The organism is Streptomyces sp. NPDC049954 (assembly GCF_040656295.1).
In the GTDB taxonomy this organism is placed as follows: Bacteria; Actinomycetota; Actinomycetes; order Streptomycetales; family Streptomycetaceae; genus Streptomyces.
Genome location: NZ_JBFALS010000008.1, coordinates 148,044 through 204,963 on the forward strand (window position 1 = coordinate 148,044; position 56,920 = coordinate 204,963).

At 71.9% G+C, this 56,920-nt stretch carries 49 protein-coding genes, 2 pseudogenes and 1 riboswitch (2 of these 52 only partly in view); of the genes and pseudogenes, 35 read left to right on the forward strand and 16 right to left on the reverse strand.

The features are described 5' to 3' along the window. A protein-coding gene (locus tag AB0J21_RS20105; protein ID WP_363147370.1) for a LacI family DNA-binding transcriptional regulator crosses the window boundary here: on the forward strand, nt 1-136 show its final stretch. The gene continues 893 nt to the left of window position 1, outside the view; the window shows 136 of its 1,029 coding nt (coding positions 894-1,029); its start codon lies beyond the left edge, outside the window; the stop codon is at nt 134-136. A 134-nt stretch (nt 137-270) separates the two neighbouring features. Continuing rightward, complete coding sequence (locus AB0J21_RS20110) at nt 271-2,208, forward strand: cellulase family glycosylhydrolase (RefSeq protein WP_363147371.1); 1,938 nt, start codon at nt 271-273, stop codon at nt 2,206-2,208. Between the two features lie 7 nt (nt 2,209-2,215). On the opposite strand, the pseudogene AB0J21_RS20115 reads toward AB0J21_RS20110, so the two are convergent. From AB0J21_RS20115 to paaI, 6 genes and pseudogenes are all read right to left on the reverse strand, one after another. After that, a pseudogene (locus AB0J21_RS20115) lies at nt 2,216-3,547 on the reverse strand (MFS transporter); the annotation flags it as partial. After that, the gene (locus tag AB0J21_RS20120) at nt 3,544-4,257 is read right to left on the reverse strand and encodes a TetR/AcrR family transcriptional regulator (RefSeq protein WP_363147372.1); all 714 of its coding nucleotides are present in this window, start codon (nt 4,255-4,257) and stop codon (nt 3,544-3,546) included. The pseudogene AB0J21_RS20115 and the gene AB0J21_RS20120, both read right to left, overlap by 4 nt. A 65-nt stretch (nt 4,258-4,322) precedes the next feature. Continuing rightward, entirely contained in the window at nt 4,323-5,693 is a 1,371-nt protein-coding gene (locus tag AB0J21_RS20125; RefSeq protein ID WP_363147373.1) for an NAD-dependent succinate-semialdehyde dehydrogenase, read from the reverse strand. A 91-nt stretch (nt 5,694-5,784) separates the two neighbouring features. Continuing rightward, nucleotides 5,785-7,944, reverse strand: a complete 2,160-nt coding sequence (locus AB0J21_RS20130) for a glycosyltransferase (protein WP_363147374.1) — start codon at nt 7,942-7,944, stop codon at nt 5,785-5,787. A gap of 207 nt (nt 7,945-8,151) precedes the next feature. Further along, complete coding sequence (paaK, locus tag AB0J21_RS20135) at nt 8,152-9,528, reverse strand: phenylacetate--CoA ligase PaaK (protein ID WP_363147375.1); 1,377 nt, start codon at nt 9,526-9,528, stop codon at nt 8,152-8,154. Next, nucleotides 9,525-9,916 (reverse strand): annotated as a pseudogene (gene paaI / locus AB0J21_RS20140) (hydroxyphenylacetyl-CoA thioesterase PaaI). The gene paaK and the pseudogene paaI overlap by 4 nt, the downstream one beginning before the upstream one ends. A 195-nt stretch (nt 9,917-10,111) precedes the next feature. On the opposite strand from paaI, the gene paaN reads away from it, so the two are divergent. The 9 genes from paaN to AB0J21_RS20185 all read left to right on the forward strand — a co-directional run bounded on the left by paaN (nt 10,112) and on the right by AB0J21_RS20185 (nt 19,763). Further along, on the forward strand, nt 10,112-11,848 hold the full coding sequence (gene paaN / locus AB0J21_RS20145; RefSeq protein WP_363147376.1) for a phenylacetic acid degradation protein PaaN: 1,737 nt from the start codon (nt 10,112-10,114) through the stop codon (nt 11,846-11,848). Beyond that, nucleotides 11,841-13,052 (forward strand): thiolase family protein, encoded by a 1,212-nt coding sequence (locus tag AB0J21_RS20150; protein WP_363147377.1) that lies wholly within the window; start codon nt 11,841-11,843, stop codon nt 13,050-13,052. The genes paaN and AB0J21_RS20150 overlap by 8 nt, the downstream gene beginning before the upstream one ends. Continuing rightward, a complete protein-coding gene (locus AB0J21_RS20155; RefSeq protein ID WP_363147378.1) occupies nt 13,049-13,873 on the forward strand; it encodes an enoyl-CoA hydratase/isomerase family protein in 825 nt (274 codons plus the stop codon). Before AB0J21_RS20150 ends, AB0J21_RS20155 begins: the two co-directional genes overlap by 4 nt. Beyond that, the gene (locus AB0J21_RS20160) at nt 13,870-14,730 is read left to right on the forward strand and encodes a 3-hydroxyacyl-CoA dehydrogenase family protein (RefSeq protein ID WP_363147379.1); all 861 of its coding nucleotides are present in this window, start codon (nt 13,870-13,872) and stop codon (nt 14,728-14,730) included. The genes AB0J21_RS20155 and AB0J21_RS20160 overlap by 4 nt, the downstream gene beginning before the upstream one ends. 73 nt (nt 14,731-14,803) lie before the next feature. Then, nucleotides 14,804-15,787, forward strand: coding sequence for a 1,2-phenylacetyl-CoA epoxidase subunit PaaA (paaA, locus tag AB0J21_RS20165; RefSeq protein WP_363147380.1), 984 nt, complete (start codon nt 14,804-14,806; stop codon nt 15,785-15,787). Next, a complete protein-coding gene (gene paaB / locus AB0J21_RS20170; protein WP_363147382.1) occupies nt 15,784-16,092 on the forward strand; it encodes a 1,2-phenylacetyl-CoA epoxidase subunit PaaB in 309 nt (102 codons plus the stop codon). The genes paaA and paaB overlap by 4 nt, the downstream gene beginning before the upstream one ends. Before the next feature lie 61 nt (nt 16,093-16,153). Further along, nucleotides 16,154-17,014, forward strand: a complete 861-nt coding sequence (gene paaC, locus AB0J21_RS20175) for a 1,2-phenylacetyl-CoA epoxidase subunit PaaC (protein ID WP_363147383.1) — start codon at nt 16,154-16,156, stop codon at nt 17,012-17,014. After that, nucleotides 17,011-17,553, forward strand: a complete 543-nt coding sequence (gene paaD / locus AB0J21_RS20180) for a 1,2-phenylacetyl-CoA epoxidase subunit PaaD (protein WP_363147384.1) — start codon at nt 17,011-17,013, stop codon at nt 17,551-17,553. Before paaC ends, paaD begins: the two co-directional genes overlap by 4 nt. Nucleotides 17,554-17,759: 206 nt before the next feature. After that, nucleotides 17,760-19,763 (forward strand): beta-N-acetylglucosaminidase domain-containing protein, encoded by a 2,004-nt coding sequence (locus tag AB0J21_RS20185; RefSeq protein WP_363147385.1) that lies wholly within the window; start codon nt 17,760-17,762, stop codon nt 19,761-19,763. Between the two features lie 376 nt (nt 19,764-20,139). Here AB0J21_RS20185 and AB0J21_RS20190 read toward each other — a convergent pair whose 3' ends face one another. Then, nucleotides 20,140-20,949, reverse strand: a complete 810-nt coding sequence (locus AB0J21_RS20190) for an RNA polymerase sigma factor SigF (RefSeq protein WP_363147633.1) — start codon at nt 20,947-20,949, stop codon at nt 20,140-20,142. A 443-nt stretch (nt 20,950-21,392) separates the two neighbouring features. Between AB0J21_RS20190 and AB0J21_RS20195 the strand changes: the two genes are divergently transcribed. From AB0J21_RS20195 to AB0J21_RS20230, 8 genes are all read left to right on the forward strand, one after another. Further along, complete coding sequence (locus AB0J21_RS20195) at nt 21,393-22,811, forward strand: family 43 glycosylhydrolase (protein ID WP_363147386.1); 1,419 nt, start codon at nt 21,393-21,395, stop codon at nt 22,809-22,811. 86 nt (nt 22,812-22,897) lie between these two features. Continuing rightward, nucleotides 22,898-24,253 (forward strand): extracellular solute-binding protein, encoded by a 1,356-nt coding sequence (locus AB0J21_RS20200; protein WP_363147387.1) that lies wholly within the window; start codon nt 22,898-22,900, stop codon nt 24,251-24,253. 53 nt (nt 24,254-24,306) lie between these two features. After that, nucleotides 24,307-25,182 carry a sugar ABC transporter permease gene (locus AB0J21_RS20205; protein ID WP_363147388.1) on the forward strand — a complete coding sequence of 292 codons (876 nt, stop codon included), beginning with the start codon at nt 24,307-24,309 and terminating at the stop codon, nt 25,180-25,182. Beyond that, nucleotides 25,182-26,081: a carbohydrate ABC transporter permease gene (locus AB0J21_RS20210; protein WP_363147389.1), complete on the forward strand. Its 900-nt coding sequence runs from the start codon at nt 25,182-25,184 to the stop codon at nt 26,079-26,081. Before AB0J21_RS20205 ends, AB0J21_RS20210 begins: the two co-directional genes overlap by 1 nt. After that, on the forward strand, nt 26,078-27,106 hold the full coding sequence (locus AB0J21_RS20215; RefSeq protein ID WP_363147390.1) for a LacI family DNA-binding transcriptional regulator: 1,029 nt from the start codon (nt 26,078-26,080) through the stop codon (nt 27,104-27,106). The genes AB0J21_RS20210 and AB0J21_RS20215 overlap by 4 nt, the downstream gene beginning before the upstream one ends. 58 nt (nt 27,107-27,164) lie before the next feature. Then, nucleotides 27,165-28,679, forward strand: a complete 1,515-nt coding sequence (locus AB0J21_RS20220) for a glycoside hydrolase family 32 protein (protein WP_363147391.1) — start codon at nt 27,165-27,167, stop codon at nt 28,677-28,679. 5 nt (nt 28,680-28,684) lie between these two features. Then, complete coding sequence (locus AB0J21_RS20225) at nt 28,685-30,205, forward strand: glycoside hydrolase family 32 protein (RefSeq protein ID WP_363147392.1); 1,521 nt, start codon at nt 28,685-28,687, stop codon at nt 30,203-30,205. After that, the gene (locus AB0J21_RS20230) at nt 30,202-31,158 is read left to right on the forward strand and encodes a carbohydrate kinase (RefSeq protein WP_363147393.1); all 957 of its coding nucleotides are present in this window, start codon (nt 30,202-30,204) and stop codon (nt 31,156-31,158) included. The genes AB0J21_RS20225 and AB0J21_RS20230 overlap by 4 nt, the downstream gene beginning before the upstream one ends. 149 nt (nt 31,159-31,307) lie before the next feature. Here the strand turns inward: AB0J21_RS20230 and AB0J21_RS20235 are convergent, their stop codons facing one another. Next, the gene (locus AB0J21_RS20235; RefSeq protein WP_363147394.1) at nt 31,308-32,681 is read right to left on the reverse strand and encodes a nucleobase:cation symporter-2 family protein; all 1,374 of its coding nucleotides are present in this window, start codon (nt 32,679-32,681) and stop codon (nt 31,308-31,310) included. Nucleotides 32,682-32,691: 10 nt separating this feature from the next. After that, the gene (locus AB0J21_RS20240; protein WP_363147395.1) at nt 32,692-33,678 is read right to left on the reverse strand and encodes a 2-oxoglutarate and iron-dependent oxygenase domain-containing protein; all 987 of its coding nucleotides are present in this window, start codon (nt 33,676-33,678) and stop codon (nt 32,692-32,694) included. 276 nt (nt 33,679-33,954) lie between these two features. Here AB0J21_RS20240 and AB0J21_RS20245 point away from each other — a divergent pair, with 276 nt between their 5' ends. Next, nucleotides 33,955-34,191, forward strand: coding sequence for a DUF2945 domain-containing protein (locus AB0J21_RS20245; protein ID WP_363147396.1), 237 nt, complete (start codon nt 33,955-33,957; stop codon nt 34,189-34,191). A gap of 31 nt (nt 34,192-34,222) precedes the next feature. Continuing rightward, nucleotides 34,223-34,615, forward strand: coding sequence for an SRPBCC family protein (locus tag AB0J21_RS20250; RefSeq protein WP_363147397.1), 393 nt, complete (start codon nt 34,223-34,225; stop codon nt 34,613-34,615). Nucleotides 34,616-34,647: 32 nt separating this feature from the next. Here AB0J21_RS20250 and AB0J21_RS20255 read toward each other — a convergent pair whose 3' ends face one another. Next, nucleotides 34,648-36,264 carry an NAD(P)/FAD-dependent oxidoreductase gene (locus AB0J21_RS20255; protein WP_363147398.1) on the reverse strand — a complete coding sequence of 539 codons (1,617 nt, stop codon included), beginning with the start codon at nt 36,262-36,264 and terminating at the stop codon, nt 34,648-34,650. 107 nt (nt 36,265-36,371) lie between these two features. Beyond that, on the reverse strand, nt 36,372-36,857 hold the full coding sequence (locus AB0J21_RS20260; protein ID WP_363147399.1) for an SRPBCC family protein: 486 nt from the start codon (nt 36,855-36,857) through the stop codon (nt 36,372-36,374). A gap of 189 nt (nt 36,858-37,046) precedes the next feature. On the opposite strand from AB0J21_RS20260, the gene AB0J21_RS20265 reads away from it, so the two are divergent. Beyond that, nucleotides 37,047-37,979 (forward strand): SDR family oxidoreductase, encoded by a 933-nt coding sequence (locus tag AB0J21_RS20265; RefSeq protein WP_363147400.1) that lies wholly within the window; start codon nt 37,047-37,049, stop codon nt 37,977-37,979. A gap of 49 nt (nt 37,980-38,028) precedes the next feature. Here the strand turns inward: AB0J21_RS20265 and AB0J21_RS20270 are convergent, their stop codons facing one another. Continuing rightward, the gene (locus tag AB0J21_RS20270; RefSeq protein ID WP_363147401.1) at nt 38,029-38,847 is read right to left on the reverse strand and encodes an IclR family transcriptional regulator; all 819 of its coding nucleotides are present in this window, start codon (nt 38,845-38,847) and stop codon (nt 38,029-38,031) included. An 83-nt stretch (nt 38,848-38,930) separates the two neighbouring features. Next, on the reverse strand, nt 38,931-40,553 hold the full coding sequence (locus AB0J21_RS20275) for a bifunctional 3-(3-hydroxy-phenyl)propionate/3-hydroxycinnamic acid hydroxylase (protein WP_363147402.1): 1,623 nt from the start codon (nt 40,551-40,553) through the stop codon (nt 38,931-38,933). A 111-nt stretch (nt 40,554-40,664) separates the two neighbouring features. Between AB0J21_RS20275 and AB0J21_RS20280 the strand changes: the two genes are divergently transcribed. From AB0J21_RS20280 to AB0J21_RS20305, 6 genes are all read left to right on the forward strand, one after another. Further along, entirely contained in the window at nt 40,665-41,624 is a 960-nt protein-coding gene (locus AB0J21_RS20280; RefSeq protein ID WP_363147403.1) for an amidohydrolase family protein, read from the forward strand. Nucleotides 41,625-41,690: 66 nt separating this feature from the next. Then, entirely contained in the window at nt 41,691-43,151 is a 1,461-nt protein-coding gene (locus AB0J21_RS20285; protein WP_363147404.1) for an aldehyde dehydrogenase family protein, read from the forward strand. A 132-nt stretch (nt 43,152-43,283) separates the two neighbouring features. Next, nucleotides 43,284-44,039: an SDR family oxidoreductase gene (locus AB0J21_RS20290; RefSeq protein ID WP_363147405.1), complete on the forward strand. Its 756-nt coding sequence runs from the start codon at nt 43,284-43,286 to the stop codon at nt 44,037-44,039. Nucleotides 44,040-44,126: 87 nt separating this feature from the next. After that, nucleotides 44,127-45,815, forward strand: coding sequence for an FAD-dependent monooxygenase (locus tag AB0J21_RS20295; RefSeq protein WP_363147406.1), 1,689 nt, complete (start codon nt 44,127-44,129; stop codon nt 45,813-45,815). A 239-nt stretch (nt 45,816-46,054) separates the two neighbouring features. Beyond that, nucleotides 46,055-47,266: an amidohydrolase family protein gene (locus AB0J21_RS20300; protein WP_363147407.1), complete on the forward strand. Its 1,212-nt coding sequence runs from the start codon at nt 46,055-46,057 to the stop codon at nt 47,264-47,266. A gap of 1,084 nt (nt 47,267-48,350) precedes the next feature. Further along, nucleotides 48,351-49,064 carry a GntR family transcriptional regulator gene (locus AB0J21_RS20305; RefSeq protein ID WP_363147408.1) on the forward strand — a complete coding sequence of 238 codons (714 nt, stop codon included), beginning with the start codon at nt 48,351-48,353 and terminating at the stop codon, nt 49,062-49,064. 456 nt (nt 49,065-49,520) lie between these two features. On the opposite strand, the gene AB0J21_RS20310 is transcribed toward AB0J21_RS20305, so the two are convergent. The 3 genes from AB0J21_RS20310 to AB0J21_RS20320 all read right to left on the reverse strand — a co-directional run bounded on the left by AB0J21_RS20310 (nt 49,521) and on the right by AB0J21_RS20320 (nt 52,291). Further along, complete coding sequence (locus AB0J21_RS20310) at nt 49,521-50,165, reverse strand: NAD(P)H-binding protein (protein WP_363147409.1); 645 nt, start codon at nt 50,163-50,165, stop codon at nt 49,521-49,523. A 401-nt stretch (nt 50,166-50,566) separates the two neighbouring features. Then, a complete protein-coding gene (locus AB0J21_RS20315; RefSeq protein ID WP_363147410.1) occupies nt 50,567-51,148 on the reverse strand; it encodes a VOC family protein in 582 nt (193 codons plus the stop codon). Nucleotides 51,149-51,460: 312 nt separating this feature from the next. Next, nucleotides 51,461-52,291: a transglycosylase SLT domain-containing protein gene (locus AB0J21_RS20320; protein ID WP_363147411.1), complete on the reverse strand. Its 831-nt coding sequence runs from the start codon at nt 52,289-52,291 to the stop codon at nt 51,461-51,463. 4 nt (nt 52,292-52,295) lie between these two features. Beyond that, nucleotides 52,296-52,482: riboswitch (cyclic di-AMP (ydaO/yuaA leader) on the reverse strand. 988 nt (nt 52,483-53,470) lie between these two features. Here AB0J21_RS20320 and AB0J21_RS20325 point away from each other — a divergent pair. From AB0J21_RS20325 to AB0J21_RS20355, 7 genes are all read left to right on the forward strand, one after another. Beyond that, the gene (locus AB0J21_RS20325) at nt 53,471-54,103 is read left to right on the forward strand and encodes a DUF1345 domain-containing protein (protein WP_363147412.1); all 633 of its coding nucleotides are present in this window, start codon (nt 53,471-53,473) and stop codon (nt 54,101-54,103) included. Between the two features lie 210 nt (nt 54,104-54,313). Then, complete coding sequence (locus AB0J21_RS20330; protein WP_363147413.1) at nt 54,314-54,625, forward strand: gas vesicle protein; 312 nt, start codon at nt 54,314-54,316, stop codon at nt 54,623-54,625. Nucleotides 54,626-54,704: 79 nt separating this feature from the next. After that, nucleotides 54,705-55,160 (forward strand): gas vesicle structural protein GvpA, encoded by a 456-nt coding sequence (locus AB0J21_RS20335; RefSeq protein ID WP_363147414.1) that lies wholly within the window; start codon nt 54,705-54,707, stop codon nt 55,158-55,160. A 3-nt stretch (nt 55,161-55,163) separates the two neighbouring features. Continuing rightward, nucleotides 55,164-55,877: a GvpL/GvpF family gas vesicle protein gene (locus AB0J21_RS20340; RefSeq protein WP_363147415.1), complete on the forward strand. Its 714-nt coding sequence runs from the start codon at nt 55,164-55,166 to the stop codon at nt 55,875-55,877. Nucleotides 55,878-55,905: 28 nt separating this feature from the next. After that, nucleotides 55,906-56,163, forward strand: a complete 258-nt coding sequence (locus tag AB0J21_RS20345) for a gas vesicle protein GvpG (protein ID WP_363147416.1) — start codon at nt 55,906-55,908, stop codon at nt 56,161-56,163. A 26-nt stretch (nt 56,164-56,189) separates the two neighbouring features. Then, complete coding sequence (locus AB0J21_RS20350; protein WP_363147417.1) at nt 56,190-56,816, forward strand: hypothetical protein; 627 nt, start codon at nt 56,190-56,192, stop codon at nt 56,814-56,816. Further along, nucleotides 56,809-56,920, forward strand: the start of a protein-coding gene (locus tag AB0J21_RS20355) for an SRPBCC family protein (RefSeq protein ID WP_363147418.1). The gene runs 1,115 nt beyond the window's last position; the window shows 112 of its 1,227 coding nt (coding positions 1-112); its start codon is at nt 56,809-56,811; the stop codon falls past the right edge of the window. The genes AB0J21_RS20350 and AB0J21_RS20355 overlap by 8 nt, the downstream gene beginning before the upstream one ends.

Sequence of the window (56,920 nt, forward strand, 5' to 3'; positions counted from 1 at the left end):
GGTGCGGCAGGTCGGCGCCGCCGCGGCCCGTGAACTGCTGCGTCAGATCGGCGAGCCGGAGCTTCCCGACGCCCCGCTCACCGGCCGCCCCCGGCTGGTGGTGCGTGAGTCGACGGGCCCGCACACGCCTCGCTGACCGCCGTTCCCCCGCGGCCCGCACGGGCCTGCCGACGGCTCGCCACTCCCGCCATTCCCGCCACGACTCGCCACTCCCGCCACTCCCGCCACTCCCGCCACTCCCGCCACGACACGAAGGACCCGCACAGCCTCATGCGACGTCACAGCGTTCAGCTCACCCACGACTCCGCGGTCCTGCCGTGGCTCGGCGCCAACTTCTGGTCGCGTACCGGAGGTCCGCTGATGTGGCGCTCCTACGATCCGGGGACGGTCCGCGAGGAGCTGTCCGTCCTGCGCGAGCACGGCCTGAACATGACCCGTTCCTTCTTCTACTGGCCCGACTTCCACCCCGAGCCGCACCGGGTGGACGAGGAACTGTGCGCGCGTTTCCGGGACTTCCTCGACGCGCACACGGAACAGGGCATGGGCACGGTGCCCACCTTCATCGTGGGTCACATGTCCGGCGAGAACTGGGACCCGGCCTGGCGCGGGGACCGCGACCTGTACGAGGACGTGTGGCTGCTGGGACGGCAGGCCTGGTTCGTGTCGCAGATGACGCGCCGCTTCAAGGACCACCCGGCGGTGACCGGCTGGCTCATCACCAACGAGATGCCCGGGTACGGCCGCGTCTACCAGGTGGACCCGCCCTCCAGCGACGTCGTCACGGCCTGGGCGCAGTTCATGTGCGACGCGGTGCGCGCGGCGGGCGGGACGCAGCCGGTGTCGCTGGGCGACGGGGCCTGGGGGATCGAGGTCACCGGCCGGGACAACGGTTTCTCGCTGCGCCAGACCGCCGAGTACGTCGACTTCGTGGGCCCGCACGTCTACCGCTCGGACACCGACCGGACGCGTCAGCACTACCGGGCGGCCTTCGAGTGCGAACTGGCCGCCGTGACCGGACAGCCGGTGGTGCTGGAGGAGTTCGGCCTGTCCACGGACACCGTGTCGGCGGCGGCGGCCGGTGTCTACTACCGGCAGACGCTGCACAACTCGCTGCTGGGCGGGGCGAGCGGCTGGATGGCGTGGAACAACACGGACTACGACGAGTTGTGGGACCAGTCGCCGTACGACCACCACCCCTTCGAGATGCACTTCGGCATCACCGACGGCTCCGGCCGGCCCAAGCCGCCCCTGCGCGAACTGGCCTCCTTCGCGGCGACCCTGAAGGCGGTGGACTTCCCGCACTGCCGCCGCTGCGACACGGACGCCGCGCTCGTGGTGCCGGCCTTCCTGGAGCGCGGCTACCCCTACAGCCGGCCCGCCGACCGGCCGCTCATCTTCTCCTCGCTGCACCAGGCGTACGTGTCGGCCCACGCCGCCGACCTGCCGGTGGGACTGACCAGGGAGGCGGACGGGATCGACCCGGACGCCCGGCTGTATCTGCTGCCCGCCACCCGGCAGTTGACGACGCGGGGCCGGCGAGCCCTGGAGGAGCGGGCGCGGGCGGGCGCCACGGTGTACCTGTCCTTCTGCTCGGGCGAGCACCCGACGACCCGGGGCCCCTGGTTCCACGGCCTGGACGGGCTGTTCGGCGTCGAGCAGCAACTGACGTACGGGGTGGCGGAACCCATCGAGGACGAGGTCCTGGAGATGACCTTCACCGAGGACTTCGGCTCGATCCCGGCCGGTGAGGTGCTGCGGTTCGCGGTGGCGGGCAACGAGGACAGCAGGGCGTATCTGCCCGTGGTGCCCGCCGGGGCCCGGGTGGTCGCCGTCGACGCACACGGCCGCCCGGCCCTGCTGGTGCACGAACTCGGCTCGGGTCACACGGTGTTGGCGACCTACCCGCTGGAGCACATGGCGGCGAGGACCGCGCGGGTCAACCCCGAGGAGACGCACCGCCTGTACGCGGCGCTCGCCGAACTCTCGGGCGCCCGGCGACCGGTGCGCACGGGAACGCCCGAGGTGGCCGCCGACGTCCTGGTGCACGAGGACGGCCGCGCCTTCGTGTGGCTGGTCAGTCAGAGCGCCGAGGAGACGCAGGTACGTCCGGACTGCGGGGGGCGCGCGTTGCGGGATCTGGACTCGGGGGAACCGGTACGGGAGGTGCCGCTCGCCCCGTACGGGGTACGGGTGTTGGGGCTGGTCTGAGCCGGCCCGGCAGCAGGGCGGCCGGGAGCATTCCCAGGGCCGCGAGGGCGGCGAGCAGGGGTCCGGCGGTGGCGTGCGCGGCGGGCGGGCCCGAGGCCAGGGCGATTCCGAGAACGGGGCCGAGGGTGGCGGCGCTCTGCTTGAGCCCGCCGACGGTCCCGGCGTAGCCGGCGGGCACCTCGGCCACGACGGCCCCGGTGGCGGTGACCATGACGGCGGTGAAGCCGGCGCCGAGCAGCGCCGCCCCGGCTCCGAGGACGAGCCCGGTCCCGCCGTGTCGCGCGCCGCCGGTCACGGCCGCCACGCCGAGGACCAGCAGGACGCTGCCGCCGAGCGCCGTTCGGCGTGGGCCCGCGCGGCGCAGCAGCACAGCGACGGCCGGGGCGCCGAGCACCATCAGCACGGTGAGCGGTGCCATGCGCAGGGCGGCGTCGAACGGTCCGAGACCGCGAGACTCCTGGAGGACGAACGTGGCCTGGAACAGGGTTCCCTGGAGTGCGGCCGAGGAGGCCAGGAGCAGGGCGAGGGAGGCCGCGACCGGACGTGAGCGGGCCACGGCGGACGGCAACAGGGGTGCCGCGGCCCGTCGTTGCTGCGCGAGGAGCAGTGCGCCCAGGACCGCCGTCCCGCCCAGGCCGAGCAGGACGGCGCCGCCGCCCCAGCCGGCCCGCGGCACGGTGGACAGCGTGTGCACGAGGGCGGCGAGCAGTGCTACCAGGAGGGCCGAGCCGAGCAGACCGGCGCGGGGACGGGCGGGGCGGGGCCCGGTGGCCGCCGGTACCCGTACGGCGGTCGTCACGAGGAGGACGGCAAGGGCCACGGGCACGTTGAGGACGAACACCGCGCGCCAGCCGTGGGAGGCGACGAGCGCCCCGCCGACCAGCGGGCCCGCCGCCGAGGCGATCCCGATGCCCGCCGTGCGCAGCGCGACCGCGCCGGGGACCCGGTCCTGCGGGCAGGCGGTGCGCAGCAGGGCGAGCGTCGCGGGCTGCAACAGCGCGCCGCACACTCCCTGGGCGGCGCGCAGCGCCACGATCCAGCCCAGCCCGGGGGCGAGGGCGATACCGGCGGAGGCGGCGGCGAAGCCGAGGCAGCCCAGGCGCAGCAGCCGGACGTGTCCCCAGCGGTCGCCGAGCCGCCCCGCGACGACGAGCAGCGCGGCGACGGCCAGCAGGTAGGCGGTGCTCGTCCACTGCACCTGGGCCGCCGTCGCGCCGAACTCGGCGCCGAGCCGGGGCTGGGCGATCAGCAGAACCGTGCCGTCGAGCGCGACGAGGGCGGCCCCGGTGACGCTCGCGGCGAGCACCGGCCAGGCGGGAGGCCCGGCGTCCCCTTTCACGCGGGCCCGGCCAGGTGGGCGTCGAGTACGGCGGTCAGCAACCGCGCTTCCTCGCCGTTCCCCCCGGGGCCCGCCCCGAGGGCGGGATCGAGGCTGCCCCAGCCCTGCAATTGAGCGAGTCCGTGCAGGTTGGACCAGAGCGCGACCGCCGCCACCTCGGGCACGGGCGCCCCCGGCAGTCCGCGCTCGGCGCGGTGCCGGGCGACGAGGGAGGCGAGCCGCCACAGGAGGGGCAGGCTGGTCTCCCGCAGCGGCGGGAGCGCCGCCGGACGCGCCACCCCCTCGGTCTGCCCGCTCGGTGACGCGGTCCCGTGGTCTGCGGGGGCCTGGGCGCCGCCTTCGAGCAGTTCGTGGCGGAACATCAGCTCGAACATGCCGCGCCGCTCCCGGGCGTACGCGAGGTAGGCGCGGGCCAGGGCGTCGATCTGTTCGCGGGCGCTCGCGGGCGAGTCCTGCGGGGCGGCCCGCTCCAGGCGCTCGGCCAGGTCGGTGAAGCCACTGCGGGCGATCGCCGAGAGCAGCGAGCGGTGGGTGGGGAACCAGCGGCGCGGTGCGCCGTGCGAGACGCCCGCCCTGCGGGCGATCTCCCGCAGGCCGAGCGCCTCGACGCCCCCTTCGAGTACGAGGTCGACACCGACACCGACCAGCCGCTCCCGCAGGGGGGCTTCTGCCGGGACTCGCCCCTTCGGCTGTTCTCTGTCACCACGCATAGACACTGTCTACCAAAAGTGGGTAGACAGTGTCTATGCGTGGTCGGGACGGCGCTTCTGGTGGTTCAGCGCTTGACGCGGACCAGCTTCTTGTTGGCGAACTCCTCCATGCCGTACTTGCCGAGTTCGCGGCCGATGCCGGAGCGCTTGACCCCGCCGAAGGGGAGTTCGGCGGCGGTGCCGCCGGCCTCGTTGATGTAGACCATGCCGGTGTCGAGCTGTTCCGCGACGCGCAACGCCCGCTCCTCGTCGGCGGCGATGGAGGCGCCGAGACCGTACGGCGTGTTGTTGGCCAGCTCGACCGCCTCGGCCTCGGTGTCCACCTTGTAGATCACTGCCGCCGGGCCGAACAGCTCCTCCTGGAAGGCCCGCATCCCGGGGCGCACCCCGGTCAGCACGGTCGGCTCGTACCAGGCGCCCTCGCGCTCGACGCGCTTGCCGCCGGTGAGGACCGTCGCACCGTTCTCGACCGCGTCCTCGATCTGTGCGGCGAGGTTGCGTACCGCCTGCTCGGAGGAGAGCGGGCCCATGAAGGTCTTGGGGTCGCCGGGGTCGCCGGGGGTCACGCCCTTGACCGTCTCGGCGAACTTGGCGGTGAACTCCTCGTACTGGTCGGCCAGGACGATGATGCGCTTGGCGGCGTTGCACGCCTGGCCCGCGTTGCCGAAGCGGCCGAAGAAGGCGGTCTTGACAGCGCGGTTTAGGTCGGCGGGTTCCAGGACCAGGAAGGGGTCGGACCCGCCGAGTTCGAGGACGACCTTCTTGAGGTGGCGCCCCGCCTGCTCGGCCACGGCGGCGCCGGCCCGCTCGGAACCGGTGAGGGACACGCCCTGCACGCGCGGGTCGGCGATGATGTCGGAGACCTGCTCGTTGCTCGCGAACAGGTTGATGTACGCGCCCTCGGCCAGGCCCGCGTCCTGGAAGATCTTCTCCATGGCGAGCGCCGACTCGGGGCACTGCGGGGCGTGCTTGAGCAGGATGGTGTTGCCCAGCATCAGGTTGGGGGCCGCGAACCGGGCCACCTGGTAGTACGGGAAGTTCCACGGCATGATCCCGAGCAGCGGGCCGATGCCCTCCTTGCGGACCACGGCGCTGCCACCGGCGACGACGTCGAGCTCCTCGTCCTGGAGGAAGCCGGGGCCGTTCTTCGCGTAGTAGCGGTAGATGGAGGCGACGATGTCGATCTCGCCCCGGGCCTGGGCGACCGGCTTGCCCATCTCCCGCGTGATGATCGCGGCCAGTTCGTCCTTGCGCTCGGCGTAGAGGGCGGCGACCCGTTCCAGGACGGCCACCCTGTCCTTCACCTCGCTGTCGCGCCGGGCGAGGAAGGCCTGGTGGGAGCGGTCCAGGGCGTCCTGGATCTCGGCGTCGGTGGCCTCGGGGTACTCGCGCTCGGTCACTCCCGTGGCGGGGTTGACGACCTTGTATGCGGTCATGGTGTCCCTTCTGGTGCGGTGCTCGTACGGCTCTTCAGCCACCGTCTCACCGTTCCCCGGGGCCGTGTCCAGCAGGGGCCCTCCCGTTGCGTCAGTCGAGGGGCACGGTGTCGGCCCTCGCGGGTACCCGGTCGCGCACGAGCAGCGAGAGGTCGCCCTTGACGTTGAAGAAGGGGCGCACACGGGTCGTGGTGTCGCGCTCCGGGTGGCTCAGCAGCGTCTCGGGCAGGATGTCGGTCCGCTTGCGGTCCACGACGTCGCCGAGGACCCGGCCGACGGGTATCGGCTCGGAGTCCGGTTCGGGCAGCAGGGCGAAGTCCCACACGTCCTCGGCGGCGCGGCGGCCGGTGAGCGGCATGACGTAGGGCAGTGAGAAGGAGAACGAGCCGCCGCCGTGGTCGCGGGCGGTCAGGGTGAAGCTCTCCGTCCTCGGGTCGCGGGCCTGTGCCCGGACGGTCGCGCCCTCGGCGGGCAGCCGCGCCGCGCCGTGGAGCCGTGCGCTGACCAGCAGTCCGGACTCGCCACTCTCCACGGCCCGGATCTCGGCGTGCGCGGGGCGCTGCCAGGCGCGTACGGCGAGGTAGCCGTCGGCCGTGCGGTAGGGGACCCAGGAGGAGAGTCCCTCGGCGTCGACGACGGGTTCGAGTTCGAGGAGGGCCGCCTGCTCGACGAGCAGGGCCCGCAGCCGGCGCCGCTTTCCGGTGTCCCGGTGTACGAGGTAGGTGTCCCAGCGCCCCTCCGCGAGGCGGTGCGCGCGCCGCTCCAGCAGCACTCTGGGCTCGCCCTCGCCGGGCAGCGGGAGGCGCAGTTCCCTGCCCTCGGGGTCGTGGCGCAGGCGGGCCAGGAAGTCGAGCGGACCGGCGGGGAGGGTATCGGGGCTGAGGGCGATCTCCAGGGCGCCGTCGAAGACGATCCTGGCCCGGGCGGCGGGCGGCCCCGCGGGGCGTGGGAGGGAGGACGCGCCCCGCTCGGGGCCGGCGCCGCGGCGGGGGCGTCGGCGCGGACGGCGGGCGGCCGGTTCCCTGGGGGCGACGACCGCCTTGGCGGCGCGGCCCCGGCTCGGGGTGAGCGCGTCGAGTTCGGCGCGCTCGCGGGCCCGGCGCTGCTCGACGGACCGGAGGATCTCCTCGTAGCGTTCGGCGGTGGCGGCCGGGTCGAACAGGGCGGCGCGGGGGACGGCGGCCCGGCCCAGGCGGTGGCGCAGCGCGCGGTCGTCCATGAGGGAGGCGAGCGCCTGGGCGTAGGCGTCGGTACCTCCCGCCAGGGGGACGAGCAGCCCGTTGCGGTCGTGCTCGATGATCGTCGCGGGGCCGTGCGGGCAGTCGGTCGCGAGGACGGGCACCGCGCAGCGCATCGCCTCCACGATGCCCAGGCCGAAGGGCTCCTCGTCGGAGCTCACGGCGGCGACGGCGGCCTTGGCCCACTCGGTCTCCATCGAGGTGACGGCGCCCATGAGGAACACGCGGTCGTACAGGCCGAGGCTGTCGATGCGGTGGCGCAGCGCGCCGTGCTCGGGGCCGCGGCCGTAGATGCGCAGGCTCCAGCCGGGGCGCTCCGCGCTGACCTTGGCGAAGGCGTCGATGAGCCGGTCGTAGCGTTTTCCCGGCACCAGCCGGCCGGCCGCCACGACGGTCCTGGACTCCCGGGTGGACTCGTGCGCCGCGGTGGCGGGGACGCCGTGCGGGACGGCGTGGACCCGGTCGGCGGCGGTGGGCAGGGCGGCGCGGTAGGCGCGGGCGTCGGCCTCGGTCAGGGTGACGAAGGCGTCCAGGGAGCCGATCGCGCTGTTCTGGTCGGCGCGCAGCCGCTCCCCGTAGGCGTCGAGGAAGCGGTGTTCCTGGCCGATGCGGAGGTAGCGGTCGCTGCCGTGCCGGGCGAGGTAGCCGTTGAGCAGGGGCCGGGTGGCGATCACGGCCTCGGCGTCGGTCCAGGCCAGCCACTCGGTCAGGCGCAGGTCGTGCAGGGTGCGGTAGCGCAGCCGGCCGCGTTCCACGGCGGGGTCGGGGAACATGCGGTGGGTGCCGGTGTTCAGGACGTGGTCGCCCTCGTAGCCGGGGGTGCCCTCGCGCATGTCGATGAGGGCGCCGACGCGGACCCGGGGGTCGAAGGGCAGGGCGGGAACGTCGGCGACGCGGTGGACGCTGACCACCTCGACCTCGTGGCGTTCGGCGAGCGCGGCCGACAGATGGGCGGTGCCCCGGATGGTCGCGCCGATCCCATAGGCGTTGTGGATCAGAAAAGCGATCTTCACTCGGCGGCCTCCCCCAAGCTGTACATCCGGCACACGTATATCCGGTTGTCAGACAAACAAGGATCCGAAAGGTTGCCCTGCGGGGGTCAGGAGTAAGGCGCGTCACACTGAAAGGGCGTGCGCGCGGCAGTCGGCGCGGTCACGCCGGGTTCGTCGGCCGAGCGCGTAGCGCCCCCGCGGGGGCGCTACGGGGGCGGTTCCCTGCGGTCAGCCCTTGTCGCGTCCGTCGATGACGCGGCGGATCTTGCCGACCGAACGCTCCAGGGTGTCGGGGTCGACGACGTCGACGGCGACGCTCACGCCGATGACCTCCTTGATCCGCTGCCCCACGGCGGCGGCCGCGCTCTCGCGCGCCGGGGAGGCGGTGTCGTGGCGGGCCTCGACGCGGACCGTGAGGTGGTCCATGCGGCCCCGGCGGCTCAGCCTGACCTGGAAGTGCGGGGCGAGCGCGGGGGTCTGGAGGACGATCTCCTCGATCTGGCTCGGGAAGAGGTTCACCCCGCGCAGGATGATCATGTCGTCGCACCGTCCGGTGATCTTCTCCATCCGGCGCATCCCGGGCCGCGCGGTGCCCGGCAGCAACCGGGTCAGGTCGCGGGTGCGGTAGCGGATGACCGGCAGCGCCTCCTTGGTCAGCGAGGTGAAGACCAGTTCGCCCGAGGTGCCGTCGGCGAGGACCTCGTCCGTGACCGGGTCGACGACCTCCGGCAGGAAGTGGTCCTCCCAGACGTGCAGGCCGTCCTTGGTCTCCACGCACTCCTGGGCGACGCCGGGCCCCATGACCTCGGAGAGGCCGTAGATGTCGACCGCGTGGATGTCCATGCGCTCCTCGATCTCGCGGCGCATCTCCTCCGTCCACGGCTCGGCCCCGAGGACGCCCACGCGCAGCGAGGTGGACCGGGGGTCCACGCCCTGGCGCTCGAACTCGTCGAGCAGCGTGAGCAGGTACGAGGGGGTGACCATGATGATGCCGGGTTCGAAGTCCTGGATGAGCCGCACCTGGCGGGCGGTCATGCCGCCGGAGGCGGGGATCACGGTGCAGCCGGCCCGTTCGGCTCCGTAGTGCGCGCCGAGCCCGCCGGTGAACAGCCCGTAGCCGTAGGCGTTGTGGAGTCTGTCGCCGGGACGGGCCCCGGCCGCGCGCAGCGAGCGAGCGACGAGGTCCGCCCAGTTCGAGAGGTCCTTCTCGGTGTAGCCGACGACGGTGGGCCGGCCGGTGGTGCCGCTGGAGGCGTGGACGCGGCGGACCTCGCTCTGCGGCACCGCGAACATCCCGAAGGGGTAGGTGTCGCGCAGATCCGCCTTGGTGGTGAAGGGGAACCTGGCGATGTCCTCCAGGGACCGGCAGTCCCCGGGGCGCACGCCCGCCTCCTCGAACTTGCGGCGGTACAGCGGCACGTTGGCCCAGGCGTGGCGCAGGGTGTGCTGGAGCCGCTCCAGCTGGAGCGCCCGGATCTCCTCGCGGCTCATCCGCTCGGCCGCGTCGCGCAGTTCCTCGGGAAGCGGCTCTCCCCGGCGCGGGGCCTTCCCGGTGGGCGGCTCGTCCGGCCAGGACTCCGTCGTACCGGCCTCGGTGAACGTCATGCTGTTTCCTCCACCCCCCGGATCACGCGGCTGCGGCCGCGGAACTCGACGACGACGCCGTGCCGGGGGTCGTCGCGCTCGACGCGTACGCCGTACAGACCGCTGCGGCCGAACCGGGTGCGCTCCCTCGCCCCGGCGACCAGGACGTCCCCCTCGAAGGCGGGGGCGAAGAAATCGATGTCGGCGCCCGCCCCGCGGTCACCGGACCGCGGCTGTTGCAGGCGAGGGCGGAGGCCGTGTCGGCGAGCGTGAACAGAAAGCCGCCGTGGGCGACGCCGTGGCCGCTGACCATGGCTGCGGTCACCGTCATGCGGACCCGGGCGGCGCCGTCCCCCGCCGACAGCAGTTCCCTTCCCAGCCCCTGCGAGGCGGCGTCCCTCGCCCACATGGCCCGCTCGGGACCCGGATCCGGCGGCGCCGCCGCGGCGCCGGGATCTCCCGCCTTCACATGGTGCGTTTCGACCGGCTTCGTGTCACTGCCACGTCCCACGGGCGCTCACCACCCTTGCTGCCCGACCGAACATTCGGTTAGCTTTCGACGGGGTCAGTAATTCAGCATCCGAACAGCCTGTCAAGGGGTCTCATGTCTGCTTCCCGTACGGCCAGGACCGACTTCTTCGCACGTCACGAGGGGCTGCTGCGCAAGGCGGCCGAGGCCGTGACGGAGCGCGGGTACTTCTCGGCCTACCCGGAGTCGCCCAGCAAGTCGGTCTACGGCGAGGAGGCGCCCGCAGCCGGTGAGGCGGCCTTCCGCGCCCGGCTGGAGAGGCCCTTCGACCTGCCCGGCCACCCGGGCGAGGCAGGGGCGGTGGGCGCGGAGGTCTCCCCGTACGGGCTGAAGCTCGGCATCACCTACCCGAAGGTGGACCCGGCCGAGGCCGTGGCCGTCGCCAAGGCGGCGGGCCGCGCGTGGCGGCGCGCCACGCCCGACGAGCGGGCCGGGGTCGCCGCCGAGATCCTCGCGCGGCTCAACGCGGCGAGCTTCGAGATGGCGCACGCCGTGCACCACACGACCGGCCAGCCCTTCGTCATGGCCTTCCAGGCCGGTGGCGCCAACGCGCAGGACCGGGGCCTGGAGGCGGTGGCCTACGCGTGGGCCGCGCAGAAGCAGCACCCGGCGGCCGCCTCCTGGGTCAAGCCGCAGCGCAAGGGCCAGCCGATCGCCCTCGACAAGACCTTCACCCCGGTCGGCCGGGGCGTCTCGTTGCTGATCGCCTGCAACACCTTCCCGACCTGGAACGGCTATCCGGGGCTGTTCGCGAGCCTGGTCACCGGCAACCCGGTGATCGTCAAGCCGCACCCGAACGCCGTGCTTCCGCTCGCGCTCAGCGTCCGCCTCGCCCGGGACGTGCTGACCGAGGCGGGCTTCGACCCGAACCTGGTGCTGCTGGCCGCCGAGGAGGCCGAGGGCCGCTCCGCCCAGCCGCTCGCGACCCACCCGGACGTGCGGATCGTGGACTTCACCGGTTCGACGCGGTTCGGCGACTGGCTGGAGCACAACGCCCGGCAGGCCGCGGTGCACACCGAGAAGGCCGGCCTCAACACCGTCGTCCTCGACTCCACCGACGACTACCAGGGCCTGCTGCGCAACCTGTCGTTCTCCCTGTCGCTCTACAGCGGCCAGATGTGCACGACCCCGCAGAACCTGTACGTGCCCCGCGCCGGCCTGCGCGGCGACCAGGGCGTCAAGACCCCCGCCGAGTTCGCCGCCGACCTCTCCGGCGCCCTCGACAAGCTCCTCGGTGACCCGCAGCGGGCCGCCGGCACGCTCGGCGCCCTCGCGGGCGGCGCGGTCCTGGACCGCGTCGAGCGGGCCCGCTCGGTCGGCAGCGCCCAGTACGGCGGCAGGCCGGTCGAGCACCCCGAGTACCCGCTGGCCGTCCTGCGCACCCCGCTGGTCGCCGTCCTGGACGCCGCCGAGGACGCCGAGGTGTTCCGCAGTGAGTGGTTCGGGCCGGTCTCCTTCGTGATCGCGACCGACTCCACCGAGCACGCCCTCGCCCTGCTGCGCGAGACGATCGGGCGGTACGGCGCGCTGACCGCGACCGTCCACTCCACCGACGCGTCGGTCCTGGACGCCGCCCGCGAGGCGGCCCTCGACGCGGGCGTGCACCTCGCGGAGAACTTCACCGGACAGGTCTTCGTGAACCAGTCCGCGGCCTTCAGCGACTTCCACGGCTCGCAGGCCAACCCGGCCGCCTCGGCGACCCTGACCGACCCGGCTTTTGTCACGGGCCGGTTCGCGGTTCTCCAGTCCCGGCGTCCCGCCACCACCCCCAAGCCCGTCACCACCCCGGAAAAGGAGAGCGACCGTGCCTGACGAGGTCTACCTGATCGACGGCGCCCGCACCCCGCAGGGCCGCTACGGCGGCGCGCTGGCCTCGGTGCGCCCCGACGACCTGGCCGCCCTCGTGGTCGGCGAGGCGGTGCGGCGCGCCGGGATCCCCGGCGAGGCGATCGACGAGGTGATCCTCGGCGCCGCCAACCAGGCCGGCGAGGACAACCGCGATGTCGCCCGCATGGCCGTCCTGCTCGCCGGGCTCCCGCACACCGTCCCCGGATACACCGTGAACCGGCTGTGCGCCTCCGGGCTCACCGCCGTGGCCTCCGCCACGCAGGCGATCCGGGCCGGGGAGGCGCAGCTCGCGGTGGCGGGCGGCGTCGAGTCGATGACCCGCGCCCCCTGGGTCATGGCGAAGCCGGGCACGCCGTGGGCGAAGCCGGGCGAGGTCTTCGACACCTCGCTGGGCTGGCGCTTCGTCAATCCGCGCTTCGCCGCCGCCGACCGTGCCGCGGGCCCCGGCGCGCCGCGCAGCACGCTGAGCATGGGCGAGACCGCCGAGGAGGTCGCCGCGCTCGACGGGACGACCCGGCAGCAGTCAGACGCCTTCGCGCTGCGCAGCCACGAGCGGGCGCTGGCCGCGCAGGAGGCGGGGCGCTTCGACCGCGAGATCGTGCCCGTTCCCGTCCGGGACGGCGAGGTCGCCCGGGACGAGGGCCCGCGCCCCGGCTCCTCGATGGAGAAGCTCGGCAAACTGCGTACGGTCTTCCGGGACGGCGGCATCGTGACCGCGGGGTCCTCCTCGCCGCTCTCGGACGGCGCCTCGGCGCTGGTCGTGGCGAGCGCGGCGGCCGTCGAGCGGTTCGGGCTGACGCCCCGGGCCCGGATCGTGGCCTCCGCCTCGGCCGGTGTGGAGCCGCACCTCATGGGTCTCGGCCCGGTACCGGCCACGCTCAAGGCACTGGACCGGGCCGGCTGGTCCGCCGACAGCCTCGACGCCGTCGAACTGAACGAGGCCTTCGCCGCCCAAGCCATCGGCGTGATCAACCGCCTCAAGCTCGACGAGGCCAAGGTCAACGCGGACGGCGGGGCCATCGCCCTGGGCCATCCGCTGGGCTCCTCCGGCTCCCGCATCCTGCTGACCCTGCTGGGCCGTCTGGAGCGCGAGGACGCCCGGCGGGGCCTCGCGACCCTGTGCGTCGGCGTCGGCCAGGGCGTGGCGCTCCTCGTGGAGCGGGTGTGAGCACGGTGCGCACGGGCCTCGCGGGACTGCCCGCGTTCGAGACCCTGGATGTCGAGGCCGGAGAGGACCGGGTGGTCGTCACCCTGAACCGCCCCGAGGCGCGCAACGCGATCAGCGGCCTGATGGTCCGCGAGCTGCACACGGTGTGCGAGCTGCTGGAGCGCGAGCCCCGGATGCTGCTGCTGACCGGCGCGGGCGGCACCTTCGCGGGCGGCGCCGACATCGCGGAGCTGCTGGAGCGCGGCCGGGACCAGGCGCTCCAGGGCGTCAACAGCCGGCTGTTCGAGCGGGTGCGGCGGCTGCCGATGCCGACGCTCGCCGCCGTGGACGGCTGGGCCCTGGGCGGCGGTGCGGAGCTGAGCTACGCGTGCGACCTGCGGATCGCGGGGCCGAAGGCCGTCTTCGGCAACCCGGAGCCGGGCCTGGGCATCCTCGCGGCGGCCGGCGCCTGCTGGCGGCTGCCCGAGCTGGTCGGCGAGTCCGTCGCCAAGCAGGTCCTGCTCGCGGGCCGCACGCTGGACGCGGGGGCGGCGCTGGGCTGCGGACTGGTGATGGACGTGGTGGCGGCCGAGGAGCTGCTGCCGGCCGCGCACGCCGTACTGGACCGGATGGCGCAGTCCTCCGCGACGGCGTTGCGGCTGACCAAGCTGGTCGTGGACTCCCCCGGGGCGCACCCGGTCGCGGACGACCTCGCGCAGGCCGTCCTGTTCGAGGGGCAGGACAAGAAGGACCGTATGACGGGATTCCTGGACAAGAAGCGCGACCGGGACACCGGCAGCGGGCACACGTCGGGTAGCGGACGGAAGGAGGTCCAGGCATGAGCGCGGAAGTACCGCGGTACGCCGCGGTGATCGGTGGCGGCCGGATGGGCGCGGGCATCGCCCAGTCCTTCGCGACCGCCGGGACGCGGGTCACCGTGGTGGAGCAGGACAGGGAGGCCGCCGCGAGGGTGCGGGAGCGGATCGCCGGTTCGCTGGAGCGTGCCGGGGGACGGGGCCTGCTGCCCGCCGCGCCCGCCGAGATCCTGGAGCGCCTGTCCTTCGTGGGCGGCCTCGCCCGGCTGCCCGAGGGGGTCGAGCTGGTCGTCGAGGCCGTACCGGAGATCGCGGGGCTCAAGGCGGAGCTGCTCGCTGCGGCCGAGAAGGCCGTCGGGACGGACACCGTGCTCGCGACCAACACGAGCTCCCTCTCGGTGACCGAGCTGTCGGCGGCGCTGACGCGTCCCGGCCGTTTTCTCGGGATGCACTTCTTCAACCCGGTGCCCGCCTCCTCGCTGGTCGAGCTGGTCGTGGCGGCCGGAACGGAGCGGTCGGCCGTGGACCGGGCGCTCGCCTGGACCGCGGGCCTCGGCAAGAAGGACGTCGTGGTCAAGGACTCCCCCGGCTTCGCGAGCAGCCGCCTCGGGGTGGCTCTCTGCCTGGAGGCGATCCGGATGGTCGAGGAGGGCGTCGCCGAGCCCGAGGCCATCGACGACGCGATGGCGCTGGGCTACAAGCACCCGATGGGTCCGCTGCGCCTGACCGACCTCGTCGGCCTCGACGTACGGCTCGCGATCGCCGAGTACCTGCACAGCACCCTCGGCGAACGTTTCGCGCCCCCGCGGTTGCTGCGCGACAAGGTGGCCCGGGGCGAACTGGGCCGCTCCAGCGGACAGGGCTTCTACCGATGGGAGAGCTGATCCCCGTGACCGTCGAGCGGCAGCTGACCGTCACCCGGCACCGGCACGAGTTCCCGCGAAAGGACGTGAGGGCATGAGCGACACCGCTGCGGTCACCCCGCCCGAAGGGGCCGAGGACCGGCTCCAGGAGTACTTCGACACGACCATCGCCCGCGACCAGCGGGTGGAGCCGCGCGACTGGATGCCCGAGGGGTACCGCAGGACGCTGGTGCGGCAGATCGCCCAGCACGCGCACTCCGAGATCATCGGGATGCAGCCGGAGGGCGACTGGATCACCCGCGCCCCTTCACTGCGCCGCAAGTCGATCCTGTTCGCGAAGGTCCAGGACGAGGCCGGGCACGGCCTCTACCTGTACAGCGCGGCGGAGACGCTGGGCGCGGACCGCGCCGAGCTGACCGGGATGCTGATCAGCGGCCGGCAGAAGTACTCCTCGATCTTCAACTACCCGACGCCGAGCTTCGCCGACGTCGGTGTCATCGGCTGGTTCGTGGACGGCGCCGCCATCTGCAACCAGGTGCCGCTGTGCCGCACCAGCTACGGGCCGTACGCGCGGGCCATGATCCGCGTGTGCAAGGAGGAGTCCTTCCACCAGCGCCAGGGCTACGAACTGCTCATGACGATGATGCGGGGCACCGGGGCCCAGCGGCGGATGGTCCAGGACGCGGTGGACCGCTGGTGGTGGCCCTCGCTGATGATGTTCGGGCCGCCGGACGACAACTCCCCGAACTCGGAGCGTTCGATGGCGTGGAAGATCAAGCGGCACTCCAACGACGAACTGCGGCAGCGCTTTGTCGACATGACGGTGCCGCAGGCCGAACACCTGGGCGTGACGCTGCCCGACCCGGAGCTGCGGTGGAACGAGGAGGAGGGGCGCCACGACTTCGGCACCCCCGACTACGCGGAGCTGACGCGGGTCATCAAGGGCGACGGCCCCTGCAACAGGGAACGGGTGGAGCGGCGCAGGGCCGCCCACGAGGACGGCGCCTGGGTGCGCGAGGCGGCCGCCGCGTACGCCGCGAAGCACTCGGGCAGTGAGCGGACGGAGATCGCGGCATGAGCACGGACGAGAAGCAGCCGGTGCGGGACTCCTGGCCGTTGTACGAGATCTTCGTACGCGGCAAGCGGGGCCTCAACCACGTGCACGTCGGTTCGCTGCGCGCGGCCGACGACCGGATGGCGCTGACCAACGCGCGGGACCTGTACACGCGCCGCAACGAGGGGGTGTCGATCTGGGCGGTGCGCAGCGACGCCATCGCCGCCTCGGCCCCGGACGAGAAGGACCCCTTCTTCGCACCCAGCGGCGACAAGGTGTACCGGCACCCGACCTTCTACGAGATCCCCGCGGACGTCCCGCACATCTGAAGCCCGCCGGGTTCTCGCGTACACATCGCATCCTTTCCGTACATCTAGGAGCAGGGGTCACATGAGTGACGATCACCTGAATCTGTCGCTGGCCGACTCCTCGGCGGACGGCGACGCGCGCTGGGCTTTCGGCACGGGCTTCGAGGACCCGCTGCACGGGGTGGACACGAGCCTGCCGGCCGGGGTGGACGCGCCGGTGCTCACCGCGTTGTGCGTGGCGCTCGCCGACGACGCGCTGGTGAGTGCGCAGCGGCTCGCGCAGTGGGTGACCGCCGCGCCCGAGCTGGAGATCGAACTGGCCCTCGCCAACATCGGCCTGGACCTGCTCGGCCAGGCGCGGCTGCTGTACGCCCGGGTCGGCCAGATCGACGGCACGGGCCGAGGCGAGGACCACTACGCCTACTTCCGGGACGCCGCCGAGTTCCGCAACATCCGGCTCGCCGAACTGCCCAACGGCGACTTCGCGTTCTCGGTGGCCCGGCTGCTCGCGGGCTCCGCATGGCGGCTGTCCCTGTTCCAGCGGCTCACCTCGGCGCCCGACCCGGTGCTCGCGGCGATCGCCGCGAAGGGCGTCAAGGAGCTGGCCTACCACCGCCAGTTCGCCGCCGACTGGGCGGTGCGCCTGGGGGACGGCACCGAGGAGTCGCGCCGCCGGATGGCGGCGGCGGTCGCCGAGGTCACGCCCTGGCTCGGCGAGCTGGCCGAGGACACCTCGGCCGCCCCCCTCGGGGTCGACGCCGAGGAGGTCGCCACCGAGACGCGCGACGTGTGGGAGCAGGTCCTGACGGCCGCCGGTCTGGCGGTGCCCGCCGCCGCGCCGGTGCCGGGCAGCGGCAGGTCCGGTGACCGTACGGAACACCTGGAGCCGCTACTCACCGAGCTTCAGGCCGTCGCCCGCGCCCATCCCGGAGCGACGTGGTGACCGGGGCGGCGAGCACTCCGCACCAGGTCCCGGCGGACCTCGCCGGCGCCTGGGAGGCCGCGGCGCGGGTCCGGGACCCGGAGCTGCCGATGCTGACCCTCGCGGACCTCGGCGTGCTGCGGGGCGTGGCCCACGACGAGGACGGCACCCTCGTCGTGTCCCTGACCCCGACGTACTCGGGCTGCCCCGCGATGGCCGAGATGCGCGCGTCGACGGTACGGGCGCTGCGGGAGGCGGGGTACGGCGAGGCGCGGGTGCGGACCGTGCTCGACCCGCCCTGGACCACCGACTGGATCACCGGGAAGGGAAGGGCCGCGCTCGCGGCACACCACATCGTCCCACCGGGACCGGCCCCCCGCCGTCGCACGGGCCCGGTACCCCTGAGCCTGTCGCCCGCCCGCCGCCGCGAGGAGGTGCCGTGCCCGCAGTGCGGAGCGAGCGACACCGAGGAACTCTCCCGCTTCTCGGCGACCTCCTGCCGCGCCCTGCACCGGTGCCGGTCCTGCGGTGAGCCCTTCGAACGCTTCAAGGAGATCTGAGGCACGGCGGCCGCGGCACACCACCAGGGCCGGAAGCGCGGATCCCTCGCGTTACGGCGGTCGCGGGGACGCGACCGCCGTACCGTCAGGAGGTTATTCCCACGCCCTTGTTGGCATGATCTTGACACTGGCGCGGAGGGATGGTGGTCGAGTCCACCCCACCACCTGACCGTGATGGCCCACTTCCGTGGAGGTGCAGGACCCGTATGCGTGAAAGTCATCCGTACTGTCTTCCCCGTGCCCCCCGGCTCCCGCTGTTCGGCGCCGTCGTGCTGTTGGCCCTCGGAACGATCTCCGCTCCGGCCCAGGCGGGCGCACAGCCGGCCACCGCGGCGTCTCCCGCCTCCAGCACCTCGTCGGCGGCCCCGCCCGTCGTCACCCCCACCCCCCAGCGCATGCAGTCGGCGGGGCGCGATCTCCGTGTTCCACGACGCGTGCGCCTCGTCCTGGGCGCCGACGTCGACGCGCCCAGTACGGAGGCCATCAAGCAGGCGCTGGCCTCGGCCGGGGCGCGTGACATCGACACGAGTACGACCGAAGACGCCGCCCCGGCGTCGCGCGGCCACGGAGCGCTCACGGTCGTGGCCGGTTCCCTCCAGGACCCGGCAGTGGCCAACGCCCTGCACGCCACCGGCGGCACCGTACCCGGCGACCTGGTCGCCGAGGGCTACTCCCTCGCTTCGCGGGGCGACACCATCGTGCTCGCCGGCAATGACGGGGACGGCGTCTACTACGCCGCCCAGACACTGCGACAGCTGGTGACCGGGAAGCACACCGTGGCGGCCGTGTCGATCACCGACCACCCGGCCATGCCCCATCGCGGCAGCATCGAGGGCTTCTACGGCGCCCCCTGGTCGCACACGGACCGCGTCGACCAGCTCGCCTTCTACGGCGACATCAAGGCCAACACCTACATCTACACGCCCAAGGACGACGCCTACCTGAGGGAGGAGTGGCGCGAGCCCTACCCCGCCGACAAACTGGCCGACCTGCGTGAACTGATCGAGCAGGCCGACGCACACCACGTCGACTTCACCTACGCGATCTCCCCCGGCCTCTCCGTCTGCTACAGCGACCCCGGAGACATCAGCGCCCTCAAGAAGAAGTTGGGCACCCTCTACGACCAGGGTGCCCGCAGTTTCTACGTGGCGCTCGACGACATCAGCTACACCAAGTGGAACTGCGCCGCCGACCAGGAGAAGTACGGCGCCCCTGGCAGGGGCAGCGCGGGGCAGGCCCAGGCCGACCTGCTCAACACCGTGCAGCACGACTTCATCGACACCCGCTCCGGTGCCGAGCCTCTCCAGTTCGTGCCCACCGAGTACTCCGACACCGCCGACTCCGCCTACAAGTCCGTGCTGCGCGAGCGGCTGGACCCGAAGGTGGTCGTGCAGTGGACGGGGACGGACGTCGTTCCGCCCTCGATCAGCAGGGCGGACGCCGAGGCCGCCTCCGCTGTGTGGGGACGCAAGGTGTTCCTCTGGGACAACTATCCGGTCAACGACTACGGGCAGACGACGGGCCGCCTGCTGATGGCCCCCTACGACAAGCGGGAAGCCGGGCTGCACCAGGCGCTGAGCGGCATCGTGCTCAACCCGATGAACCAGGCCGCGGCGAGCAAGGTAGCTCTCTTCGGCGGAGCCTCGTTCGCCTGGAACGACGAGGACTACGATCCCGACCGCACCTGGCGCGCGGCGGCCGACTACCTGGCCGGCGGTGACCGGGCCACCGCCCGGGCCCTGCTGGCCTTTTTCGACACCGAACATCTCGCTCCGACCTTCGGCGACACGGACTGGCAGCCGCAGGCACCCGAACTGAGCAGGCGGCTCGCCGACTTCTCCCAGGCGTGGAAGGGCGGCGGCCGAGCCCGTCGGCAAGCCGCGCTGCGAGAGCTCGGAGCGTACGCCGACGTGTTGGCCGGGGCTCCGGAGCAGGTACGCGCCGGGGTACGGGACCCGGCTTTCCTGGCGCAGACGAAGCCGTGGCTGGACGCCCTCGACGTGTGGGGCAGCGCACTGAACGCCACCCTGGACGGGCTGGCCGCCACCCTGCACTCGGGCAGCGGCCAGGCGGACTTCACCAGGGCCGCCGACCTGGCCGAGCGGGCCGCCACGTTCACCACCATCCCGGGCACCACCCGGCCGCAGGGCCCAGTCAAGGTGGCCGACGGGGTACTGGACACGTTCATCGCACAGGCGCCGAAGATGTGACACACGCCGCCGGGCGTCCGGACCCGGCACCCGGCGGCGTTCTCGCGGTGCGCGGTTTCGAGGAACATCACTACAACCGGCCTCGTCCGGGACACCGCCACCGAGCATTCCGCGAGGCCACCCGGCCACGTCGCTCACCTTGGTTCTCTCCCCGGAGCACCTCCCGCACGCACGCTCCGGCGTCCCAGGCGGCGAAGAACCTCGCGGCCAACCGTCCCGTCGGTCCCGGCCTCCCCCGCCCTCCTGACGGCCGGACACCGCCCCGTCGCCGGGCACCCTGTCCGACCGCCTCACACGCGGGTCCGGCAGGAGCGGCGGCACGCCGGGGCGACGGACTCGCGTCCGCCGCCCGTCCGGACCCCGCGATCTGTGGGCGTCAGTTGTCGGTGAGCAGGCCGGTGCGGAGGGCGGTCAGGGTGCGGTTCAGGAGCCGGGAGACGTGCATCTGGGAGACGCCGAGTTCGGCTCCGATCTGTGCCTGGGTCATCTCCCGCACGAAGCGCATGTCGATGATCCGCCGTTCCCGCTCGTCGAGTTGTTCCAGGAGCGGGGCCAGGGCGTGGAGATTCTCGATGAGTTCGATCTCGGGGTCGCAGTCACCGCGGATGTCGGCCAGCGTCTGACCGGAGCCGTCGGCCTCGCCGGAACCGTCGACGGGCAGGTCCAGGGAGCCGGCGGTGTAGCCGTTGGAGGCGACGAGCCCCTCGATGATCTCCTCCTCGCTCAGGCCGAGGTCCTGGGCGAGTTCGGCGATCGTCGGCTTGCGGCCCTGGACGGTCGACAGGCGTTCCTGGGCGCGGGCCAGGTCGACCCGCAGTTCCTGGAGGCGGCGCGGCACGTGGACGGCCCAGGTCGTGTCCCGGAAGAACCGCTTGATCTCCCCGACGATGTAGGGGATGGCGAAGGAGGTGAACTCCACCTCGCGGGAGAGGTCGAAACGGTCGATGGCCTTGATCAGACCGATGGTGCCCACCTGGAGGAGGTCCTCCATGTCACCGTTGCCGCGGTTGCGGAAGCGGTTCGCGGCGAACCGCACCAGCGTCTGGTTCATCTCGATCAGTGTGTTGCGCGCGTACTGGTACTCGCGCGTGCCCTCCTCCAGGACCTGCAACCGGTCCAGGAAGAGCTTCGACAGTTGCCGCGCGTCCTTCGGCGCGATCCTGCCCGTGTCCTCGATCCAGGGCAGCTCCCCAACGGACCGCCGAGCGCCCTCGGCGCCGACCGTGCCCTGTTGTTCGGGAGACGTCTGTGTCGACGGGAAAACGCTCACGTCATCACCTTCACGTCGTGGGTTGCTCGGGGAGCTTCTGCCCCCGTCCCGCGACGCTACCCTTCGCAGAGGACAACAGTTTCCATGCGGCACCATTTCGACGAGAAAATGCTGGCCAAGACCTGAGGCGAAGCCCCTCGCCGATGATCGAGGGCCCCGAGAAGGAATCCGCCCCGCCGAGTGAGCGCCGCACGAAGGCGGCGGGCAGACGGACCGTGCCCGACAGCCGAGGGCCATCGAGACATCACCGGCTTGTTCCGGGCGGGTTAAACGGCCGTGCGCAAACGCTTGACCATGCCGATGAGCGCTTCTACTCTCATGCTCAATCGTTTGACCAGGAGGGCGTTATGCAGGACCGCGTGTTTTTTCAGCCAGACGACGGCTGGGTCGGAGACGTCATCCCCTTCGAACGGGACGGTGCGCTGCACCTCTTCTACCTGCACGAACAGCGCGAGGTGCCGAAGCCGGGAACCTCGTGGTCCCTGATCAGCACCAGCGACCTGCTGCACGTCGTGGACGAGGGCACCGCACTGCCGCACGGCGGCGCGGGCGAGGCCGACTTCAACGCCTACACCGGGAGTGTGGTGCGTGACGACGAAGGCGTGCAGCACCTTTTCTACACGGGGCAGAACCCGGCGATCCGGGGTGCGGACGGGAAGCCGGTGCAGGTGGTCATGCACGCCACAAGTACGGGGTCGCTGACCTCGTGGACCAAGCACCCCGAGCACACCTTCGGCGCTCCGGAGGGATACGAGAGCGCCGACTGGCGCGACCCGTTCGTGTTCTTCGACGAGAGCCGCGGGGTGTGGCGGATGCTGATCGCCGCCCGGCACCGTGCAGGCGCCGAGCGCCGTCGCGGGGTGATCGCGCAGTGCGAATCCAGCGATCTGCAGAGCTGGAAGCCTGTGGAGCCCTTCTGGGACCCGCGCCGTTACATCACGCACGAATGCCCCGAGGTCTTCCGGCTCGGGGACTGGTGGTACCTGGTCTACTCGGAGTTCTCGGAGTCCTTCACGACGCGGTATCGCATGGCGAGGAGCCCGGACGGACCGTGGAGTGTTCCCCCCCGGGACACGGTCGACGGGCGGGCCTTCTACGCGGCGAAGTCGGCGGAGTTCGGCAGTCGCCGTATCTTCGCCGGATGGATCGCCAGCAAGGAGGGCGGCACCGACGAGGGGCCGTGGCAGTGGGCGGGCACCATGTCCCTCCTGGAGGCCGTCCAGAACGCGGACGGCACACTGGCCTTCACCCTCCCCGAGGAGATCCTCGCCGCTTTCGGCGAAGAGGTACCCCACGGCATCGCCCCGGCCACGCTCTGCGCCGACGACGGCTTCGTCTGCGCGGTCGGAACCGAGCCGCTGCCCGCCCAGTGCTCCATCCATGCCGAGTTCGACGTCTCCCCCGGCACCACCGAGTGCGGTCTGCTGCTGCGGACGAGCGAGGACGGTGACCGGGGGTACGTCGTGCGCCTGGAGCCCGGCCGCTCACGGCTCGTACTCGACCGCTGGCCCCGCCCCCGCACCGGCGGCGAGCAGTGGCAGATCTCCGGCGACGTCCCGCACGCGATCGAGCTGGAACGGCCCGCTGACCTGGGCGGCCGGCGGCACACCCTCGACATAGTGATCGAACAGGACCTCGCTGTCGTCGTCCTGGACCGTCAGGTCTGCCTCAGCACACGCCTCTACGACACCTCGCACCACAATCTGGGCGTCTTCGTAGGAGAGGGATCCGCCGAACTGCTCGGCCTGCGGGTCCACATACGCGGTACCACCGGCTGACGTCTCCGGACCCGTCTCCCCCTGCCTTCTTCCTCCCGCCACCGCACCATTCGTCACCCGCACCCACCGTTCGAAGGAGAACGCCGGTGAAAAGAACGCTCACCACGGCGGCCGTGGCGCTGTCCCTGTCCCTGTCCCTCATGCTGTCCCTCTCCGGTTGCGCCGGGGAGGACGAGGGGGCGGCAGCAGCGGCCACGCGTGTCGACCCGTCCGGTGCCGTGCGCCCCCATGAGATCTCCTGGCTCCTGTCCCGCCCGGCCGACGGAGCCGTCATCCACACCATGCGCGTACTCGCCAAGGAGTACGCGGCCTCACACCCCGGGTTCAAGCTGAACTTCATCACCACCCCGGACCGTCCCTCCTACATCCAGAAGTACGAGACGCTCGCGGCGGCCGGAAAGCTTCCGGAGCTGTTCGACACGGACGCGACACCCTTCGCCCGGAAACTCGCGGATCACGGCCGGATGATGGACGCCGACAAGTTGCTGCGCAGCCTCGGCCTCTACGACCGCTACCGTCCGGCCGCGCTCGACTACCAGCGTTTCGACGACGGTTCGCTCTACACGATCCCCTTCGAGTACGGCGCGGAGTACTTCTGGTACAACAAGGAGCTCTTCAGGAAGGCAGGCGTGCGGCCGCCGAAGTCGCTCGACGACTTCCCAGCGATGTGCCGCGCCCTGCACCAGGCCGGCATCACGCCGATCGCGCTCGACGGCCAGGACCAGTGGCCTTTGGAGCGGTACGCCGCCTACCAGCCCTTCCGCGCCGAGGGGCCGTCCTGGATCAGCCGGCTCAAGCAGGCGAAGGCGAAGTTCAGCGACCCGGCGGGACACAGAACCGTCACCTGGCTCAGCGACCTCGGCAAGGCGGGCTGCTTCCAGAAGGGCTTCTCCTCGGTGGGCTACGCCGACGCGCAGAATCTCTTCACCTCCGGCAAGGCCGCCGTGTACAACATCGGCACCTGGGAGCTGAAAAGCCTGGCGACGACCGCTCTCGACCCTGCCGTCCGTGACGACGTCGACTTCTTCACCCTCCCCCTCACCCGGGGCTCGGTCACCGGCGCCGACGAGTTCATGGCCCCTTCCGGGATCGGCATGGCGGTCAACTCCCGTACTTTCGACCCGCTGGTGCGCGACTTCCTCAAGTTCGCGCTCACCCGCTACCCGCAGAAGTACGCGGCCGCCGGGGAACTCGCGCCGACCTCCGACGCGCGGACCGCGATCCCGAAGAACGCCACCTCGCTCTACCGCAGGGCGGTCGCCGCCGCGGACGACATCGGCGACGACGTCGCGGTGCCCTGGGACACCCAGCTCGACCCCACTTCCAACAGCAAGCTCCAGCAGGAACTCGTCCTGCTCGTCCAGGGCGACACCTCCCCCTCCTCGTTCGTCTCGAAGATGGACTCCGTCATAGGCAGGAACGCGCAGAGGTACGCCAAGTGATCTCCTCCACTGCCCCGCGCGGGCGCCTTCGCCGGACCAGCGGAAGGGCCACGATGCTTCCCTCCCGTTCCAGACTGTCGGTCGTGGTGTTCCTGGCCCCACCGCTCCTGCTGTTCTCGGCCGCGGTGCTGCTGCCGATCGTGCAGTCTCTGGTGCTCAGCTTCTTCACCTGGGACGGCATCAGCGACATGCGGTTCGCCGGGCTGTCGAACTACACGTACATGCTCGCGGAGGCGGACTTCTGGACCGCCGTCGGCAACCAGCTCGTCTATCTCGCCGTGTGCCTGGTGCTGCAGCTCGGCGGCGGTCTCCTCGTCGCCGGCCTGCTGATCTCGCTGACCCGGGGCCGTGAGCTGGTCAAGGTGTTGTACCTGCTGCCCGCGGTGATCTCGACAGTGGCGATCGCTCTGCTCTTCCAGCGGATCTACTCGCTGGACCCGGTCGGGCCGCTCAACGGGCTTCTGGACCTGGCCGGTCTCGACGGCCTGGAGCGACCCTGGCTCTCCGACGTGCACACCGTCCTCGCGGCGGTCTCGGCGCCCGAGGGCTGGCGGTTCGTCGGCCTGTACACGGTGATCATCTACGCGGCGCTGCTGGCCGTGCCCAAGGAACTGGAGGAGGCCGCACGCCTCGACGGCGCCAGCCCGTGGCAGGTCTTCACCCGGATCCGCTTCCCGTACATCCGGCCGGTGTGGACGACGACGTCCATCATGGCGGTCACCTACGCGATGCGCGGGTTCGACATCCCCTATCTGCTGACCAACGGCGGCCCCGGCCAGTCCTCCGAGCTGGTCACCACCTACATGTACAAGACCGCGTTCCTGAGCACGGATTACGGCTACGCGAGCGCCATGGCGGTGTTCATCGTGGTGGAGAGCCTGGTTGCTGTCGGCCTGATCCTGTTCCTCCTCCGGCGGAAGGCCGTCTGATGTCCCTGCTCGCCTCTGCCCGCCCCGCCGCCCGCCCCCTCAGCAAGGTCCCGGCCGCTCCCACGCGACGCAGGCCCTCTGTGTACCGGGTCCTGTCCCGGGTACTCGTCGCCCTGCTGGCCGTCGTCCAGGTCTACCCACTGTTGTGGCTGTTCCTCAGCAGCGTCCGCACCGAGAAGGACTTCGCCTCCTCAAGCCCCTTCGGGCTGCCGGGCTCCTTCACACTCGACAACTTCGCCCGGGCCTTCGACCACGCCGACCTCGGGCGGTACATCCTCAACAGTCTGATCGTCACGCTCGGCGCGGACGCACTGATCGTGGTGTGCGGGCTGACGGGCGCCTACGCGATCCAGGTACTCGGCTTCCGCTTCAGCAACGTGGTGCGCGGCCTGTTCCTGCTGGGCATCGTCGTCCCGGTGCAGATCGCCCTCGTGCCGCTGTTCATCGACTACACGAAGGTGGGCCTCCTGGACACCTATCCGTCGATGATGGTCCCCCTCGCCGGCTTCGGCCTGCCGATGTCGCTCTACCTCTTCTCCTCCTTCTTCGGGTACGTCCCGCGCGAGACCTACGAGGCGGCCTCCCTCGACGGCGCCGGCCCGTACCGCATCTTCGCCCGCATCACGCTGCCGCTGTCGGTCAACACGATCGTCACCGTGGTGATGGTCAACAGCATCTTCATCTGGAACGACTTCGTCTTCGCCAACACCTTCGTGCTGTCCGACAGCCTCAAGACCATTCCAGTGGGCCTGCAGAATTACATCGGAGCGATGGGAAAGACCGACTGGACCGCGACCTTCGCCGGTGTGTGCGTGACCGTGACGCCGCTGCTGCTGGTCTTCCTCGTACTCAACAAGGCGATGATCTACGGGCTTGAGAGCGGAGCGACCAAGGGATGAAGAGACAAGACGACAGTCACCGTGCCGTCACCATGCGGGACGTGGCCGAGGCCGCCGGCGTGTCGGTGTCGACCGTCTCGCATGTCGTCAACAACACGGGCGCCCGCATCGGCAAGGACGCGAGGGAACGGGTGCGCCGGGCGATCGAGACGCTCGGGTACCGCCCGAACGCCATGGCGAAGAACCTGGTGAAGGGCGGCTCACGCTTCCTGGGCCTGGTCGCGGACGCCATCGCGACCACGCCGTTCGCCGGGCAGATCATCCACGGTGCCCAGGAAGAGGCATGGAAGCACGGCTACGTCCTGCTCATCGCCAACACCGAGGGGAACGCGGCCGCCGAGGCGAGCGCGATCTCGATGATGCTGGAGCACAAGGTGCGCGGCATCCTCTACTCGACGTGGTACCACCGCGCGGTCGACCTGCCCGGCGGCCTCGCCGAGGCGAACACCGTACTCGTCAACTGCTACACGCCCGGTCACTCCGTACCGGCTGTCGTCCCCGACGAGAGAGCCGGCGGCCAGGACGCCACCGGGATGCTGCTCGCCGAGGGCCACCGGCGGATCGCCTTCCTCAACACCCGCACCCCCTCTCCCGCACGCGAGGGACGGCTGCGGGGATACCGCGAGGCCCTCAGCGCGGCCGGCCTGCCCTTCGACCCCGCGCTCGTCGTCGATGTCCAGCCCGATCAGGAGGGCGGACACAGCGCCGTCGAGGAGGTACTCGCCCAGCGAGCCACCGGCGTCTTCTGTCACAACGACCGGGTCGCCATGGGCCTGTACGACGGGCTGCGCGAGCGGGGACTGCGCGTTCCCGAGGATCTCTCCGTCGTCGGCTTCGACAACCAGGAGGTCATCGCGGCGCACCTGCGCCCTGCGCTGTCCACCGTCGCCCTTCCCCACGACGAACTCGGCCGACGCGGCGTCCGCGTCCTGCTGGGCCTCGACCAGCCTCAGAACGACGGCCCGACGGGCGTCAACTGCCCCCCTGTCCCGCGCCGTTCAGTCTCCACCGCGGCCGGCGCCTGAGCACCCCGTGTGCCAGGCCCCGGCCTGCCATGTCCGTCTCACCAGAAGGAGCCGCACCATGCCCCGCCTCACCCGACGCGCCGTGCTCCGCTCCGTGGGTGTGGCCGCCCTCGCGGCGGCCACCACGCGCATACCGCTCTCCTCGGCCGCGGCGGCGGACTCGCTGCGCGCCGTCTACCACCTGACGCCGCCCTCCGGGTGGCTCAGCGACCCCCAGCGGCCGGTGTACGCCGGTGGCGCCTACCACCTGTACTACCTGCACAGCGACAAGAACAACGCACCCGGCTGGTGGCAGCACGCGACGACGGCCGACAACGTCGCCTTCACCGACCGGGGCACGGCGATCCCGCTGAGCGAGGACATCCCCGTCTGGACCGGATCGGGCGTGGTCGACACCGGCAACACCGCCGGCTTCGGCGAGAACGCCCTGGTCGTGCTGGCCACCAGGCCCACCGACGGGGACCGCTACGAACAGGGTCAGTACCTCTACTACTCGACCGACGACGGCTACAGCTTCACCGCCTACGGCCCCGCCGTCATCGACAACCCCGACCACAACGACTGGTTCCGCGACCCGAAGATCCACTGGGACTCGGCACGCGGCGCGTGGATCGCCGTGATCGGCCGCCAACAGGCCATGTGGTTCTACACCTCACCCGACCTGATCCACTGGACGCACACCTCGGTCTTCACCTACACCACCCCCAATATCGGCGGCTTCGAGTGCCCCGACCTCTTCGAGATGACCGCGGACGACGGCAGCCGGCACTGGGTGCTGGGTGCCAGCACCCAGGGCGACTACAGCGGACTGCCCGACACCTACGCGTACTGGACCGGCTCCTGGGACGGCACGTCCTGGACCTCCGACAACCAGGACCCGCAGTGGCTCGACCGGGGCTGGGACTGGTACGCCGCCGTCTCCTGGCCGAACGAGGTGTCTCCGGACACCAGCCGCTACGCACTGGCCTGGATGAACAACTGGCAGTACGCCGCACGCGACGTGCCCACCGACGCCAGTGACGGATACAACGGGCAGATGTCAGTGGTCCGCGAACTGCGCCTGGCCCGGCAGCCGGAGGGCTGGTACACCCTGCTCTCCCAACCGGTGCCCGCCCTGCGGGACCGCGTCACCCGCACCGTCCGGATCGACGACGTCACCACCGACACCGCCGCCGAACTGCCGTATCGGGGAAGCTCCTACGATCTCGAACTCGACATCGGCTGGGACCAGGCCCAGAACGTCGGGATCTGTGTCGGCCGTTCGGCGGACGGCTCCAGGCACACCAACATCGGCGTGTACCAGGGCAAGGTCTACGTGGACCGGCGGCCCTCCGACCGGTCCGACTACTCCTTCGGCGCCCATGGCCAGAGCGAGGCTCCCCTGGACGCCGACGCCCGCTCCGTGCGTCTGCGCGTCCTCGTCGACCGGCAGAGCGTCGAAGTGTTCGTCAACGCCGGCCACACCGTCCTCTCCCACCAGGTCTACTTCACGTCGGGGGACACCGGCCTGTCCGTGTACGCCGACGGCGGCAGTGCCACCTTCTCGGACATCACCGTGCGCGAGATCGGCTGAAGCACGTGACCCACGAGAACACCACCACCGGCCGGTCCCCGGACATCCACTTCCCGCAGGCGCACCTGCGGCCGTCGCACCACTGGGTCAACGACCCCAACGGACTCGTCCACCACGACGGCCACTACCACGTGTACTTCCAGTACAACCCGTACGGCACCGAGCACGCCCACATGCACTGGGGCCACTACCGCAGCCCCGACCTGCTGCACTGGGAGCCGCTGCCCGTCGCGCTCGGGCCCGCACCGGACGGCGACGACGCGGACGGGGTGTGGTCGGGCAACGCCGTCGAAGCCGGTGAGGGCCTCGTCGCCTTCTATTCCGCCAGACGTGCGGACCGCTGGTGGCAGCCCGTCATGAGCGCGCACTCCCACGACGGCGGCCGTACCTTCCGCAAACAGGCCCGTCCGCTGATCCCGGTGGCGCCTTCCGGCACGACCATGTTCCGGGACCCGTACGTGTGGCGGGACGGAGATCGCTGGCGGATGCTCGTCGGCTCGGCGCTGCGGGACGGCCGGGCCGCCGCACAGCACTACGTCTCCGAGGACCTGGAACGCTGGGAGTACACCGGCGCCTTCCTCGCCCGGCCGCCCGAGCCCCTGACCGGCGGTGGGACCACGGAAGGTGGCTGGGAGTGCGTCCAGTACGCGCCACTCGACGGGCGGCGCGGGGCCCTGCTCCTCAGCGCCTGGAACCCGGAAGAGGGCGCGGCGCGCACCGCCGTGTACACCGGGCAGGACGAGGGGACCTCCTTCCTGGCCGGAGCACCTCAGCCTCTCGACCACGGCCCGGACTTCTACGCCCCCGCCGTCATGGCGGTCCCCGAGGGACCCTCGCGCACCCGGTGGCTGCTGTGGGCCTGGATCTGGGAGGCACGGGACGCGGAGCGGGTCGGTGCGTACAGCGCCTGGGCCGAGGAGGTGGGCTGGGCCGGGATGCTGACGGTGCCCCGCGAGATCGGCCTCGGCCCGGACGGACAGCTGACCCAGCGGCCCGCGCGCGAGACGGAGCTCCTGCGCGAGGAGAAGATCCTGGACGTGCGGACCACCGTGACGTCCGGCGAACCGCGCGACCTGGCACGTACCGGGCGCGCCTTCGATCTGACGGCCCGGCTGCATCGCACGGCGGCGGGAGCGGCGGCGGGAATCCGCCTGATCACCACCGAGGACGGCTCGGAGTACCTGGACATCGCCCTCGATCCGGACACGGGCGATCTCGTCGCCGACCGAAGCCGTGCCTCTCTGGACCCCCGGGCGCTGGGCGGCTCCTGGCGGGTCCCCGAGGCGGCAGGGCCTGGGGGGAGTGTGGGAGTGCGCGTGCTCGTGGACCACTCCGTCGCGGAGATCTTCCTCGACGACGGGCGGACCCTCACCCTCCGCTTCTACCCCACGGGCCCCGCCCCCTGGCGGCTCCAGGCCCGATCCGCCGCCGGCGCCGCACGTGTCGAACTGAGCGCCTGGCGCCTCGGCTGCCTGCGTGAGCGCCGCTCCCCCAAAGCCCCGCTCATCAGGAGGACCCCCGTATGAACACCGCTTCCCGCGTTGTCGTGATCGGCGAAAGCCTCGTCGACCTCGTATGGCACCCCGGTGCCGACCAGGTCCGGCCGGTTCCCGGCGGCAGCCCCGCCAACGTGGCCACGGGGCTGCGCCGCCTCGGCCGTCCCGTGATCCTCGTGACCTGCTGGGGCGACGATCCGCCGGGCGAACTGGTCGCGCGCTGGCTCAGCGGCACCGGACTCGACGTCGTCCGGGCACCCAGCGCCTCGGCACGGACAACGGTGGCGCTCGCGTACGTCGACGCGGTAAGCGGCTCCGCCACCTACGATTTCGTGCCCCACTGGGACCCCGTCGATCTGCCGACGGCCGACGGCGCCGCGCTCGTCCACACCGGTTCGCTGGCCGCCGTCCTCGCACCGGGCGCCGACAGCGTGCTGGAGGTGTGCGAGCGCCTGCACGGCCGCCCGGGTTGTGCCGTCTCAGCGGACCTCAACGTCCGCCCCGCCGTCCAGCCGGACCGCGCCCTCTACCGGGCCGCCGTCGAACGGCTGGCCACCGTCACCGACGTCGTCAAGGCCAGCGACGAGGACCTGCGCTGGCTCTGGCCCGACCGCGACCCGGGCCGCTCCGCCCGCGCCCTGCTCGCTCTCGGTCCCCGGCTGGTCGTTCTGACCCGGGGAGCCAAGGGCGCCAGCGCCTACACCGGAGCCGAGGGCACCGAGGTGTCGGTGGCCGCTCCACCGGTACAGGTCGTGGACACCATAGGGGCGGGCGACGCCTTCCAGTCGGCCCTGCTCGACGGCCTCCTCGTGGCGGAACCGGGCGTCGGCGTGTCCGTGCGACTACCGGACACACCGCAGGCACTGCGCGAACTACTCGTACGCTCGGTGGTCGCGGGCGCGCTCGCCACGACCCGTCCCGGCGCACAACCACCGCACGCGAAGGAACTCATGGCCGCACTGGAGAATCCCGCCGGCCGGTAGCGACGGAGTGCTCGTGGAGCGCCGGCGGGAACCCGGCTCTCCGGGGCCCCGCCTGTCCTGCCTCCCGCCCCGGCCCCGCTCGCCGTGCCGAGCGGGGCCCGTCGAGCGGGGCCGGGGCGGCTTTCGCGACGCCGCCCCTGCGGGCGGCGTCACGGGGTGAGGGCTGTGCGTTCGCCCTCGACGGGATGCTCCGCCACGGCGAACGCGACCGGGTCACCGACGCGCTTGATGCCTTTGCGCCGGGGCCGGTTGAACGCCCAGTTGAGGCTGAAGGCGACCAGGGTCGCGCTCGTGACCGGGGAGCCGAGGGCGATCTCGACGCCGTCGGGCAGCCTCGAGTAGATGCCGGGGGCCACCTCGGGTGCCAGGCCGGCGCCGATCGCCACCGCGACGATCAGCAGGTTGTCCGTACCCTCGAACTCCACCTTGCGCAGGGTGCCGATGCCCACGGCCGCCACGGTCGCGAACATCACCAGACCGGTCGCGCCCACCACCGGTCCGGGCAGCCCCGCGACCAGCGCCCCCATCTTGGGCACCGCCCCGAGCGCGACCAGGATGGTGCCGGCGACGGTCGCCACATGACGGCTGCGCACGCCGGTCATGGACACCAGACCCACGTTCTGGGCGAAGACGGTGTCGACGAAGGCGTTCATCACCCCGCCCAGCACCCCCGAGAGGCCGTCCGCGGCCAGTCCACGCGCCAGGTCCTTGTCCGTCAGTTCCCGGCCGGTGAGTTCGGCCACCGCAATGAGGTCGGCGGTGGACTCGGCGAAGAGCACCAGCATCACGACGCACATGGAGACGACGGCTACCGGCGGGAACCGGGGCGCACCGAAGTGGAACGGTGCGCTCATCCCGATCCAGTCCGCCGCGCCGATGCCCGCGAAGTCCACCCACCCCAGCGGTACGGCCACGGCGGTGCCCGCGAGGAGTCCCAGCAGGACCCCGGTCTGGGCGAGGAACCCACGTCCGAACCGTGCCACCAGGAGGATCACGAGGACGACGAACGCGGCGACCGCCAGCCGGGACGGCGCCGCGTAGTCGGACGCCCGCGGGTCGTCGCCGACGACGAGACCGACACCGACCCCGATCAGCGAGAGGCCGACCACGGTGATCACGATGCCGCTGACCAGGGGTGGGAAGAAACGCACCGATCTGGCGAACGGCCGGGCGACGAGGATGCCGAAGACCCCCGCGGCGAGCATGGAGCCGTACACCGCCTGGATCCCGTACTCCCCGGCGATGAGGATCATCGGGGTGACGGCCGTGAACGCCGCTCCGGCCATGACGGGCATGCGGACGCCGAGCAACCGCCCGACGCCCGCGCCCTGCACGATCGTGACGAGGCCGGCGACCAGCAGGTCGGCGTTGATGAGCAGAGCGACGGCCGACTCGTCGAGTCCCGCGGCCGCTCCGAACACCAGTGGCACGGTGACGCATCCCGTGTACATCACCAGCACGTGCTGGACTCCCAGCACCGCGAGCCGCCCGGACGGGGCCCGCATGTTCACCGACTTCCTCACGGTGGCCCTCCTATCGCGCGAAGTTGGCGGCGATGCGCTGCTGGATGTAGTCGTGCGCGGTGATCGGCCGGTAGCGGCCGTCCGGGTCCGCGATGACCACGTCACGGTCTGCCTGGGCGAAGAAGGCGATGCTGTAGCGGGCGCCTCGGTCCTCGTCCGGGCCGGGCGACTTCACGCGGTGGAAGTTGGAGGGCAGCCGGTCGCCGCTCCAGCGCATGAGCATGTCCCCGATGTTGCAGGTGATCACCTCGGACGAGGGCACGACGGGGGTCCACTCGCCGGTCTCCGCCTCCTTGCCGGGGCACACTTGCAGGCCGCCCTGCCCGTCCCGTTGGAACAGGAGTGTGAGGCAGTCGAAGTCGGTGTGGGCACCGGCCCGCCAGACGTCGGTGCTCACTTCGGCGTCCCCGGGGGTCGCGAAGTAGTGCAGCATGCGCAGGGTGGACTGGTAGGCCTCGCTCGCCGGGTCGTGGGCGCGGTCGAAGAAGCCGCTGTCGAGGCCGAGCCGGTCGGCGAAGCAGGACAGCACCCGCAGGGCGACCGTCCGGCACTCCGCCTCGAAGGCAAGGGTCCGGTCGCGGAAGCCGGACAGTTCCTCTTCGGGCCACAACCCGTCCATGTGCGGCCGGGTCACCTGGTACGACTCTTTCTGATCGGGTGTCCCGACGGACGGCCTGACCTGGGTCATCGACTCCCAGCCTGCGTTCAGCCCTTTCTTCAGGGGGTGTTGCGCCTTGGTCTCGTGGGGCAGGGCGAAGAATGCCTCGGCATCGGCGAACGCCCGGTCCACCACGCTCTGTTCGATGCCGTGGTGGACGAGCTGGAAGAAGCCGATGTCGGTGGCGGCCGCCCACAGCTCCTCGGTGATCTCGGCCTTGCGGTTCTCGAAGTCGGAGAGGTCGACGCGTCGGATCTCGCGGTCGGTGGTCTCCGTACCGGCCCCGCCCATACGGGTTTCCCTGTCGAGTTCGGCGAGGGTGTACGTCGTGTCGGTCATCGCGGCAGCTGCTCCCGGTTCCATGGGGTATCGGGTCAGGACGCAGTCACCGCCCCTGCAGTCCCCACCGCGGAGGCGTGGAGCTCCGCGGGCACGGTCGCCGAGGGCCCGTTGCGGGCCCCGCGCTCCGTGGGCTGGCATGTGAACCATGCGCGATGCGGACACTCTGCCGCCGCCGTGTTTCGCGCGAGAGCCGGGACATTAAGCGGGCGTAACAACAGCACCGGGCCCGGCCGCCGGAGTGCCGCGCACCGGCTCTCGTGGTGTGCTCGGTCCATGGCGAAGAAAAAAGAGGTCCGGGCCCCGCGCAAGGGTGAGCACGTCGAGTGGAAGTCGCACGGCGGCACCGCCGAGGGCACGGTCGAGAAGAAGATCACCCGCTCGACGGAGGCGGCCGGCCGGCACGTGAAGGCCTCCGAGGAGGACCCGCAGTACGAGGTGCGCAGCGAGAAGTCCGGCGGCAAGGCGGTGCACCGGCCGGAGTCGCTGCGCAAGAAGGGCAAGCGCACATGAGGGTGTCGGGGCGGAAGGGGCCGGAGCGTCCGTGGCGTCCTTGACGGTGAGCCGTTCGGGCCCCGTTCCGCCCGGGCGCGCGTGGGAGCGGTACGCCCGCCCGGACCAGTGGTCCGGGTGGGCGCCGCACATCACCCGGGTGGAGACCGACGCGGACCGGATCGCTCCGGGAGCGCACGGCCGGGTCTGGTCCTGGTGCCGGGTGCGGGTGCGGTTCGAGGTGGACGAGGTCGACGAGGCGCACGGCGTGTGGACGTGGCGGGCCCGCCTGGGACCACTGCCGCTGTTCATGCGCCACGAGGTCGCCCCCGACGGCCGGGGCGGCACCCGCACCCGCCTCACCCTGCACGGCCCGCTCCCCGTGATCGCCGCGTACCGGCCCCTCGCCTCCCTCGCGCTGGGCCGGCTCGTCACGCGGGACTGAGTGAACGGCCGGGGGCTGTCCGCTCAGGTCGTTCAGCGTTGTCCCCTGCGGTCGCGGTGGGTCAGGCGGTCCTGGAGGTGGGACAGTGCGCCGGAGCGCCGGTCGCGCAGGGCACAGCGCGCGGCGTTGGCTCCGGGGGCGCCGTGCACCCCGCCGCCCGGATGGGCGGAGGCGGAGGCGAGGTAGAGCCCGGGGACGGGGGTCTCGGGGCGGCCGGTGCCGGGGGTGGGGCGGAAGAAGAGCTGCTGGTGCATGGCCGCCGTGCCACCGTTGATGGCGCCGCCGCGGAGGTTGGCGTCCAGGTTCTCCAGCGTCGGCGGGGCCAGGATCCGGCGGGCTCTGACCAGGGCGCGGAAGCCGGGGGCGTACCGCTCGACCTGCGCCTCCACACGGTCCGCCATCACCTGCTGCTCCCGGGCGTCCCAGCTGCCGGTCAGCCCTTCGTCTCCCGCGTCGCCCCGCACCCGGTGCGGTACGTGCGTGTAGGCCCAGGCCGATTCGGTGCCCAGGGGTGAGCGGCCGGGGTCGGTGGTGGTCATCTGGCCGAAGAGGGCGAAGGGCTCGTCGGGGACACGGCCCATGGCGATCTGCGCGGCGAAGCGGGTGAGGCCGTCGACGCCCTCGGCGAGGTGGACGGTTCCCGCCCGCGCGGCTTCCGGGCAGGACCAGGGGACGGGACCGTTCAGAGCCCAGTCGACCTTGAAGGTGGCGAAGTCCCACTGGAAGCGCTTCAGATCGGCGAGCAGCCGTCCGGGGAGGTGGTGCTCGGCCACGAGGGAGCCGTAGAGGTCGCTCGCGGACACGTCGGCCAGTACCGCCCTGCGGGCCGGCACCTCCTCGCCGCCCGCGGTACGGACGCCGACGGCCCGGCCGCCCCGGACGAGGACCTCGGTGACCCGTTCCCCGCAGCGCACCGTTCCGCCGCGCCGCGCCAGCCGGCGGACGAGAGCGGCGGTGAGCGCCCCGGAGCCGCCGGCGGGGACGGGGAATCCGTAGGTCTGGCCGAGCATGGACATGAGCCAGCCGAAGCCGCCGCTGCCCGCCGCCTCCGGCGCGAGGTCCGCGTGCAGGGCGTTGCCCGCGAGCAGCAGTCTGCCGCCCTCGCCGCGGAACTCCTCCTCGCCCAGCCGCCGGACCGGCAGCACCATCGTCCTGGCCAGGCGCAGCCCGCCCGCCGCGCGCAGCCGCAGGGCCAGCCGGGCCACGGCGCGGACCGGCGGAAACGGGGTGAACAGGGCGTCGACGATGCCGGGCCGCAGCGTCTCCCACACCGTGCGCAGCTCCTCCCACGCGGCCCCGTCCCCGGGGGCGAAGGTGTCGAGGTTCGCGGCCGTCTCCTGCGGGTCGCGGCTGAGGACCGCGCAGCGCCCGTCCCGCAGCGGATGGGCGAGTACCTTCGGGGCGTGGCTCCAGCGCAGCCCCTCCCGCTCCAGGTGCAGGCCGGCCAGGACCGGGGAGGCCGCCGCGAGGGGGTAGAAGGTGCTGAAGAGGTCGCTGACGAACTCGGGGTCGACGCCCCGGTCGTGCCGGACCGCTCCCCCGGGCTGGTCCTGGGCCTCCAGGACCTCCACCGACCAGCCGGCGTCGGCCAGGAGGTTCGCGGCCACCAGCCCGTTGGGGCCCGCCCCGATCACAATCGCGTCCGGCATGGATCACTCCCGGCTCGGTGGGTGGCGCGGCCCGCGTCCCGGGTCCCGGAGCGCCCGGATCGACCGTGACCGGACGGCGCGCGTCCCGCTCCCGCGTCTCGGTACGGTCAGGTGTGCCCGGGGCGAGGGCGCGGTCGTCCCGGAGTGGTGCGGGCCGGGGCCTCGTCCTGTTCGCACAGCCGGGCGAGGCGGCGCAGCATCGCGCGGTGCCGCACCTGCTGCGCGGCCTCCAGGACACCGTTGTGCAGGACGCCGCCGGCCCCGCGGAGCGGGTGCTCGTCGAGGACGACCAGCGTGTCCTCGCCCCAGGGCCGCAGTTCCAGCGCGATTCTCGCCGTCCCCAGGGGCCCGCTCTTCGCCTCCAGTTCGAGGACGCGGGGCGGCTCGCTACGGCGTACGACGGTCTGGTTGTGCAGCGTGAGCGGCCCGATCCTGATCTCGTAGCGCACTTCCGCGTCCAGCTCGGGCCAGCGCCCCTCGTCGGGCTCGACCTGGGCGGTTCCGACCACCCAGTCCCCGTACCGTTCCACGTCGGACAGGACCGCCCAGACGTCCTCGGGAGGCTTCCTGATCAACCGGTGCCGTACGGCCATGGGGTTCCTCCACCGTCCGATTGCCGCTTTGTCCTCGCCGCGCGTTCCCACGCTAGGCCCGGGGGCCCGCTCCCGCGCGGGGACGGCGGCCGTCCCGGTGCCGGCGGCCGTCCCCGCGAGGCCGTCTGCCCTGGCCGCGGGCATCCTGGGAACGGCCGGGGCCGGCCCGTCGCGTCGTGTGGAGGTGCCATGTCTGTTGCGAGTCCGCTGGACGGCCGTACGGCGGTGGTGACCGGGGCCGCTCGTGGCCTGGGTGCCGAGATGGCGGGGGCGCTGGTGCGGCGCGGCGCCCGGGTGGCGCTGCTGGGGCTGGAGGCCGGGGAGCTGGCGAGGACGGCTGCCACGTTGCCCGAGGGGTCCGCGCACTGGTGGGCGGTGGACGTCAGTGACGCCGAGGCGATGGCGCGGACGGCGGCGCTCGTACGGTCCCGCTTCGGCTCTCCCTCGGTGGTGGTCGGCAACGCGGGCATCGCGGAGACCGGCCCGTTCATGGGCTCCGATCCGGGCGAGTGGCGAAGGGTCGTCGAGGTGAACGTGGTGGGCAGCGCGGTGACGGCACGGGTCTTCCTGCCCGATCTGCTGCGCACCGGGGGCTACTACCTCCAGGTGTCCTCCCTCGCGGCGCTCGCTCCGGCCCCCCTCATGAGCGCCTACTGCACCTCGAAGGCGGGGGCCGAGACGTTCGCGCAGGTGTTGCGTACCGAGGTGGCGCACCGGGGTGTGGGGGTGGGGGTGGCCTATCTGAGCTGGGCGGACACGGAGATGATCCGGGCGGGCGACACCACCCGTGCGCTGCGTGCGCTGCGCTCCGCGCTGCCGTGGCCCGCCTCGCGGACCTACCCGGCCCCGCTGGTCGCGGAGCGACTGGTGCGCGGGATCGAACGCCGTGCCGCCACGGTCGACGCCCAGCAGTGGGTGCGCGGGGTCCGGCTCGTGCGGACCTGGCTGCCGCCACTGGTCACCCTCCGCTCCCGGTGGCTGATGCGCCGCCTGGAGCGGGAGGGAGGGGTCGCGGCGAGCGGCCCCCTGGGCAGGGGCGGGGAGGCGGCGGCGGGCGGGCCCGACGCCGGCCCCGCAGGCCGCAGCCCCGCTCGCGAAGGGGGCGGCGGGGCCCCCGACTGACCGGCGGCGTACGGGCGTTCGGCTCCGGACCGGCTGCCGCGCCGCTCCGCTACGCCTCGTCCGGGCCGGTCGCGCGGCCCAGTTCCTCGGACATGACCTGTGCCGACCGCAGCAGTTCCCGCGAGAGACCGGCCAGTTCCTCCTCGGTGGTGCCACGCGTCGGCATGACGAGGGTGACGACCAGGGGCAGCGACTGCCCGGCGGTGAACACCGGGGCGGCCAGCGAGGTGACGCCGGGGATGACCCCGCCGACGGTGCCGGCCACTCCGTCGCGCAGGACGCCGGCCCGGATCTTCCCGACGCGTTCGCGGGTGGCCGCGTCCAGGCGGTCGACTTCGAGCTGGACGCGCAGGACCGGCTCGGTGAGCTGATCCGGCAGATGGGCCAGGAACGCGCGCCCCATCGCGCTGTTGAGCAGGGGCATGGTGGCTCCGACCCGCACCGTGATGGGCAGGGTGTGGGCCCCGTACTCCCAGCGGACGACGACGGGCCCGTGGTCCCCCCACACCGCGAGGTTGACCGCGTGCGAGGTGCGGTCGCGCAGTACGGGCAGGTGCTCGCTCACCAGCGCGACCTCGTCCATCCTGCGCAGCGACTCGACCCCGAGCCGCCGCATGGCCGGCCCCATGTCGTACCGCCCCGAGCTGGGCGAGCGGGCGACGAGGCCGACCCGGGCGAGGCTGACGAGGTAGCGGTGGGCCTTGCTCGGCTGCATCCCGCTGGCCGCGGCGATCTGCGTCAGGCTCATCGGGCCCCGCGCCTCCTCCAGGGCCACCAGCACCGTCATCGCCAGTTCGACGGACTGGATGCCCTGCCGTGCGGGCGGCGCTTCGTTGTTCTCCGGTGCGGAGGGGGGCTGTGGGGTCACGGGGGCGATCATAGTGACTCGTCGGCAAAGGGGGCGGGGGCCGTTCGGGAACTCGGCGGCGGGTGGTTCAGACGTCGGGTGGTTCAGGCGTCGGTCCCACCGGCCGTTGGCGCGAAGTCCGCGCCGAGCGTCCGCAGCAGTTCCTCGGCGAGCGGAACTGCCGCGCCGGGGTCACCGGCGGCGCCGAACACGTGGAAGTCGGGGCGCACCACGACGGCCGAGCAGTTCAGTTCGGCGAACCAGTCGCGGTAGGTGCCGTCGGCGTCCCGCACGAGGGTCGCGCCGGGGTGCGCGGCGGCCCGTTCGCCGGGGACGACGACCCGGACCCCGGCGCGGGCGAGGTGGTCGAGCAGTCCGGCGCCCTCCAGCGCGTCCAGCGACCTGCGCTCGGCGAGCAGGTGGAAGCCGCCGCCCACCACCTGGTCCAGACGGTCGCGGCGTGCTCCGTCGTCCACCACACCCTGCACGGACAACTGCCCGCGCGCCGGGTGCGGTTGCCGCGCCAGCATGCCCGCTCGCAGGCTCGGGAAGCGCATCCGCTCGGGCTCCTGCGCGCTCGCCCGCCGGGCGAGCATCGTCCGGTCGCGCTCGGCGGCGCGCTCGGGGTCCCTGAGCGTCTGCAGGTGGCCCAGCTCGATGCCCTTCTCGATCACCGCGCGCACATGCGGCTCACGCTCCGTCTGGTAGGTGTCGAGGAGCCCGTCCGGTGCGGCCCCGCGCAGCACGAGGTCCAGTTTGAACGCGAGGTTCTGCGCGTCGCGGAAGCCGGAGCACATGCCCTGTCCGAGGAAGGGCGGCATCTGGTGCGCGGCGTCCCCGGCGAGCAGCACGCGGCCGCGCCGCCAGTCCTCGGCCACGAGCGAGCGGAAGGTGTACGTCGCGACCCTGATCAGGTCCGCGTCCGCGGGGTCGAGCCGGGGGGCGACGCGCTTCCACACCCGCTCCGGAGCGCGCTCGGTCGCGAAGTCCTCGACCGAGTCGAGCATGAAGCTGAAGCGGTGGTGCCCGGGCCCGAGGGAGATGATCGAGGTGGGGCCCTGCGGATCACCGAGTTGCAGGGCCCGGGGGACGTCCGAGGGGCGGCGGAAGCGGAAGTCGCACACCATCCACGGTTCGGAGAAGCCGTAGTCCTCCAGGCCGACGCCGAGCGCCGAGCGCACGAAGCTGTTGCCGCCGTCGCAGGCCACGACCCAGCGCGCGGTGACGTTCTGCCGCCCGTCGGGTCCGTCCACGGTGAGGCCGACGCCCGTCCCGGTCTGCTCCACCGCGACCACGGGGCTGGAGTGGCGCACCTCCACCTGCGGAAGGGAGCGGCAGACCCGGTCCAGCGCCTCTTCCAGATCCGGCTGGTACATCATGTACCACTCGGCCCAGCCGCTGCGTCCCAGGTCCTCGAAGCGCTGTTCCATCAGCAGGTCGCCGGTGCCGTTGCGCCATTCGTACGTGGGCTGCACGCGCACCTTCGGCAGCAGTTCCCCGGCCACGCCGAGCCGGGCCAGCGTACGCATCGTCTCGTCGTCGAAGCTCGCCGCGCGCGGCAGGTTGTACAGGCCCGCGTAGCGCTCCAGCACCACGACGCGGTGGCCGGCCCGCCCGAGCAGGGCGGCCGTGACCATGCCGACGGGTCCGTAGCCCACCACGGCCACGTCCACCGTCGTGCTGTTCGCTTCGGGGCGGCCCTGGCCCACGCCTTCCGCACCCGCCATCGGGGCACCTCCGTTTTCTCGGACAGCTTCCAGAGGGTTGACACCGGTGGAAGCTACGTTTGACCATCCATGAAGTCAATGCATATTCGTGAAACGAACAGGAGCGCCGGGATGCGGACCATCGGCCTGGAGGAACACTTCGTCACACCGGAGCTGGTGGGCTACGGGGCGGGATCGGCCTCGATCGCTCAGCCGGAGAGGTGGCGCGAGGCGTCCCGGCGGCTGCTCGACCTCACCGGGGAGCGGCTGACGGAGATGGACGCGGCGGGACTGGACGTACAGGTGCTGTCCCTCAACTCCCCCGGTATCCAGGCCGAGCCGGACGCCGCGACCGCCGTCTCGCAGGCCGCGGCGGTGAACGACCTGCTCGCCGGGGTGATCGCCGACCACCCCGGCCGGTTCGCCGGCTTCGCCGCGCTGCCCCTGCAGGACCCGCGGGCGGCGGCGAAGGAGCTGGAGCGCGCCGTCACCGAACTGGGCATGCGCGGAGCCCTGGTGAACGCCCACACCCAGGGCCGCTACCTGGACGACCCGGAGCTGCGTGTGGTGTGGGAACGCGCCGAAGGGCTCGGCGTGCCCCTCTACCTGCACCCGGCCAACGGGGTCGGCACGCCCCACGTGATGGAGGGGCACCCCGAACTCATCGGGCCGATGTGGAGCTGGGGGACGGAGACCGCCTCGCACGTCCTGCGCCTGGTGTTCGGTGGTGTCTTCGACGACTTCCCCGAGGCGAAGCTGCTGCTCGGCCACATGGGCGAGGGGCTGCCCTACGTCCTGTGGCGGCTGGACTCGCGCTGGGGTTTCCACAACCACCACGGCGTCGAACTCGCCCGGGAGAACCCCTCGGACTACCTGCGCCACAACCTCTACATCACGACCAGCGGAGTGTGCTCGGCGCCTCCCCTGCTGTGCGCGCTGCTGGCGCTCGGCTCCGAGCACATCCTCTTCGGCACCGACTACCCCTTCGAGGACATGGCGGCGGCCACCGAGTTCCTGCGCACCGCTCCGGTCAGCGAGGCCGACCGCGCCAAGATCGCCCACCTCAACGCGGAGCAGTTGCTCGGCCTGTAGGACGCGGCCCCGCATATCCGCTCCCCCTTCTCCCTCATTTCCGCGCTTTCGACAGGAGTTGCCGACATGGCCGAAGGAAACACCGCACGGCACTGGATCGCCGGCGAGTGGGTCGGTTCGTCCCGTACGTCCGACAGCGTCGATCCGGCGACCGGCGAGGTGATCGGCGCCTACGCGGAGGCCGATGCCGCGCTCGGACAGGCCGCGATCGACGCGGCCGCCGCGGCTTTCGCCGAGCCGGCCTGGCGCCTGGACCCCATGCTGCGGGCCACCGCGCTGAGCCACCTCGCCGACGCGTACGACGCGCGCATGGACGAGGTCGTGGCCACCCTGTGCCAGGAGAACGGCAAGCTCGGGCCCGAGGCCGGTTTCGAGGCGCACTTCATCGTCCGCGCGCTGCGTTTCGCGGCGGGGCTGGCCCTGCATCCGCACGGCCGGGTCACCGACACCCAGCCGGGACGTCAGTCCATGTCGATCCGGCAGCCGGTCGGGGTCGCCGGTCTCGTGGTGCCGTGGAACTCCCCCGCCTACCTGTGCGTCCGTGCGCTGGCCCCGGCCCTGGCGGCGGGGTGCACGGCCGTGGTGAAGATGCCCGGCCAGGCCGCGCGGACCGCCGCGCTCATGAGCGAGATCCTGGCCTCGGTGCCCGAGCTGCCCAGGGGAGCGGTGAACGTCGTCATCGAATCCGGCTCCGAGGTGGCGCAGCTGCTGGTCGAGTCGCCGCGGGTACCGGTGATCAGCTTCACCGGCAGCACGAGGACCGGCCGGCTCGTGGCGCAGGGGGCCGCGGCCCACTTCAAGCGGGTGGGCCTGGAACTGGGCGGGAAGACCCCGCACCTCGTCTTCGCCGACGCGGACCTCGACCGGGCGCTGGCCACGGTCGTCCAGTCGTGCACGGTGTTCGCCGGGCAGTTCTGCATGACGGGAAGCCGTGTCCTCGTGCAGCGGGCCATAGCCGACGAGTTCACCGAGGCACTGGCCGGGCGGCTCGCCGCTGTACGTCCCGGTCCGGCCTCCGACCCGGCCAGTGAGATCGGGCCGCTGATCGACAAGGCCTCGGTCGCCCGGGTCGACGCGGCGGTGGAGGCGGCGATCGCGGCCGGCGCCAAGCCGCTGGTGCGCGGTGGGCCGAGCACCCGTCCCGAGCTGGCGGGCGGCGCCTTCTACCACCCGACCCTCCTCGCGGTGACCGACTCCGCGCTCCCGATCGTGCAGGAGGAGACCTTCGGGCCGGTGCAGACGGTGCAGGTGTTCGAGGACGAGGCGGAGGCGGTCGCCCTCGCCAACGCCACCGAGTACGGGCTCAGCGCCTGTGTCTGGAGCCGTGACGCGGACCGGCCGGTGCGCCTGGCGCGGCAGCTCGACGCGGGCCTCATCTCCGTCAACAGCTGGGCCAACCTCACCGTCGAGTTCGAGGAGGGCGGGTTCAAGTCCAGCGGGGTCGGCCGGCTCGGCGGGCTCGCCTCCGTGGAGGACTTCCTGGAGTACAAGCAGATCACCCAGGACTACGCGCCGTCGGGCGGGTGACCCCGTCGAGCGGCCCCGATCGGGCCGCCGCCACCGGGCACCCCCGCGCGAAGAGAAGCCGCACGAACGACAAACCGCACCACCAGAAAGCCGCACCACCAGAAGCCGCACCACCAGGAAGAGGAGCACCTCTTGTCCTCACAGCAGTCCACGCACAGCGGCCGGATCGCGGTGGTCACCGGCGCGGCAGGGGGCTTCGGGCACGCGATCTGCCGTGAACTCGCCCTGCGGGGCGCCGACATCATCGCCGTCGACCTGAAGCCGGCCGAGCACACCGTCGCGGCCGTCGAGGAGGCCGGGCGCCGCGCCCTCATGCTGCGGGCCGACATCTCCGACCCCGAGCAGGTCGAGGCCCTCGCCCCGAGCCTGCTGGACTTCGGCGGGGGCGTCGACATCCTCGTGAACAACGCGGGGGTCTTCCCCTTCAAGGACGTCTTCGAGCTGGACTTCGCCCAGTGGAAGCGGACTCAGGAGATCAACATCGACTCGCAGTTCCTCATGGCGAAGGCGGTCATGTCCTCGATGCGGGACCGCGGTTGGGGGCGCATCGTCAATCTGGCCTCCAACTCCCTGGGCCTGGCCGTCCCCGGCATGGTCCACTACATGGCCAGCAAGGGGGCCGTCGTCGGCTTCACCCGGGCGCTGGCCAGCGATCTGGCGCCGTACGGCATCACCGTCAACGCGATCTCCCCGAGCGCCTCCCGTACTCCCGGGGGCGAGCGGTTCATCGGGGAGGACATGCTGCGCACGGTCGCCGGGATGCAGGCGATCAAGCGGGTCGGCACGGCGGCCGACATCGTCGGGCTGGCCTCCTTCCTGACCAGTGAGGACTGCGCCTTCGTGACCGGCCAGACCGTCGTGGCCGACGGCGGCCTGGTCCGGCACTGATCCCGCGGCCTCCGGCCTCGGGAGTCGTCAACCACGCAGCCGGGAGCCGCGACGCGGCCCCCGGCACTCACCCGGCCAGGAGGCCAGATGGGCGAGCAGCCCGATTCCGTTGTCCGTGTCCCCGAGGAGTGCGCCGGGCAGGTCCCCGAGGTGTCGGCCGAAAGGAGGCGACTGCCGCGCCATGTCCAGGTGCTCGTCGCCGGGGGCGGCCCGGTGGGCCTCTCCGCCGCCGTCGAACTGGGCCTGCGCGGTGTCGGCTGCCTGGTCGTGGAGCCGCGGCCGACCGTCTCCCGGGCCCGTCCGCGGTGCAAGACGCTCAACGTGCGCACCATGGAGCATCTCCGTCGCTGGGGCCTGGCCGACCGCCTGCGTGAACGCGCCCCGATTCCGGTGTCCTGGTCGCAGGACGTCGTGTTCTGCACGTCGCTGAGCGGGCGGGAGCTGTCGCGCTTCACCGGTGTCCTCGGGCTCACCCCGGAGGGCGACCGTTTCGCGGAGACCGGCCAGCAGGCGCCGCAGTACGTCCTGGAGGAGGTGCTGCGCGAGGCGGTGTCGGGACTCGACGCGTGCGAGCTGCTGCTCGGCTCGCGCGTCGTCGCCGTGCGGCAGGACGGCGACCTCGTGACCGCCACCGTCGAGCACGGCGGCGGGGAGCGGGAGGTGGTCACCGCCGACTACCTGATCGGCTGCGACGGCCCCCGCAGCCTCGTCCGGGAGCAGATCGGTTCCCGCTACCTGGGCGAGCAGGCCCTGCGCCCCAACTTCGGCATGGTCTTCGAGAGTCCCGGTCTGTGGGAGCACGTACGGCACGGCCCGGCGGTCCAGTACTGGATCATCAATCCCTCCGCCCCGGCGCTCGTCGGCCCGCTGGACCGGAAGGACACGTGGTGGGCGATCGCCTTCGGGGTCGACCGGGAGAGCGGGGAACGCGAGGCGCGTCGCCTGATAGAAGGCGTCGCGGGCCGTCCGGTGAATGCCGAGGTGCTGTCCACCGACCCGTGGACGGCCCGGATGCAGCTGGTGGACCGCATGCGGCACGGCCGGGTGTTCCTCGCTGGTGACGCCGCTCACCTCAACCCTCCCTTCGGTGGCCACGGCCTCAACACGGGGATCGGGGACGCCGTGGACCTCGGCTGGAAACTCGCCTCCGTGCTGGCCGGCTGGGGCGGCCCCCACCTCCTGGACAGTTACGAGAGCGAGCGGCGCCCCGTGCAGGAGCAGGTCATCCGCGAGGCCACGGCCAACATGCGGGTGCTGTCGACCGAGTTGCTCGCGGACAACCTCGACGCGGCCGACACGGCCGGGGTCCGGGCGCGCGAGGCGGCGGCCGCGCGCATCCAGGACACCAAGAAGGCGGAGTTCCACTCACTCGACCTGGTCCTCGGCCTGCGCATCACCACGTCCCCGGTCATCCCCCCGGCCCCGGAAGAGCCGGGGCGCGCCGCGCTCACCGGTGCCCGCCTGCCGCACGGCTTCCTCCGGGACGGCCGTTCGGTGTACGACGTGCTCGGTGCCGACCTGACGCTGCTCGTACTGCGCCCGGGTGCGCGGGAACGGGCCATCGAGGAGGCGGCACGGGCGCGCGGCGTACCGCTCACCGTGCGGGACCTGTCGCGGGCGGCTCCCGAGGAGTACGTCCGGCTGCTGGGCGCCCGCCTGCTGCTGGTCCGCCCGGACCAGGTCGTCGGCTGGCTCGGCGACGAGGCGCCCGACGACACCTGCGCCCTGATGGACACCGTGCGGGGCTTCGCGCCGCCGCACCTCGGCACGGCCTGAGCATGACCCCTCGTAAACCGCATCGACGTGCACGCCCACTACCTCTGGCGGGTCGTACGCCGGTGGCGGGCGGTCGAGCAGCGTCGCCCCGCCCCGCCCCGATCACACCGTGTCGGCCGGCAGTGACTGGTGGTGTCACGTAGGGCGACACGGTCCGAACCCTTGACGCGCACCACACCCCGGCCCCACCCGGTCGCCCACCGGCGCACGCCTTCCGCACTCGCGCGAGGGACACCCGCATGGAAGAGAGGCACCCCACGATGTGCATTCCCGAATCGAACCGACGCAGCTTCCTCAGGACGGCCGCAGGAGCCGGCCTCGCCGTCGCAGGTCTTCAGACGGTCGTCACGCCCGGCACCGCACTGGCCCAGGAGCACACCACCGAACTCGCCGAGCGAGTGGCGCTGACCAATGTCCGGGTATTCGACGGCTCCGCGCTGACGGCTCCGCGCACCGTGGTCATCAGCCAGGGGCTGATCGGCATCACCGCACTCGGCGCGCAGAAGATCGATTGCGCCGGGGCCGTACTGCTGCCGGGGCTGATCGACGCCCACCTGCACCTCCAGGACCTGGACACCCTGCGGCAGCTGACCGGTGCGGGCGTCACGACCGGCCTGGACATGGCCTCCTTCCCGCCTTCCGTCGTCGACGCCCTGCGCCGGCGCCCCGGACTGACCGACATCCGCAGCGCGTGCACCCCGGCCGTGGCGCCCGGCAGTCCCCAGAGCCAGATTCCGGCCTTCCCCGCCGACGGGGTGGTGACGGGGCCCCAACAGGCCCAGGCGTTCGTCCGGGCGAGGATCGCCGAGGGCGCGGACTACATCAAGATCATCGTGGACGAACCAGGGCTGGCACCGGACACGATCGCGGCGATCACGAAGGCCGCGCACACCTTCGGCAAGCGCGTGATGGCCCATGCGACGACCGTCGCCACCGTCGAACGCGCGCTCACGGCGGGCGTCGACACGATCCACCACGTTCCCCTGGACAGCGCTCTGTCCGCCCGGACCGCGGCCCGCTACGCCAGTGGCGGCCGCGTCTGCGTACCGACCCTGACGATGATGGAGGGCTTCGCGCGGTTAGGCATCCCCGGCATGGACTACGCGGCGGCGGAGGGCAGCGTCGCCGCGCTGCACCGTGCGGGGGTGCCCGTCCTGGCGGGAACCGACGCCAACCGCACTGCGGGGATACCGGTGCAGCCCGCGTACGGCAGCAGCCTGCACCACGAACTGGAGTTGCTGGTCGACGCGGGACTCACCCCGCGGGAGGCGCTGCGCTCCGCGACCAGTCTGCCGGCCGCGTCCTTCGGGCTGCGGGACCGCGGCGCCGTCCTGCCCGGATACCGCGCCGACCTGGTTCTGATCGACGGCGACCCGCTCACCGACATCACCGCGACGCGCCGCGTCCTGCGCGTGTGGGCGGGCGGCGTCGGTTTCACCCCTGCCTCCTGAGGCGCGCACCGACGCCGCGCGCGGACCGGCGGCGGGCGGGTGCCCGCCGCCGGTCCGTCCGGCCTCCCGCCACTCCGGACCCCGGCGTGGAAGGCGGAGAGCTCCCGGGGCGGTCGCCCCGAGTTCCCCGTGGTTGAGCGAGCGTCCGTCGCGGGCCGGGTCCCGGGCGAGTGCCGCGCCCCGGGCCGGCAGCCGCCGAGGCCCACCGGCGAGGACGCCCGTGGTCTCGCCGGGACGCAGGGGTGAGGCCGGCGTGCTCGTAGACGGCGTCCAGGGCGTCCAGGGACCGGACAGTACGGGGCCGCCGTCTGCTCCCGCCGGCCGCGGCCGCTCCCCTGACGTCACGCGAGAACGATCCCGGTCGCCCCTGCGAGGTCCGCACCGCTCCCGGCGGCAATCGCCTCCGCCCGGCCGGCTCCCGCACCCGTCGTAGTCGTCCCGTCCTCCTCATCGCGTGACGCGCCCCCGGATCAACGGATCCGCACCCGGGAACTCCCGCTCAGGCGCGCCGGTTCGTCCCGCATGAGGACCGCGGACCGGTCCGGTTCGGGGTCTCGGCGAAGCCGTCCCCCTCGGAGAGCCGTTCCCACGCGAAGGGAACGGTGACCGCTTCGGCACGGGAACCACGTGGAGCGTGGTCACCACCTGATGGAGCTGCCGCACCGCGCGGGCGCCGGAGCCGACCCGCCGTGGCTGACGAAGCCGGCCGCCTCGTCCGCCCCCTCCTGGCACGGACGTCCCGCGCGTGCTTCAGCACGGCGTCGCTGCCGTTATTGTTCCTCGGCCTTGAGAACGTCGTACGCGCGGGCGGTGGCGGCGGACCACGCGAGCGGAAGCGGGCCCGGCGCAGGTGGGCCGGTACGGCCGACGACGACGCGTGGACACGAACGTCCGGCGCCCGACGTGCTCCCTTCCTCGAACGGCGGCCCGGGTCGGCCACGGCCGATCCGCAAAGAGCCGGGCCCAAGAACGACGCAGGTGCTATCACTTATTGCATGCGTCCGCGGAATCACCGCCTTGCCCGTCGGTGAACGTCGTCGGCGCTACCCTTGGCGACAGTCCGAGCGCGAAAGCAGGAGCATCGATGAAGCCCCCCGTCCAGCCGATCGAGGCCCGTTCCGTCCCGGATCTGGTCACCACCGAGTTGCGGCGCTCGATCGTCTCGGGGGACCTCGCTCCCGGTGAGACCTTCTCCCTGCGGAAGATCGCCACCATGCTCGACGTCAGCTTCATCCCCGTCCGCGAAGCGCTGCGCAACCTGGAGGCGGAAGGGCTGGTGATCACCCGGCCGGGGCGCAGCGCGTGCGTCGCCCCGTTGTACCTGGAGGATCTGCAGAGCATCTACCGGCTCCGTCGCAGCCTCGAACCCGAACTCGCGGCGCGCGCCTGCACCTTGATCTCGGACGCGGAGCTGAGCCGGCTGCAGGCCATGGCGGAGGACTTCGGGGACGAGCGGCACACCATCCAGACGGTGTACGACGCGCACCACGAGTTCCACGCCGCGCTGCTCGCGCCGGCCGCGACGGTGTGGGACATGCGAGTCCTCAACTCACTGTGGCGCGCGGCCGAACGCTACATCCGGATCGGGTTCGGCAAGATCGACCCCGACCCGGAGACCAGTCCGCACCGACGGCACGTGCACGAGAACCTGGTCGACACCTTCCGGCGGCGTGACCCCGAAGCCGCCGCCCGGACGCTGCTGGACCATCTCGACCGGAACGAGAAGACGGCGCTGCGCGCGCTCGCCGCCGACCCGCACGTCGTGACGGAGCCGGGAGAGGCCGCACCTCCCGCCTAGTGCCGCGCCCCTCGGAGCCGCCGGGCGCCGTGCCGTAGCTCTCGCGGCACACCGTCGGCCGGACGCCCGCGTGCCGTGCGGGACCTCGCAGTCGCGCCAGATCCGTTGCAGCGGGTCGGCCGTGGCGAAGCTTCCGGAGCCGTCCACGTGGAGCAGCATGTCGATCGCTGCACGACGTGCCCGAGCGCCCGCCTGACGGCGGCCCGGGGCGGCGGGTTTCGAGGAGATCCCCCCAGGGGCCCGTCCGCCCGTGCTCGCGCGGTTCGCTCACGGACGGCGCGATGTCGACGGCCCTGACGCTCTCGCCTCGCCCGGCTGGGCACTCGGCGGACTGCGTCCGGTCCGGGCGGCGGCCGCTGTGGTCGGCATCGTGAGGACCTCCGGACGATGTCAGCCGGGTGCCGCCGGGGAGCCCGGCGGCCGGATCCGGCCTTGGCCCTGTGCGGAGCCCCGGGCTCAGTAGGCCACGGTGAAGCGCCGGCGGTGGTGTGCCGGACGCTCGATCTCGTCCACCAGGGCCGTGGCGAAGTCCGGCCCGGAGATGGCCTCCTCCCCCTTCTCGTCGGTCAGGACGACGTCATCGCCCACGCGGTACTTCCCGGTGGCCTCCCCGGGCGCCCAGTGCCCGAAGCTCCGGGGCGGGCTCAGTACGAACCAGTCCAGGCCCGGCTCGCTGTCGCGCAGGACCTGCAGCACCCCGTCGCTCGCCCGCGAGAAGCCCCGAAACCGCTCGGGGAACTCCGGCGTCTCGTACACCTTCGGCCCGTCCTCGGCGAGCAGCAGGGTGCCGGCGCCGCCGATTACCCCGAGCCGGGCGCCCACGCCGCGGGCGAGGTCGGCGATCTGCGCGTTCAGCTCCACGAAGTCATCCGCGAGCACGCCGCTCGGTGCCAGTGCGACGACGACCACCTCGGCGTCCCGCACCGCGCGTTCGAGGTCGGCCCGGACGAGCGCGGAGCCCGTGACGGTCTCGACTCCGGCGACTTCCTCGCCCGGCGCGTTGCGGCTGAAGGAAACGACGTGGTGCCCTCGCGAAGCAGCCTCGCGGACGACGGCTCCACCGGCGTAACCAGTGCCGCCGAGGACGGTGATGCGGGTCATGTGTACTCCCACAGAAGTGCGTCGGGACCCTTTCCCGGCGCGGGCTGTCCGGCGGCGACGCTGCACGTCACCGCCTGCTCGGGGGAGATGTTACGAGTGCTTCCTGAGCGAGTTGCGCGTAGGCCGCCCGCACCGCGGGGACCAGGGTTCCGGCGCGTTCGCGGCCGGCCTGCTCGGCGCGGAGTCGAGGATGGCCCCACCGCGGCGGTCGGTGGGCACCTCGGCGGTGCGGGCGGTGATCAGCACGTGGCAGTGGGGGAACATCGGCCTCCACGGCCTCGTCGAGCCGCACTGCTCCCGCCGGGGCCGCCCCGGCGGCTGGAGGGGCGGTCCCCGTCACGCGCGAGATGGCCGGAGAGGCGCCGCACGCCTGGCACGCCGGTGAGGCATACCGCTTGCCTTCAGTGGCCGCCACCCATGAGGACGGGCATCGGGTCGGGAAGCCCCAGCCGCAGCGCCCAGGCACGCTCGGAGAGTTCCTCCACCGTGGCGCCCCCGCGCCGGGCTTCGAGCAGTGCCTCGGGGTCGAAGGAGGGCCCCACCGAATCGGCCGCGTACTCGGGTCCCCGCATGTAGGCGGTGGCCTCGTCGGGTTCGGCGAACCGGTCGATCTGCATCTCCACCAGGTTTCCGTCGGGGTCGCGGAAGTACATGGAGGTGGTGACGCCGTGCGCGATGCAGACGGTCGGCCGGACCCCCTGGTCACGCAGGAGCACGTACCTGTCGAGAAGCTCGTCCAGGGAGTCGAAGGTGTACGCCACGTGGTGCATCGCGGCCGTCTCGGGCGACTTGCGCTGGAGGGGCGTCGGCGTGGGCGGGTGGAGTAGGGCCACCCGGTGGTGCTCCTCGTCGAACGTGATGAACGAGAGCGCTTCGTCCGAGTAGACGACGTGGCCGTCGAGGACGGCGCAGTACCAGTCGCGCATCTCCTGCGGCTGGGACGTCTGGAAGACGACGTGGGCGAACTTCGGGCTCGCTGCCATGGCGGGATCTCCCTGAAAGCTGGGCGTCGGCCATGCGGGACCGGCGGCGACGCGACTCGGGTGGTGCGAGAGCCTGCGATGCGGAACACCGTAGCGGTGATATGTGATAGCAGAAACCCTGCGGAGCGAGATCTTTCACGAGACGGCAATGTGCGCCTGGCAGAGGCAGAGGCAGAGGCAGAGGCCGGGGGAAGCGCGTCCACCGGCCTTCGGGCGTTCGGGGGCGGCCACCGGCACAGCGCAGACGGGTGGGGGAGGAGCCCACCGGCTTCTCCCCCACCCGTCATCGGTTCACGCCCGGGGCGTAAGGGCTCAGTACGGACCGTTCACGTTGTCGATCGAGCCGTAGACGTGCGCGGCGTAGTTGCACGCGGCGGTGATGTTGGCGACCGGGTCGAAGCTGTCCATGGACGTGCCGGGCACGTGGTACGCCTGGAACGTCGGGTCGATGACCTGGAGCAGCCCCTTCGACGGGGTGCCGGCGGCGGCGTTGGAGTCCCAGTCGTTGACGATCGTCGGGTTGCCCGAGGACTCCCGCATGACATTGCGGTGGATGCCCTCGTAGCTGCCGGGGATGCCGTGCTCGGCCATGATGGCCAGCGACTGCTTGATCCAGCCGTCGAGGTCGTTCGTGTACGTCGCGGGCTGCGCGGCGGGGGCGGCGGCCTTGCTCGCGGCCGTCTCGGTGGCGGGCTTCGCCGGGGCGGCGGGCGGCGTGCTGGTGCGCTGCGAGCGGTCGGCACGGTCGGCGCCGCCGCTCCGGCCGGCCGAGGCGCCGGAGACCTTGGCCTCGGCCTTGCCGCCGATGGTCAGCTTCAGGCCGGGGTGGATCAGGTCCGGGTTGTCACCGACGGCCTGGCGGTTGTCCTGGTACAGCTTGTGCCAGCCGCCGTCGACCGAGTGGTTCCTGGCGATCTTGGCCAGGGTGTCCCCGGAGACCACGGAGTAGGCGGCGGGGGTGGTTTCCCCGGCCGGGGCGCCGGCCGCGACCTTCTGCTCGGCCGCCGGGTGGGACTGCGCCGCGGAGGCGATGTTCGCGCCGAACAGGGGAAGGGCCAGGGCGGCTCCACCCGTACTCACGGCGATCAGGCCGCGGGTCAGCGAACGGGACGTGCGACGACGATTGTTACCCATTGCGGGCATGGTGCGTTCCTCTCCGTCGCCTGCGAGGTGAGCTGTCGGGTTCAGGCTGGAGATGCCTGGCCGCGATGAACGCGACTTCACCCCGAGCCGTTCCGGAAATCCGGACCGGCGACTTACCTGGGTCCCCCGCTCCTGCCGTACGTGAATAGGTCGGGTTTCCGGACAGCGGCAGGATTCGGCGTTCTGCCCGGATGGACCGTGACGTTAAGCGAGAAGCGCCGGATCGGACAAGCTTCACATTCTTGATCACCGTGCATTTACATGATCAATGAGGGCGAAAGCGAGTTCCGCCGCTTTCTTCGCGCAGTCAACTTTCCCCGCACGGCGCGAAATGGACCGCGCCCCGGGAGCGCCGTCCCCTCCGAACGTGACCCTCGCCACCGCGTCCGATTAGCGCGTTTTGCTCCGCCGTGAACGGAGCCGGGAGTGCCACGACAAGGGCGCGAACCCGCACTCACACGTCACTACAAAAGACTCATATCGGGCGGCGAACGGGACGTATCGACGCGAGACCAGCCCGCAGGGCACCTCAGAGCACCTCAGCGCACTCAGGTGCGCCTCGGAGTCCGAGAGACGTCCGCCGCCCGGCCGATCCGTCTCGGTCGGGCCACGAAAGGCGGCTCGGCGGACCAGAAAAGATCACGCGGGGGCGGATATCGAAGATCGCGCGGACGGCCGGAGATCACGGTCGGACATCACGGCCGGATCGGCGATCGAGTGAGGGACTGATTACCTGAGCGGACACCCCCCTCCCCGGCATCCCACTCCTCTGCCTCCAGCCGATGAAATTGATCAATGAATTGTCCCCGGGATGCCCCCTTTCCGGCACCGGCGCCCACCCGGGTGGAAATTTGCCTCATTCCTTTTGTCATAAGCCCGGTGACGGGACGACAACAACGCGATGGCCGCCTTTCGGCGCCAAGGCCGTTTGCCGCGCCCGCAGTTCGGCCCGGCAGAGCCCGGCGGGCTCGCGCCCCGCGGACGGCGCGCCCGGGCGTGCACGTGCGCACCCGGGCGTCCGGACGCGGAGACGGGCGGAGACGGTGGGAGACAGTGAAGACCGAGGGGCGGCCGCCTTGCCCCGTCGGGGTGAAGATTCCCTCCTCGGGGGCAGCAGGGCGGCCGATGCGGTGCGCATCGGCCCGGCGCCACGAGCACCGGACCGTACGGTCACGTCCCATGAGTATCTGGCTGCCTCTGTCCGCGGTCGTCCGGCTGATCCGCGCGACGGCCCTCGGAGCGGTGGCGGGCGTCGTGGTCGGCGTACTGGTCGACGCGGCGTTCGGCGCCCTCGCCGGAATCGCCGTGACAGAACTCGTCTTCGTCCTGGCCGGCTGGCTCACGCTGTGGCCGATGGACGCCGGGGGCACGCACCGCAACGCCAGCCGTGAGGACTTCCGGCCCGCCCTTGAGGAGTGCGTCGTCGTCGGGACCGCGCTGTGCGGACTGGTCGCCATCGTGGTGCTGCTCCTGGACGGCAAGTCGGGCAAGGGGAACGCCGCCGCTGCGGTGGCGCTGGGCGGGGTGTTCATGTCCTGGGCCGCACTGCACCTCATGTACTGCGCCCGCTACGCCTACGCCTACTACCGGACCGGCGGCGGTATCGACTTCAACTCCCAGGAGCCGCCGACGTACCGCGACTTCCTCTACTTCAGCTACAACCTGGGCATGACCTACCAGGTCTCGGACACCGACGTCTCCAGCCCCGGGATCCGCGCGATCGCCCTGCGCCACTGCCTGCTCTCCTACGTGTTCGGCACGAGCATCCTGGCGACCACGATCAACCTCGTCACCGGCATCGTCACGGGCTGAACCGGCGCCCCTCCCCCACCGGACCCGGATGACGACCGCCGTCCGGACACCACGTGTGCCCCCGCCACGGGCGGTCACGAGGCCGTCCACCTCCCCATGCATACGTTCGGACGCCCAGGGCACTCGCAGTTCAACCACGAACGAGCGGCCGAACGCGCTGATCGCGACGGTCGCGGCAGGAACTTCTGACGACGCACTACGGGCGGGAACATGTCGACGAGCGAGGACACCGAAAACAAGAGCGACAGCGGTGGAAAGAAGTCGGAGCGGGTCAGCATCGCGACCGCGATGCGCAGTGCGGCCGCCCAGCTCACCGAACTGCTCCAGCGCGAGGCCGTCTCCGTGTCCTCGGTGAAGGCCACGGACGAGGGCTGGATGGCGGACGTCGAGGTGGTGGAGATCGAGAAGATCCCGGACACCATGAGCGTGATGGCCACCTACCACGTCTCCCTCGACGGTCAGGGCCAGCTCATCGGTTACGAGCGGGTGCGCCGCTACGCGCGAGGACAGGTCGACCGCTGAGTCGCACCTGGTTCCCGAGGAAGTTATCCGTACCGAGCGTGTGAGGCCGCTCGATCACTGACCGGAAGGAAGATCGACCATGAGTCTCGTACAGCAGAGCAATGCGTCCGGCAGCGGAGGTGGCTCCGGCAATCTCTACGACGTCCTTGAGCTGATCCTGGACCGGGGGCTCGTCATCGACGCCTTCGTCCGCGTTTCCCTCGTGGGAATCGAGATACTCAAGATCGACGTCCGCGTCGTCGTCGCGAGTGTGGACACCTACCTCCGCTTCGCCGAGGCGTGCAACCGGCTCGACCTCGAGTCGGGGCGCAAGGCCCCCACCCAGCTCACCGACATCGTCGGCGACTCGATGGAGAGCGGGGCGAAGGGGAAGTCGAAAGGAGCGTTGACCGGCGCCGTGGAGGCGTTCAGCGAGTCCTTCAAGGGCGGTCGCGACAGCTCCGGGAACGAAGAAGAGGAAGAGGAGAAGGAGAAGCGCCCCGCGCGCAAGACCTCCTCCAGCAGCCGCCGTACGACTTCCCGTCGGGAGGACTAGTCGATGCCCACGTACATCTACGCCATCACGGCAGCGGACCACCCGCTGAAGCTGGACGGCCTGAACGGCGTCGGCGAGCCGGCGTCCCAGCTGCGCACGCTCAGGACCGGCAGTCTCGCCGCCGTCGTCAGTGACGCCCCCGAGGACCTGCGCGCCAAGCGGCGCGACCTGGTCGCGCACCAGAGCGTGCTGGAGCGGCTGATGGCCGACGGCGCGGCTCTGCCGATGCGCTTCGGACTGGTCGGCCCCGACGACGAGCAGGTGCTCGACGTCCTCGGCCAGGAGGAGGAGGGGTACAGCGCCCGGCTCACCGAGCTGGACGGCCGCCTCGAGTACAACCTCAAGGTCTCCCGTGCGGAGGAGGGGCTCCTGCGCGAGATCCTCACCGAGTCGCAGGAGGCCAGGCGCCTGAGCGACTACACCAGGCAGAACCCCGGCGCGCAGGACCAGAAGATGGCCCTCGGCGAGCTGATCTCCCGCGAGGTGCAGGCACGGGAGGACCAGGAGGCCCAGGAGCTGACGGCCGCGCTCGCCCCCGCCGCGGAGCGCACCGCACAGGCCGACCCGACCAAGAAGCACTTCCTGAACGCGTCCTTCCTCGTGAAGCGCGAGGAGGCCGCCCGGTTCTCGCAGGCGGTGGACGAAGAGGCCGAACGGCGCGGCGACGAATACGAGTTCGCTCTCAACGGCCCGCTCCCGCCGTACAGCTTCGTCTGAGTCTCCTCTCCCCCGATCGGAGGGCCCCGTGGGTCTCATCTCTCACCTCCTCACCCTTCCGCTCGCGCCGGTACGAGGGACGGCCTGGGTCGTCGATCAGGTGGTCCTCGCCGCGGAGCGCGAGTACTACGACCCGGCGACCGTGCGAGCCGAACTGGGGGAACTGGAGAAGGAACTGCTGAGCGGCGCCATCGACGAAGCGGAATTCGACCGGCGCGAGGACGAACTGCTGGACCGGCTCGGCGAGTACGAGGCCCACCAGGCACGGCTACGAAACAACTCCTGAATGCGGGAGATTGAGGTGTTCAAGAGATGACAGAGATGAACGGCAACACGAAGATAGGCGTGGCTCTGGTGGGTGGTTACCTGCTGGGGCGTACGAAGAAGGCCAAGATGGCCGTTGGCCTGGGCATGTATCTCGCCGGCAAGAAGCTGAACTTCGACCCGAAGCAGCTCGGGAAGCTGGTCGCCGACTCGCCCGTGCTCGGGTCGCTCAACGACCAGGTGCGCAAGGAGCTGGTGGGCGCCACCAAGACGGCGGCGACGAAGGCCCTGACCCAGCGGGCGAGCGGTCTGGCCGACTCCCTGCACCGGCGGACCGCCGGCCTGGAGGACCCGGACGGCAAGCAGGACCGCGACCAGGAGTCCGGGGAACAGGACGACCAGGACGGGCCGGACGCCGAGGACCGCGCGGCCGACGGGGACGAGGACACGGACGAGGGCGAGGAGAAGCCCGCGCCGCGCCGCAAGGCCGCCACCGCCAAGAAGACGGCGAAGAAGACAGCGGGTTCAGGGGGTTCGCAGTCCTCGCGGGCCGGCGGCTCCTCGGACGGCGGCGCCCGCAAGAAGTCCGCCTCGACCGCGCGCAAGACGACTTCCGGGGCCCGCAGGACCGCCTCCTCCGCGACGCGCAAGGAGCGGGGTGGCGACAATGGCTGACTCGACCTTCGGCAAGCTCAAGGACGAGGTGGTCAAGAACCCGGCCACCGACCGCCTCAAGGAGGAGTTGCAGAACTACCTCAAGGCGCGGGCCCAGCACGCCA

Excerpts from the sequence above, each read along its gene's own strand:
- paaN (WP_363147376.1), top strand. The coding sequence starts at position 10,112 with ATGTCTGCTTCCCGTACGGCCAGGACCGACTTCTTCGCACGTCACGAG.
- AB0J21_RS20125 (WP_363147373.1), bottom strand. The coding sequence starts at position 5,693 with ATGACCGCATACAAGGTCGTCAACCCCGCCACGGGAGTGACCGAGCGC.
- AB0J21_RS20310 (WP_363147409.1), bottom strand. The coding sequence starts at position 50,165 with ATGACCCGCATCACCGTCCTCGGCGGCACTGGTTACGCCGGTGGAGCC.
- AB0J21_RS20215 (WP_363147390.1), top strand. The coding sequence starts at position 26,078 with ATGAAGAGACAAGACGACAGTCACCGTGCCGTCACCATGCGGGACGTG.
- AB0J21_RS20285 (WP_363147404.1), top strand. The coding sequence starts at position 41,691 with ATGGCCGAAGGAAACACCGCACGGCACTGGATCGCCGGCGAGTGGGTC.
- paaK (WP_363147375.1), bottom strand. The coding sequence starts at position 9,528 with ATGACGTTCACCGAGGCCGGTACGACGGAGTCCTGGCCGGACGAGCCG.
- paaB (WP_363147382.1), top strand. The coding sequence starts at position 15,784 with ATGAGCACGGACGAGAAGCAGCCGGTGCGGGACTCCTGGCCGTTGTAC.
- AB0J21_RS20340 (WP_363147415.1), top strand. The coding sequence starts at position 55,164 with ATGCCCACGTACATCTACGCCATCACGGCAGCGGACCACCCGCTGAAG.
- AB0J21_RS20210 (WP_363147389.1), top strand. The coding sequence starts at position 25,182 with ATGTCCCTGCTCGCCTCTGCCCGCCCCGCCGCCCGCCCCCTCAGCAAG.
- AB0J21_RS20335 (WP_363147414.1), top strand. The coding sequence starts at position 54,705 with ATGAGTCTCGTACAGCAGAGCAATGCGTCCGGCAGCGGAGGTGGCTCC.
- AB0J21_RS20160 (WP_363147379.1), top strand. The coding sequence starts at position 13,870 with ATGAGCGCGGAAGTACCGCGGTACGCCGCGGTGATCGGTGGCGGCCGG.
- AB0J21_RS20295 (WP_363147406.1), top strand. The coding sequence starts at position 44,127 with ATGGGCGAGCAGCCCGATTCCGTTGTCCGTGTCCCCGAGGAGTGCGCC.
- AB0J21_RS20265 (WP_363147400.1), top strand. The coding sequence starts at position 37,047 with ATGTCTGTTGCGAGTCCGCTGGACGGCCGTACGGCGGTGGTGACCGGG.
- AB0J21_RS20305 (WP_363147408.1), top strand. The coding sequence starts at position 48,351 with ATGAAGCCCCCCGTCCAGCCGATCGAGGCCCGTTCCGTCCCGGATCTG.
- AB0J21_RS20315 (WP_363147410.1), bottom strand. The coding sequence starts at position 51,148 with ATGGCAGCGAGCCCGAAGTTCGCCCACGTCGTCTTCCAGACGTCCCAG.
- AB0J21_RS20240 (WP_363147395.1), bottom strand. The coding sequence starts at position 33,678 with ATGACCGACACGACGTACACCCTCGCCGAACTCGACAGGGAAACCCGT.
- AB0J21_RS20260 (WP_363147399.1), bottom strand. The coding sequence starts at position 36,857 with ATGGCCGTACGGCACCGGTTGATCAGGAAGCCTCCCGAGGACGTCTGG.
- AB0J21_RS20330 (WP_363147413.1), top strand. The coding sequence starts at position 54,314 with ATGTCGACGAGCGAGGACACCGAAAACAAGAGCGACAGCGGTGGAAAG.
- AB0J21_RS20185 (WP_363147385.1), top strand. The coding sequence starts at position 17,760 with ATGCGTGAAAGTCATCCGTACTGTCTTCCCCGTGCCCCCCGGCTCCCG.
- AB0J21_RS20255 (WP_363147398.1), bottom strand. The coding sequence starts at position 36,264 with ATGCCGGACGCGATTGTGATCGGGGCGGGCCCCAACGGGCTGGTGGCC.
- AB0J21_RS20110 (WP_363147371.1), top strand. The coding sequence starts at position 271 with ATGCGACGTCACAGCGTTCAGCTCACCCACGACTCCGCGGTCCTGCCG.
- AB0J21_RS20350 (WP_363147417.1), top strand. The coding sequence starts at position 56,190 with ATGACAGAGATGAACGGCAACACGAAGATAGGCGTGGCTCTGGTGGGT.
- AB0J21_RS20230 (WP_363147393.1), top strand. The coding sequence starts at position 30,202 with ATGAACACCGCTTCCCGCGTTGTCGTGATCGGCGAAAGCCTCGTCGAC.
- AB0J21_RS20205 (WP_363147388.1), top strand. The coding sequence starts at position 24,307 with ATGCTTCCCTCCCGTTCCAGACTGTCGGTCGTGGTGTTCCTGGCCCCA.
- AB0J21_RS20120 (WP_363147372.1), bottom strand. The coding sequence starts at position 4,257 with ATGCGTGGTGACAGAGAACAGCCGAAGGGGCGAGTCCCGGCAGAAGCC.
- AB0J21_RS20220 (WP_363147391.1), top strand. The coding sequence starts at position 27,165 with ATGCCCCGCCTCACCCGACGCGCCGTGCTCCGCTCCGTGGGTGTGGCC.
- paaA (WP_363147380.1), top strand. The coding sequence starts at position 14,804 with ATGAGCGACACCGCTGCGGTCACCCCGCCCGAAGGGGCCGAGGACCGG.
- AB0J21_RS20300 (WP_363147407.1), top strand. The coding sequence starts at position 46,055 with ATGGAAGAGAGGCACCCCACGATGTGCATTCCCGAATCGAACCGACGC.
- AB0J21_RS20320 (WP_363147411.1), bottom strand. The coding sequence starts at position 52,291 with ATGCCCGCAATGGGTAACAATCGTCGTCGCACGTCCCGTTCGCTGACC.
- paaC (WP_363147383.1), top strand. The coding sequence starts at position 16,154 with ATGAGTGACGATCACCTGAATCTGTCGCTGGCCGACTCCTCGGCGGAC.
- AB0J21_RS20280 (WP_363147403.1), top strand. The coding sequence starts at position 40,665 with ATGCGGACCATCGGCCTGGAGGAACACTTCGTCACACCGGAGCTGGTG.
- AB0J21_RS20245 (WP_363147396.1), top strand. The coding sequence starts at position 33,955 with ATGGCGAAGAAAAAAGAGGTCCGGGCCCCGCGCAAGGGTGAGCACGTC.
- AB0J21_RS20325 (WP_363147412.1), top strand. The coding sequence starts at position 53,471 with ATGAGTATCTGGCTGCCTCTGTCCGCGGTCGTCCGGCTGATCCGCGCG.
- AB0J21_RS20275 (WP_363147402.1), bottom strand. The coding sequence starts at position 40,553 with ATGGCGGGTGCGGAAGGCGTGGGCCAGGGCCGCCCCGAAGCGAACAGC.